Consider the following 57,671-nt stretch of genomic DNA (forward strand, 5'->3'; position numbering starts at 1 on the left):
CCGCGGTGTTCGGCGCCCACCGCATCGGCGAGGGTGGCGTACCCGCCGGCGCGCAGTCGGGCGGCCAGGCCACGGTGCAGGTGCCGGGTCCACAGCAGGCCGCCGTAGATGAATCCGGTGTAACCCTGCAACAGCGACGCGCCCGCGAGGATCCGTTCGTAGGCCTGATCGGCAGTCTCGATACCACCGACCGAGATCAGGACCAGCCGGTCGCCGACGCGGGCGTAGAGGCGGCGCAGCACCTCGAGCGAACGAGCGGCCACCGGTGCACCGGACAGTCCACCCGCGCCGATCTCGTCGATCTCGGCGCGCGGGGTGTTCAGGCCGTCGCGGCGGATGGTCGTGTTGGTGGCCACGATGCCGGCCAGGCCCAGTTCCACCGCGAGGTCGGCGACCGCGTCGATATCGTCGTCGGACAGATCGGGGGCGATCTTGACCAGTACCGGTTTGCCGGCTCCGACACTGCTCTGCACCGCCTGCAGCAGCGGTTTCAGTGATTCCACCGCCTGCAGATCACGCAGTCCGGGCGTGTTGGGGGAGCTGACGTTGACGACGACGAAATCCGCGAGCGGCCCCAGTTTGGCGGCACTGTCGGCGTAGTCGGCGGCAGCCTGCTCGGCGGGAACGACCTTGGTTTTGCCGATATTGGCGCCGATCGGAACACCACCGACATCCCGTGCCGCCAGCTGCTGCCGGGCGGCACTCGCGCCGTGGTTGTTGAAGCCCATGCGGTTGACGAGCCCACGATCGGCGGGCACCCGGAACAGCCGCGGCGCCGGATTCCCGGGCTGCGCCTGCGCGGTCACGGTACCGATTTCGGCGAATCCGAAACCCATTGCACCCCAGGCGTTCACTCCGGCAGCATCCTTGTCGAAACCGGCGGCCAGCCCCAGCGGCGCAGGGAAGTTCACCCCGAACACGGTGGACGACAGGACCGGATCGTCGACCACGGTGAGCTTGCGCAGCAGCCACCGGGCCGGTGGGAAAGCGGTCGTGATCCGGATGGCGGTGAACACGAGATGATGGATGCGCTCGGGCGGCACCAGGAACATCAACCGCAGAACTAAGGAATACATCCCTCACATCCCCGTGTCGGTGACGGGGAAGCTGGTTTTGCGCCGCCGCAACAGTACTCGCCGGCTGCCGTCGGTGTAGGCCCGCACCCGCGACAGTTCCCACCCGCCGAATTCGGCTTGCAGTGACAGTCGCATCGACGCGGTGACCCGATTCACGTCCGGGGGTAGTCGTAGCGGCACGTACTCGTATTCTCCTTCTTCGGTGGTCTCCTCCCATCCCACGGGAAGCGACCCTCTACGCTGGGTGCGCATCACTGACCTCTCTTCCTCTGGTCCGCACCGATGCGCTGCAGACCGTCTCCGGTCGCCGAGCCGACGAACATGTCGCCGGTACGGCTGTCGATCGTCAGCGAATTGGGCTGGCGCACCGTCGGAAAGCGACCCACTTCTTCCGGTATGCCGGTCGACAGATCGAATCCGACCACCTCGTTGCTTCCGCTGAGGGTCAGCCATACGGTCTCGGATCGTTCATCGTAGGCCAGCGCGTACGGTGACGCGCCGACCGGGAAGAGCTGGCGCAGCATCAGCGGGTCGACGGTGTAGACCAGCAGCGCACCACCGGAGGTGTCGGTCGCCAGCAGGCGACCGAAATGATCGCTGATCACGTGGGTGGTGCCGCGCCCGGCGCGCAGCGACAGACCGGGCCGGTCGCGTTCGAGGTCGAGTTCGGTGAGTTTGGTCTGCCCCAGATCCAGGGCGGCGATCGCGTCACCGGCGACCGCCAGTTCGTCGACGGTTCCCAACCCCGTGACCGTGCGTTGCGGCTTTCCGGCCGGGTCCAGGAGCTGCACGCGGCCACCGTCGAGCCCGACCACCAGGGTGCCGTCGGAACGCCGGGCCACCGCCCGTGCCTGCCCGTCGACCGGGATATGTTCGAAGGTCGCCGAGGCGATGTCGAGGCGCAGTACTTCCCGGCCCGCCGGGATCAGCACCTTGCCCGGGCTGCCGGCGACGAGCCCGGTGGCCGGAGCGGGCAGGGTGAGCGTGCGCGGGGCGGACGAGCCGTCGGGGCCGACCAGGCGCAAGGTCAGCCCGGACGGATCCAGAGCCAGTACCCGCTCGGTGGCGGGTTCGACGAGCAGGGTGCCGATCGGGCCGAACTCGGTGACGGTTCCCGCGGGTCGCGCGGCGGAGGCGGGCCCGGTGGCCGCGACCCCGGGGGCGCCGGCGGCGGGCGTGGCGTCGGAATCGCTGCTCGACGACGAGCATCCCGCGAGTAGCGCTACGGCACTGGCTGCCGCGAGTACAGCAGACACTGCCGTCCGGTTCCCGCGCATGCTCCGAACTCCTTCGTGCCGTTTACTCATGCGTACCGCTTCATCTGACCATGATCGGACACTCGGGCCGGTCACCGGGGTGGTTCCGGCGTGGCACGCGCCTCACCCGTTACCGTTGACATTCGTCGCAGACCACACTCAGGGAGAAATCCGGTTGGAAACAGACCCCCCACCCGAGTTCGAGCTCGACGATGTGACCGTCGGGCCGTTCGCACACGGCTTCGGCACCACCGCGGACGGGCGCCCGTTCGCCTTCCGCACCGTGCGCTCCACCCTGACCATCGAGATCTACCGCCCCGATACCCCCGGTGACGTGCCCGGACCCGACGATGTCACCGCCGTCGCCGAGGCCGCGGTGACCGATATCGACCTCGACGACGCCCGCAGTGTGCGCGCCCTGGTCCGCGACCTCGTCCCCACCGCAACACCGGTTCCCGGCCCCCGGGGCGCCACCACCGTGCGTGCGCTGCTCGACCGGTTGGGCGCGGTCATCGAGGGCCGCTGAGCCCACGTGCCAGACTGTAGGAACCATCGTTCACTTACGACACATTCGAGGATGTCATGGCATTGCGACGCACGGTGTGCTGTGCAGGGGGAATCACGATGCTCGCGCTGGTGATCGCCGCCTGCGACAGCGGTCCCGACGAAGATTCGGTGGCCGCGGCCCGCTCCTCGGCCTATGCCGCGCTCACATCGTCCTCGCAGGCAGCGGCGACGAGCAACGCGAACCGGCCACCGCTCCCGACCGCCGCGCAACTCGACGAGCAGATCAAACGGGCACTGGATCCCTCGCTGCCCGACAGCGAACGCACCGACCTCATCGAGGACGGCGCGGCATTCTCCGACGCGATCCCCGACATGTACAAGGCGCTACACGACAATCCACATGCGGTGTACGGCGTGGTCGACCCCGTGTTCGACAACCACGACGGCACCCTGACCGCCACCATGCGCCTGGACAAGGACGGCACCGGCGAGAACGTGCGCACCACCATCGTGCACTTCATCGATATCGACGGTAAGTGGAAGATCTCGCGCACCGACCTGTGCGGAATTCTGCGTTCGGCCGACTACCGCACCTCCGCCTGCGGCTGAGCAGCGGCATGCTCGAAAGCTTCCTGCTGCGCTGGGGCCGATTCGTCCACCGCTACCGGTACCCGGTGTTCGCGGTATTCGTGCTGCTCGTCGCCGTATCCGGTTTCTGCGGGCGCGATCTGGGCACCCAACTCACCCAGGGCGGCTGGTTCGACGAGCACAGCGAATCGGTGGTCGCCTCGAAGATCGCCGACGAAACCTTCGGGCGCGACACCGACGCCGACGTGGTCGTCGTCTACACCGCCCCCGCCGGACGCACCCTCGACGATCCGCAGCTCAATCACGAGGTCCGCACCGCACTCGAGGACCTGTCCACCCGCTACCCGGACCGCATCAAGAAGATCGACAGCTATTTCGACGGTTCGATGATGGGCAGCTTCGCCGACGAATCCCGCACACACGCATTCGCCAGCATCGGCCTGCAAGGCTCCGACACCGCCACCGTCGACAACTATCTCGCCATCCAGGACGACCTGGGCGCGAGTGGACCCGGACGCGGACCGGGCGGCACCACCGTGCAGTTGGCCGGGCTGCAACCGGTGGTCGAAGGCATCAATATCGGGATGCAGGACGACATCCACCGCGCCGAGTTGATCGCGCTACCGGTGGTGGCGATCCTGCTGTACTTCGTGTTCGGCGGCGTGGTGGGGGCACTGCTACCGGTCCTCATCGGCGGGATGACGATCCTCGGCAGCCAGGGCATCATGCGCCTGCTGACCGAGCACATCGAGGTCAATGTCTTCGCCAGCGCCGTGGTGACCCTGGTCAGTCTCGGGCTCGCCATCGACTACGGACTGTTCGCGGTGACCCGCTTCCGCGAAGAACTCGCCGCCGGGCACAGCGTGGAGGAAGCCACCGCCCGCACCGTCGCCACCGCCGGACGCACCGTACTGTTCTCCGCCGCGATCATCGCCGTCAGCCTCGCGGCACTGTTCATCTACCCCAACGGAGTGCTGCGGTCGGTGCCCTACGGCGGGATCAGCTCGGTACTGCTGGCGGCACTGCTGTCGGTGACGGCATTGCCCGCCGCGCTGAGCATCGTGGGCCGGCGCATCGACCTGTGGGGCTGGCACCGCTTCGCCGGTATCCGCAACGCCGAGCAGATCGACCGCGGATTCTTCTCCAAGCTCGCCGTGTTCGCGATGCGGCATCCGGCGCGAGTGATCATCCCCATCGTCGCCGGTCTGCTGTTCCTGCTGATCCCGTTCCGCAACATCGAATTCGGCGGACTGTCCGAAAAATATCTGGCCGCCGACAACCCGGCCCGCATCGCACAGGAACAGTTCGACGCCCTGTTTCCTGAATTCCGTACCGAACCACTCAAACTCGTCGTCATCGGCGCGGCCAGCGGGCAGCTGTCCGACATCCGTTTCCAAGCCAATGTGACCCCGGGATTGACCGGACCGTTCGAGGCGTCCGCGCCCACCACCGACGGCATCAACGTGCTCTCCACCGGACTGGTGCACGAATCCGACGCCGATACCGCAATCGCCGCGCTGCGGTCCATCCCCGAACCACCGGGCGTGCAGGTGATGGTCGCCGGGGTGCCGGCCCTGGAACGAGATGCCATCCACGGTCTGATCGACGGCCTGCCACTGCTGGCGGCGATTCTGGCATTCGCGGCGCTGGCACTGATGTACATCGCGTTCCGCTCGATCGTGCTGGCGTTGAAGGCGGTGGTGATGAGTGCGCTCAGTCTCGGCGCCGCACTGGGCATCCTGACCTGGATCTTCGTGGAGGGCCACGGTGCGAGCCTGCTGGGATTCACGCCGGGACCGCTGATGTTCGCGGTACTGGTATTGATCGTCACGGTGCTGTTCGGGCTGTCCACCGACTACGAAGTCTTCCTGCAGTCCCGCATGACCGAGGCCCGCGCGAACGGTGCGCCACCGGCCGAGGCGATCCGCTACGGCATCGCCCACACCGGCGGGGTGATCACCTCGGCGGCGGCGATCCTGATCGTGGTCACCGGCGCCTTCGGATTCTCCGATCTGGTGCTGATGAAGTACATCGCCTACGGCATGATCGCCGCGCTGGTCCTCGATGCCACCGTCATCCGGATGCTGCTCACCCCCGCAGTGCTGAAACTGGTGTGGAAATGACCCGTCCCCGCCCGGCGCTGCCGGGGCCCGGTGTCAGCGCCGCACGGGCAGGATCAGCTGGGCACCGGTGACCGGGTGGTCGACGACCTCCACCGGATGCCGGTACACCGCCGACAGCAGTTCGGTGGTGAGGATCTCGCGGGGGGCGCCGACCGCGGCCAGCCGTCCCGCCTCGAGCACCGCGACCCGGTCGGCGTAGGCGGCGGCCAACCCGAGGTCGTGCAGGACCACCACGACCGCCGCACCGGCACGCGCACGGTCGGCGGCCAAGGTCAGCACCTGTTCCTGGTGGCCGAGATCCAGTGCGGCCGTGGGTTCGTCGAGCAGCAGAGTTTCGGTGTCCTGGGCCAGTACGCGCGCCAGCGCGGCGCGAGCACGTTCACCTCCCGACAGCGCCGGGAACGGGCGCCCGGCCAGATATTCGATATCGGTGGCGGCCAGCGCGGCCGCGATCGCCCGTTCGTCGTCGTCCTGGCGCGGCGTGCGCGCCCACGGGGACCGGCCCATCGCGACCACCTCACGCACCGTGAACGGGAATCCGACGGTGTGGTTCTGGGGCAGCACCGCGCGCCGGCGCGCCATATCGGTGGGTGTCCAGTGCGTGAGTGCGCGTCCGTCGAGTTCCACTGCGCCACCGGTGGGTTCGAGCTCACCCGACAGCGCCGCCAGCAGGGTGGACTTGCCAGCACCGTTGGGCCCGACCAGCGCCAGGATCTCACCGGCGACCACGTCGATGTCGACCGCGTCCAGCACGGTCCGGCCGCCGCGTTGCGCGCTGACGCCCCGTGCGCGCAACGTGACCGCTCCGGGCTCGGTGCCGGCCGGAACACCGTGTGCGGGCCGCAGTCTGCGCACCCATGCACGCAGCGGCGCGACCACCCGCGTGGGCGGAGTCGCTGCCGGGGCGGGCCCTTCGGAGGGGGCCTGCTGCAGCGGTGGTGTGGGGCGGTTCATGCCCAGCCTCCCGATCGTGCGCGGGTGCGGCGCAGCAGCCAGAAGAAGAACGGGCCGCCGACCAGGGACGTGAGCATGCCCAGCGGCAGGTCGGCGTTGTGGACGAGGGTGCGGGCGCCGATATCGGCGCCGAGCAGTACCACTGCGCCGAGGATCGCCGACAGCGGGATCAGCACCCGGTGCGCGGGCCCGACCAGCATGCGCACCACATGCGGCACGATCAACCCGACGAACAGCACGATGCCGTTGAACGCCACACCCGCGGTGGTGAGGATCGCGACGATCACGATGACGTTGCGGCGCAGCCGTTCCACATCGACGCCGAGGTGGCGGGCCGCGGCCTCGCCGAGTGCCAGCAGATCCAGGCGCGGCGCGAGGAGCACCGCGGCCGCCACGCCGATCGCGGTCAACGGCGCGACCACGCCCACCGCCTGCCAGGTGGCACCGTTGAGGCTGCCCATCTGCCAGAACACGATCTGATCGCGTGCCGCCGGCGACGCGGTGAACAGCAGGAACGACATGACACCGCCGGCGACGGCATTGACCGCGACACCGGTCAGCACCAGCGTCACGGTTTCGGTGCGTCCCCCCGAACGCGAGAGCAGGTACACCGCGAGCGTGGTGATCAGCCCGGCAACGAAGGCCCCGGCCGCGACCGACCACGCGGCCGCGAACGCACCTCCGACGACGATCACCACACCGGCGCCGACCGCCGCACCCGCCGAGACACCGATGACGCCGGGTTCGGCCAGCGGATTGGCGAACACACCCTGCAGCAGCGCGCCGGCGGTCGCGAGGGCGGCGCCGACCAGGATCGCCAGCATCACCCGCGGGAACCGCACCTCCCACAGGGTGACCTCACCGGCAGGATGATGGGGTAGCGGTCCCCAGTCCAGGCCGATGCGGTGCAGCACACTGCCGGCGACTTCCAGTGGTGTGGTGGGCACCTGCCCGAGCGCCGCCGACAGCAATGCCAGCACGACCAGCAGCGCCAGCGATACGGCGAACACGATCGTCACCTTGGACCAGCGCGGAACCCGCGGGCCCGGCTCGCCCGTCGTCGCCGTGTCGGCGGCAACGGACTGCGTACCCGTCGCACGGTCCGCACCGCCGCGCGACGACCCGACGTGCGCAGGCTGCTGCCCGGATTCGGTGCCAGAATCCGGGTGCGCGGTCTGCGCGCTCGGGCCGGATGCCCCATTCGCCGCCGGATCGTGTCCGCTCATGCGGGCTGGGTGCCGTAGACGGCCTGGACGAGCGCGGCCAGGACGTGGCCGGTCTGCGGGCCGAAACTGAACAGCACGGCGTCGGACATGTCGATGATGCGATGGTCGCGTCCGGCAGGTGTCTGCGCGATACCGGGCACCTGCTCGAGCCCGTCGACCCCGCCGACCGACTTCAGGCCGTCCGACATCAGCAACAGCACATCGGGTGCGGCCGCGATCATGGCCTCACTGGTGATGGTGGTGAACGGTTCGGTCAGCCCGGACGCGGTTCCGGCATCGACGCCGCCCAATGCCTCGATCAGCGAGTCGGCACCGGAACCCGGGCCCGCGAGCATGGTGATCGCGGTACTGCGGAGGTACAGGAACGCGATCTTCAACGGCGCATGCGCAGGTACGGACGCGGTGGCGGCATCGATTTCGGTGCGCGTGCGGTCGGCGAGTTTCACGCCTTGCTCGTGCACGCCCAGGGCATCGGCGACGGCCTGGATCTGGGGGCCGACGGCGTCGATGGTGCGCTGCGGGTCGAAGTAGACGACCGTGATCCCCAGCGCCCGCAGCTGGTCGCGCATGGTGGGCGTGGCGCTGGTGGTGTCGGTCAGGAACACGGTGGGCCGTTGCGCCGCGACCGCCTCGATGTTGATGCTGCCGCTGCCGCCGGCGACATTGGGGACGTCGCGGGCGGCGGGGAACGCCGCCGAGGTCGACCGGCCGACCAGGTTCGGTCCCAGGCCCAGCGCCCACACGGTCTGCGCGAGGGTGCCGTAACGGTCCACGGCCACGATGCGGTCGGCGGAGGTGACCGTGACATCGGCGCCGTCGAACGAGTGCACGGTGACCGGCAGCACGGGTGTCGGTGCGGGACCGACCGGTACCGGGTCCAGATCCGCGAGGGTCGCGGTGGCCGGGCCGGCGCCGGACCCGGTACCGGCATTGCCACCGCAGGCGGTGCCGGTCGCGACGAGCGCGATCGCGCCGAGCAGCGCGATCAGCCAGCGGCCACGCATCCGGCGGTTCGCCGGCCGTGCCGTGGCGGTGGGGGGCGCCGCCGATGTGGCGCGGGCCGGTCGGACGACACGATCGGGACACCTCATGTAGGCAAGCCTAAGTCCTTGCGTGAGCGCGCTGCCACCGGCGGGCCCGTATCGACCGTGCACGCTGCGTTCAGATCCCGCTGACGTCGTCGAGCGCGGCAGCGATCGCACGCGGCAGTTCCAGGGTTTCCGCGGCGAGCACCCCGGTGAGCTGGCCGATGTCGCGGGCACCGACGATCATCGACGACACCCCGGGACGGTCGCGGATCCAGGCCGCGGCGACCGCGAGCGGGGAGGTGCCCAACCCGTCGGCAGCGGTGACCACCGCGTCGACCACGCGCGTGGCGTGCTCGTCGAGGCGTTCGCGGATCTCGGCGGCGGTGGCCTCGTCGGCGCCGCGGGAGTCGGCCGGCACGCCGTCGCGATACTTGCCGGTGAGGATCCCACCGGCCAGCGGTGACACCGCGACCATGCCGATGCCGTGGTGAGCGGCGGCGGGAACCAGATCTCGCTCGTTACCGCGGGCCAGCAGTGAATACGGGGCGTGGGCGGCGACGAGCGGCACCTCGGAAGCCAGCGTCGCCAGCTGCCACCCGTTCAGGCCGCGGGCGCCCGCGTAGCGCACCTTGCCCGAGCGCACCGCGTACTCGACGGCAGCGGCGACCTCGTCGACCGGGGTGTAGGGATCCCAGGCCGCCACGCTCCAGATGTCGAGGTGATCGGTGTTCAGGTCGGTGAGGGAGCGGTCGAGCTGACGCAGCAGGGTGCGCCGGGAGGTATCCACGCTCCAGTGGATCCCGGTGGGAGGTTCACCGTCGGGATCGACGACCCCGGCCACCGACACGAGCCCGGCGCAACCGCTGATCACCAGGTCGTCGCGGGGGATCAGTTCACCGATCAGTTCGCCGAGAATGCGCTGCGCACCACCCCCCTGATAGGCCGGTGAGGTGTCGACCAGGGTGCCTCCGGTCTCGATGAAGGCGACCAGCTGGGCCGCCGCATCCTCGGAATCGGTTTCCCGGCCCCAGGTGTGGGTGGCCAGACCCATTCGCGATACGCGCAGGCCGCTGCGCCCGACCGCTCGCTGTTCCATCACCGGACCCCCGCAGCTCTCGTCACAGTGTCAGAGCCTAGAGCCCCACCGGACGCGACAGAGGTATACCGCACCCGAACCGCCGCGAGATGCGAGCCGCACCACAGTGTGAGCCGGCCCGTGCACGACTGCGGAGCCCGACCGCGGGCCGATTCCGCGCACAGCGAAACCCGCTGTACAACACCCACTCTCGACCGCTCTCCAGCACTGCGGGAAGCGGTGATCCGGCGACCGGCCGGGCCGTGGCGGCCCGATCGCCTACTGTGGACGCCATGACGGTGATCCTGCTGCGGCACGGGGTGTCGACCTCCAACACCGCGCGCACGCTGGCCGGGCGCAGCCCGGGCGTCGACCTCACCGAGCGCGGTGGCGAGCAGGCGCTGGCGGTCGCAGAACGCCTGGCGCCGTTGCCGATCGAGTACATCACCCATTCGCCGTTGCTGCGGTGCGCGCGCACGGTCGCACCGCTGGCCGGCAAGCTCGGCCTCGATGCCGAACCCGACGAGCGCCTGCTCGAGGTCGACTACGGCGACTGGACCGGTCGGCTGCTGTCGGAGCTGGTGAACGAACCGCTGTGGAAGGTGGTGCAACAGCACGCCTCCGGTGCGGTGTTTCCCGGTGGTGAGGGTCTGGCCCAGGTGCAGTACCGGGCGGTGGCCGCGGTCCGCGCCATAGACACCGAGCTGGCCCGCCGCCACGACCGCGATGTGCTGTGGGTGGCGTGCAGCCACGGTGATGTGATCAAGTCCCTGCTGGCCGACGCGTTCGGTATCCATCTCGACGGCTTTCAGCGCATCGTCGTCGAGCCTGCCTCGCTCAGTATCGTCCGCTACACGCCTACGGGGCCGTCGGTGTGGCGGGTCAACGACACCGGATCGGACCTGTCGGCGCTGGCAGCGCCGCGGCAACCGTCCGAGCAGCGGGCCGGTCCCGTCCCCGGCGGTGAGGTGGGCGCCGCCGCGGAGGCGGATAATGGGAATATTGCGGATCCCCCCGATACGGGGAACGAGCGCAACAAGTGATGCAGTCGGTTTCAGGAGGTGCAGATGGCCCGAGCAATCCATGTGTTTCGCACCCCCGACCGTTTCGTCGCCGGAACCGTCGGTGAACCAGGGGATCGCGCCTTCTATCTGCAGGCCGTCGAAGAACCCCGGGTGGTGAGTGTGCTGCTGGAGAAGCAGCAGGTGAAGGTGCTCGCCGACCGGATGGGGCTGTTACTCGACGAAGTGGCGCGGCGGTTCGGCGCGAGTGTGCCACCGGAGGCGGACGACGTCTCCGACATCGACCCGCTGCAGATGCCGATCGACACCGAGTTCCGGGTCGGCACAATGGGTTTGGGCTGGGACGCCGACGCCAACGCGGTGGTGGTGGAATTGCTGGCCATCACCGAAACCGAGGTCGACGAGTCGGTGGTTCTCGACGACACCGAGGAGGGCCCCGACGCGGTGCGGGTGTTCCTCACTCCCGAACAGGCCCGCGAATTCGCGCTGCGCTCGACGAAGGTGATCGCCGCCGGGCGCCCACCGTGCCCGCTGTGCGGGGAACCGCTCTCACCGAGCGGTCACATGTGCGTGCGCACCAACGGCTACAAACGCGGCGACATCTTCGGCGCCACAGATCTGGAGGAATGAGCACCGGTGACCATACGCGCGGCGGCCGCGAACGAGGGCGCGGCCCGCGACGGCCTGCACACCGGCGATCTGACGATCATCGGACGGGTCACCACTGCCAGCAATCTGACCCTGGTGTGCGAGGTCGAATCCGACGCGGAGCAGCCACTACGCGTGGTGTACAAGCCGGTGCGCGGGGAGCGGCCGCTGTGGGATTTCCCGGACGGCACCCTGGCCGGACGTGAGGTGGCCTCCTACCTGGTGTCCGCGGCGCTGGGCTGGTCGGTGATTCCGGAAACGATCCTGCGGGAGGGCCCGCTGGGGCCCGGCATGGTGCAGCGCTGGATCGATACCGTCGATCCGGGCGAGGCGCAGCCGCCGCGACCGGATCTGGTGGATCTGGTGCCCGCGGGCGAGGTGCCCAGCGATTTCCGTGAAGTGCTGCAGGCGGTCGACGGCACCGGCGCACGGGTCTCGCTGATCCACGCCGACGATGCGCGATTGCGCCGGATGGCAGTGCTGGACGTGCTGATCAACAATGCCGACCGCAAGGGCGGCCACGCCCTCGAAGGTGTCGACGGCGGCGTGTACGGGGTCGATCACGGGATCTGCCTGCACACCGAACCGAAATTGCGCACCGTGCTGTGGGGGTGGGCCGGTGAACCGGTCGACACCGAACTGATCGCCGATATCACCTCCTTCACCGAACGATTGCGGGGTCCGGTGGGCACCGCACTGGCCGAACACATCACCGACGCCGAGATCGAGGCACTCGACGAGCGCGCCCGGGAGTTGCTCGAGGATCCGTTGTTGCCGCATCCGATGAGCTCGCGGCCGATCCCGTGGCCGGCCTTCTGAATCGATCACGTTTCGTACCGGAATTCGATGCCGCGAGCGCTCAACGGTTGACATCGGCGCCGTCGCTGTCCGTGTCGAGGTCGAATACGGTGCCCGCCACATGGCCGGGAGGTCGCTGACCGGGGTCGGCGCCCACGAGGACGGTGCGCACCCTTACCCTCGAATCATGCAGTCCTGGTCCGAAATCTCCCTTCCCACCGTCGCCGGATCCGGACCGCCGTTGCGGTTGTTCGATACCGCCGACCGGCAGGTGCGCCCGGTGACGCCCGGCGCGACGGCCACCATGTACGTCTGCGGGATCACCCCCTACGACGCCACCCATCTGGGCCACGCGGCCACCTATCTGGCCTTCGACCTGGTCAACCGGTTGCTGCGCGACAGCGGGCACGACGTGCACTACGTGCAGAACATCACCGATGTCGACGATCCGCTGTTCGAGCGGGCCGAACGCGATGGTGTGGACTGGCGGGAGCTGGGCACCGGCGAGATCGAGTTGTTCCGTGAGGATATGGCGGCGCTGCGGGTGCTGCCGCCGCGGGACTACATCGGCGCGATCGAATCGGTCGGCGAGGTAGTGGAACTGGTGGACAAGCTCCTCGCCTCCGGTGCCGCCTATGTCGTCGACGACGACGAGTTCCGCGACATCTACTTCCGCCACGACGCGACCGAGCAGTTCGGCTACGAATCGGGCTACGACCGGGCCACGATGGAGCGGTTGTTCGCCGAACGTGGCGGGGACCCCGAACGGCCCGGCAAGCGGGATCCGATCGATGCGCTGCTGTGGCGTGCGGCGCGCCCGGGGGAGCCGACGTGGCAGGCGCCGTTCGGTGAGGGCCGCCCGGGCTGGCATATCGAGTGTGCCGCGATCGCGTTGAACCGGCTGGGCCCGGAGTTCGACATCCAGGGCGGCGGCAGCGATCTGATCTACCCGCATCACGAGTATTCGGCCGCGCACGCCGAGGCGGTGGTCTCGCATCGCCGTTTCGCCCGCCACTACGTCCATGCCGGGCTGATCGGCCTGGACGGCGAGAAGATGTCCAAGTCTCGCGGCAATCTGGTGTTCGTGTCGAAGCTGCGGCGTGCGGGCGTGGACCCGGGCGCAATCCGGCTGGGGCTGTTCGCCGGGCACTATCGCAGCGACCGGCAGTGGTCGGATCCGGTGCTGGACGAGGCGCTGACCCGGCTGGCGCGATGGCGGCAGGCCGCGGCACTGGCATCGGGGCCCGCGGCCGAGGACACCGTGGCACGGTTGCGGCAGCACCTGGCCGACGACCTGGACACTCCGAAGGCCCTCGCCGCAGTCGACAGCTGGGTGCAGCAGGCCCTCACCTACGGTGGTCCGGACCGTTCGGCTCCTGGACTGATCGGGCGCGCGGTGGACGCACTGCTGGGTATCGCACTCTGATCGCGCGCCAGACCTCGAACGCCACGTCGGGCTCGTGAGCAAACGGGGCCGGGACCCGCGTACACCGTGCGGGTCCCGGCCCCGTTGCTGGTCCGGCTCGCGACGAACGCGGTCCGGACAGGCCGTCAGCTACGCCGGTCGGCGACCGCCCAGGCGGCGACGGCGACGACACCGGAGACCGCCGCTACCGACGGCCACGCCCCGATCTTCTTGGCCAGCGGATGGGAAGCACCCATCGCAGCGACCGACAGCCCGGCCAGCGCCGCGGCACCGGGCACACCCGCCGCTGCCCGCCACCGCGGTACCGACGCGGCGGTGGCGGCGGCGAAGATCGCGCCACCGAGTGGCCGCTGTCCGGTGGCTTGTGCCAGCGCGAATCCGCCGAACAGTCCACCGGCGACCAGCGCCGACGTCGGAACCGAAGAAATTCCGGCCATGATCAGAAACCTCCCACACATATCAACCCGAATCGGGATGCGCCCGGACCGATATCTCGTCCCGGCCGCATCGCCCATTGTTCACCGCGCCGGTAGCCGGCCCCATCCGGCTCCGAGAAGCACGGCCTGACGCTGCCCCACGTTCCGGATGCGGCAGGACTGTCGGGGCGCCGAGTCGCACAGCGAGACCCGTTACTCGCGATGCGCAGCTACATCCGGTGCCGCGATGCGCGGCGGCACAGGGTGCCGGGATGCATCGACTGCCGCGCATCGAACCGAAAGGTTCGTCCTCACTCCCGACCCTGCCGCCCGGCGAGTAACACGAATCACACTTCTTTGACCGCCCGAGACGATTGGTGATTAATTGTCCCGGAGTCAACAGAGAGGTTGTCGAGTGTCGCCATCATCGGGTTCGGATCGGATTCGCGCCGTTCGCAGCAAGCTCGCCGCCGGTAACGCACTGGTGCAGGCGGTACGCCAGGATCCACGCATCGCACGAGACCTGATCGCCGGCCTCACCGGACGCGGTGCACAGGCAGGCACCGCCGAACCGCAGCCCGTCTCCGCGCACGGCGACAGCTACACCACACCCGCCGGCCTGAGCGAATACCCCAAAACCGCCCACGCCCACCACACCCTCGCCGCCGACCCCGCCACCGTCGCCGCCTACCTGAGCGATCTGAGCAATCTGCCGCAGTGGTTCACCTCCCACACCGGGTGGCGCGGCGAAGCCCCCGGCATGGCACGGGCAGGCCTGACCTTCACCCAGCAGGCCCTGGTGATGGGAATCCCCGCCGAATTGCACTGGACCGTGGTGCACGCCGACGACACCGGCTTCGCATTGCGCGGCGAAGGCCCGCAGGGAGTACGGCTGGGGTACTGGCTCTCGGTCACCGGATCCGGCGACAGTTCGACGGTGTACTTCGACACCGGACTCGGCGGCCCACCCGTACAGGGCCCGCTGGGCGCCTCGGTGTCACGCAGCCTCGGCGAGGCGATGGAACAGTCGCTGCACCGCCTGCCCGACGTGCTCGCCGCCGCCGGCCCGGTGAAACGCCGCCCGGCAGCACCGATCCTGCACACCGCCACCGGCACCGAGATCGATCCGCGCACCCCGGTACTGGTCGGCGCCGGGCAGGTCACCCAGCGCACCCCCGACCCCGGCTACGGTGATCCGGCCGCCCTCGCGGTGACGGCATTGCGCCGCGCCGCCGCCGACACCGGGGCAGGGGAGCAGCTGCTGGGCCGCGCCGACGCCGTGTTCGCGGTGGCCTCCGCGTCCTGGCAGTACCGCGACATGGGTGCCCTGGTCGCCGACCGTCTCGGCGTGAGCGGCGCCGACACCGCGCAGACGAGCCCGTTCGGCGGAGACGGCGGACAGCTGGTGGTCAACGAGGCCGCGGCCGCGGTAGCCGCCGGCGATTACGACATGGTGCTGGTCACCGGCGCGGAAGCGGGCAACACCCAGGCCGCGGCCCAGCGCGCCGGCGTCGAACCGGCCTGGCCGCAGCAGGCCCCCGATGTCGCCCCCACGCGCTCGATCGGCATCGACAAACCGGCCAACAATCAGGCCGAAACCAGTGCTGGGCTGCTCGCCCCGATCAACATGTACGCGCTGCTGGAGTCGGCGAACCGGCACCGGCTGGGTCGCGGGCCCGCCGACCACGCCGCCGCGGTCGCGGCGCTGTGGTCCCGGTTCTCGGCGGTGGCCGCGGGCAACGAATACGCCTGGCAGCCCGAGGAACTTCCCGCCGACACGATCGCCACCGCCACCGCCGACAACCGGATGGTGTCGGCGCCCTACACCAAACTCGAATGCGCCAATCTGACCGTCGACATGGCCAGCGGCCTGATCGTGTGCAGCGCCGCCGCCGCGCAGGACGCCGGAATCGCGCAGGACAAGTGGATCTTCATCCATGCCGGCGCCTCCGGACACGACGAGTGGTTCACCAGTGAACGCGCCGAATTGGCCGCCTCCCCGGCGATCGCGACCCTCGGCCGGGCGGTACTCGACCACACCGGTATCGGTGCCGAGGCACTGACCCACGTCGACCTCTACGCATGCTTCCCGGTGGCGGTGCAGATCGCGGCCCGCGAACTCGGCCTGGCCGCCGACGACCCCGCCCGCCCCCTGACCCTCACCGGCGGGCTGACCTTCGGCGGCGGCCCCGGCAACAATTACGGCGGCCACGCGGTCGCGACGATGGTGCAGCGGCTGCGCGCGGAGCCCGGCACCTACGGCCTGGCCAGCTCGCTGGGCTGGTACGTCACCAAACACGCTCTCGGCGTGTATTCCTCCCTGCCACCGGCACGCCCCTACCAGCATCTGCGCCCGATCATCGACAACCCACCGGCGCGCCCCGCACGGTCACACCACGACGGCCCCGCCGTGGTGGAGGCCTACACCGTCTCCTACACCCGCGACGGACAACCCGACGCCGCGATCGTGAGCCTGATCGAACCCGCAGGCGCACGAATCCTGCTGCGCAGCACCGACACCGACCTGATCACGGAACTCCTGGACGACGATCTGCTGGGTCTGCCGGTCACCGTGTCCGGCGACAGCTTCCGCATCGACGCACGCGAACGGGCTCCGCTGCCCGCCCCGCCCGCACCACCGGTCCTGGTGGAGCGCCGCGGCGCGGTCACCGTCATCACTCTGAACCGGCCGCAGGTGCGCAACGCGATGAACATGGCCGCCGCGCTGGCGCTGGAACGGGCGCTGGACGCCTACGAGGCCGATCCCACCGCGCAGGTCGCGATCATCACCGGTGCCGGCGGATACTTCTGCGCCGGAATGGACCTCAAGGCCGCCGCACGCGGCGAAACTCCGATCACCGAGAAACGAGGCCCGCTCGGTATCACCGCGACACCACCGACCAAACCGTTGATCGCCGCGGTCGAGGGTCCGGCCCTGGCCGGCGGCTGCGAATTGGCGCTGTCGGCGGATCTGGTGGTCGCCGCCGGGGATTCGACCTTCGGCATACCGGAGGTCAAACGTGGCCTGGTCGCGGTCGGCGGCGGGGTGCTGCGCCTGGCGCAGCGCCTGCCACGTGCGGTGGCGATGGAACTGGCGCTGACCGGTGACCCGATCAGTGCCGACCGCGCCGCCGCCCTCGGTCTGGTCAACGAGGTCACCGAGACCGGTAATGCGCTCGACGCCGCCCTGGAGCTGGCCCAGCGGATCTCCTGCAACGCACCGTTGAGCCTGGCCGCGAGCAAACGCATCATCGACGAGTCCCCGGACTGGCCGACCGATATCGCGTTCACCCGCCAGCTCGAGGTCGCCGGTACCGCCCTGGCCTCCGAGGACGCCGGGGAAGGAGTGCTCGCGTTCACCCAGAAACGCGCACCGATCTGGAAGGGACGCTGACACCGACACCGTCCGGGGACGCAGCGTTGAGCTGTCCCGCCCGCCGCGACCAAGTCGGCGGGCGGCCGGCGCCGGGGAAGCGCGGCGGTAGCAGCGCCAGGCGTAGCTCGGCCCACGCGGCGGTCTCACAGGGCCACCGGTCGCACGTGGACCGTCGTCCCGCGCGAACGGGCCCACGCTGTCCGGGCTCAGCGGCGGCGGGCGCGGATCACCGCTGCGGCGTGCGGTGACGTCATCGGCTCGATGGTCGATCCAGGAGCCGGTCGAGCCGGTTGCCCAGCTCCGCATACTCCTGCGACCAACCGCTGCTGATCGCGATCTCGCACAGTGCGCCGGTGGGAGCGAACAGCAGCTTCAGCTCACCGAGGCGGGAGGTGTCCCCGCTCGTGGCCCGCTCGAGGTGGTCGATCAGGTCGGCGACCAGTTCGTCGTCGTCGCGGTAGCGTGACTGCCAGGTCACATCCTGCGGCGCGGAGCGCACGATCGCCAGCACCTGCGCGAGAACCTCACGCACCCGAGACATATCCACCGGCGCGGGCTCCCCACCCGCCTGTTCACTCATCGCGGGCTCCTCGAGCACCGGCCCCGCCGGGCGCGGCGAGCTGCGGCAACTCCGTGCGATACAGCCACTCGTCCCACAGCTCACGCAGCGAATCCGCACTGTAGTGACCGGCCAGATCGGTGAAATCCTCGGTGCGGACACTGCCGTGCCGGTGCCGGGAGGTCCAGTCCCGCAACAGGGCGAAGAACGCGTCCTCACCCAGACGCAACCGCAGCGCGTGCAAGGTCAGCGCGCCGCGTTTGTACACCCGATCGTCGAACATCGAGGCCGGCCCCGGATCACCGACGACGATATCGCGCGGCGCCGCAGCCAGATTCGTGTACGCGGCGCGCGCCTGCTCGTCGGTGCCGGGCCCACCCGATGCCTGCGACCAGATCCATTCGGCGTAACAGGCGAATCCTTCGTGCAACCAGATGTCGCGCCACTGCCGCACGGTCACACTGTTGCCGAACCACTGATGCGCCAACTCGTGCGCGACGAGCCGTTCCGCGCCGCGCTGCCCGTCGCAGTGATTGGCACCGAAAATCGACATCCCCTGTGCCTCGATGGGGATTTCGAGCTCGTCATCGGTGACCACCACCGTGTATCCCGCAAACGGATACGGCCCGAAACACCGCTGGAACTGTGCCATCATTTCCGGCTGCCGCGCGAAATCGTGGTCGAAGCGGGACCGTAGCCGCGCCGGCAGCACCGCCGTCATCGGCACCTTCGCCCGTCCGGCCTCGATGCGGTGCGCACGGTAGGGCCCGATCTGGATCGTCGCCAGATAGCTCGCCATCGGCTCGGACTGCTCGTAGACCCACGTGCTGTGACTGGCTTTGGTGCTGCGATCGACCAGCACCCCGTTCGCCAGCGCGTGATAGGGCGAATCGGTGGTGATCGAGATCCGGTAGCTCGCTTTGGAGCTGGGATGATCGTCGCACGGAAACCAGGACGCCGCCCCGTTGGGTTGACTCGCGACCAGCACGCCGTCGGTGAGTTCTTCCCACCCCACCTCACCCCACGGGCCGCGCACCGGTTTCGGCGCCCCGCCGTAGTGCACCACGATCGACAGCGCCGCCCCCACCGGAACCTGCCGCGCCGGAGCCACCGTCAACTTCCCCCGCGCATGCGTGTATTTGGCCGGTTTCGCACCGTTGACGAACACCTTCGCCACCGACAGCGACGACGACAGGTCCAGGGCGAACCGCGGCTGCACCGCGGTCGCCACCGCGGTCACCGTCGCCCGTCCCGTCAACCGGTTGGAGGCAACCTTGTACACCAGTTCCAGCTCGTAGCGTGACACCCGATAGCCGCGGTTGCCGTTCTGCGGCAGATACTCGTCGATCGGCGTGACACCGCCACCTCTACCCAGCTTCACCGCGGCTCACCTTCACTTCCCGCGCCGCGAATCCGGCCACGGCGCAATCGGATTCCCCTGCCACCGGGTCGAGGAGGGCACATTGTCACCGCGCATCACCAGCGACGCCGGACCGACCGTCGCGCCCGCACCGATGCGTGCCGCCGGTAATGCCACACAGTGCGGGCCCAGCGTCGCACCGGCCTCGACCGTCACCGTGTCCATGGACATGATCCGATCATGGAACAGGTGGGTCTGCACGACACACCCCCGTTCCACGGTCGCGCCATCACCCAGGCGCACCAGATCCGCCTCGGGCAGCCAGTACGATTCGCACCACACTCCGCGTCCGATCCGGGCTCCCAGGCCGCGCAGCCAGATGTTCATCACGACGGTTCCGGTGGCCGCGCGAGCGAACCACGGCGCGGCGACCGTTTCCACGAAGGCGTCACACACTTCGTTGCGCCACACGAACGAACTCCACAGCGGATGTTCCACCGCCCGGATCCGGCCCACGATCAGCCATTTCGCCGCCACCGCGATAGCACCCGCCGCCGCGCCCGCCACCAGCAACACCACGCCCGCACACAGCGCCGCCAGCCAATACCCGGCATCGGAGGCCAGCCACGCCAGCGTGAACAGCACCGCCAGCCCGATCCCGAAACTCACCATCACCGGAATCAACCGGCACGTCTCCACCAGAGCACGCGCGGCCTTCAACCGCAGCGGCGGATCGAAGGTGCGGGCGGTGTCGGAGTCGGATGCGGTGCGCCGCAACCGCACCGGCGGGCTGCCCAGCCACGACGAGCCCGCTTTCGCCTTCTCCGGAGCCGCCGACAACACCGCCACCAAACCGTTCTTGGGCACCCGCCGTCCGGGTGCGGTCATCCCCGAATTACCCAGAAATGCGCGTTTGCCCACCTTCGCGGCACCGATCCGCATCCAACCGCCGCCGAGCTCGTAGCCGGCGATCATGGTGTCGTCGGCCAGGAAGGCACCGTCGGCGACCTTCGTGAATTTCGGCAACAGCAGCACCGTCGAAATCTCTGCTCCCTTACCGATATCGGCACCCAGCAGCCGCAACCAGATCGGCGTCAGCAGGCTCGCATACAGCGGGAAGAGGAATGTTCGCGCGGAATCGGTGAGCCGCTCGGTGGTCCACGCCTGCCATCCCACTCGGCTGCGCACCGGGTGATAGCCCTCGCGCAAACCGATCGACAGGATCCGGATCGCGACCACGGTCACCGCCGCGAACACCACCAGCACGATCAGCGCCGCCACCGGCAGCATCACCATCGCATGTGTGAGCGCACCCGGCAGGGTGGTCTCCGCGCGAATCCACCATGCCAGCAGCAGCCCGCCCGCGGCGAGCGACACCACCGGCAGCGCCGCCAGCAACATCGATGTGAGGGCGAACATCAGCACCCAGCGCAACGCTCGCGGTGGTGTGGTTTCGGGCCAGCGATATTCGGCCGGGCCGATCTTCACCGCCGGAGACCCGGCCCAGCACTGCCCCGCCTTCACCTTCCCGAACACCGCCGACCCCGGTTCCACGACCGCGTTCTTCCCGATCACCGCTCCGGCCACCACTGTCGACCGCGATCCCACGACCGCGCCGGCACCGATCCGGATCTCACCGATATGCACCACGTCACCGTCGATCCAGTAGCCGGCCAGATCCACCTCCGGCTCGACACTGCACCCGTCACCCAACTCCAGCATTCCGGTGACCGGTGGCAGCGTGTGCAGGTCCACCCCGCGACCGATACGCGCACCCAGCGCCCGCGCGAACGGCACCATCCACGGTGCGCCCGACAGATTCTCCGCGCCCGCCGCCTCGGCCAGCCGCACCGCGGTCCACAACCGCAGATGCACCGACCCACCCCGCGGATACGTGCCCGGTTCGACCCCGTGCAACAGCAGCCGCGCACCGGCCACGCAGATCGCCATCCGTCCCGGCGGGGAGATGAACAGTACGAACCCGGCCAGCGCCCACCACCACGACAGGCCCGGCATCCAGGGCAGCGCACCGAACCGGGAGGCGATATTGGTGACCACACCCAGCCACGTCAGCCACTGCAGCCCGGTCAACGTCGTCAACGGCACCGACGCCAGCACCTGAAACAGCTGCGCCCGACGTGGTGTCGGCGCCACCTCACGCACCGTGGCCGCCTCGGCCGGGGCGGCCGCGTCGACGAAATCGGCCAGCGCGCCCAGGCGCGGGTGGTCGTACAGGTCGGCGACGGTGATCTGCGGCAGCCGCCCACGCAGCGCCGCCACCAGTTGCGCCGCCGACAGGGAACCACCACCGAGATCGAAGAAGTCGGCATCGGGATCGTTCACCTCGGCGCCCAGTACCGAATGCCACAGTCCCGCCAGCCAATACGACGTACCGTCCAGGTCGGCGCCGGGTTCGGCGTCCGCCCCGGGCAGCGGCCACGGCAACGCGGCACGATCGACCTTCCCGGACGTACGGGTGGGCAACTCGTCGAGCACCGCCAGCCGCGGCACCAGCGCGGCCGGTAACTGCCGCCCCAGCAGCTTCCGTGCGGCGGCGATATCGAAATCGTCGGCGGCGCACGACAGATAGCCCACCAGGATCGGGGTGCCGGTGGCGGTGGTGCGCACGGCCGCCGCACCTGCTGTCACGCCGGGCAGATGTTGCAGCGCCGAATCCAGTTCGCCCAATTCGATCCGGCGGCCGCCCACCTTCACCTGATCGTCGGCGCGGCCCAGGAAGATCAGCCCCGCCGGATCGTTGCGCACCAGATCACCGGAACGGTAGGCGCGATCCCAGCCCAGCGACGGCATCGGCGCATACTTCTCCGCGTCCTTGGCGGGGTCCAGATAACGCGCCAGACCGACTCCACCGATCACCAGTTCACCGGATTCGCCGTCGGCGACCACCGCGCCCGAAGAATCGACGACCGCCAGATCCCAACCGTCCAACGGTAACCCGATCCGCACCGGTGCCGTGCCGGTCAGCTGCGCCGCACAGGCGACCACTGTCGCCTCGGTGGGGCCGTAGGTGTTCCACACCTCCCGCTCACCGGTCCCGGCGAGACGCTCGGCCAGCTCCGGCGGCACCGCCTCACCGCCGAAGATCAGCAACCGCACCGCGTCGAGCGCCTCCGGCGGCCACATCGCCGCGAGCGTCGGCACCGTCGACACGACACTGATACCGCGCCGGACCAGCCACGGCCCCAGATCCATTCCGCTACGCACCAACGCCCGCGGTGCCGGCACCAGACATGCGCCGTGCCGCCACGCCAGCCACATCTCCTCACACGATGCGTCGAACGCCACCGACAAACCCGCCAGCACCCGATCACCCGGGCCGATCGGCGCGCCGGTCAGGAACAACCGCGCCTCCGCGTCGACGAACGCCGCCGCGTTGCGATGCGTCACCGCAACACCTTTCGGCGTACCGGTGGAGCCCGAGGTGAAAATGATCCAGGCGTCGTCTGCCGGGGACAGCACTGCTGCTGTCTCCGGCGTCACCGGCTCCGCGGAGTCCGCACGCTGCGAGACGACACCGTCGCCGGTCACGATCGCCGCCACAGCGGCCTCACCGAACACCAATTGCGCACGCTCGTCCGGATCGTCGGCATCCACCGGCACATACGCCGCCCCCGCATGCAGGACCGCCAGAATCGTCACATACAGCTGCGCAGTACCCGACGGGATCCGGACCCCGACCCGGTCCCCGTGCCGCACCCCGGCCGCCCGCAACACGGCCACCGCGTCGTCGACGTCGTCGAGCAGCTCCCGGTAGGTCAGCACCGCGGTGCCGTCGTCGAGGGCCGGGGCCTCCGGATACCGGTGCACGGTCTCGGCCAGCACATCGACCAGAGTCCGCGGCGGTGCCGCCGCCGAGCCCCGCAACAACGACGCCTGCACCGTCTCCGCGGACCCCGCGCGCCGTGCAGGATCCGAGCGGGCCGGCTCTCCGTCGCTTCGGGCCTCCGCGTCACCGTGCGGGGGAGGAGTGGGAGAGGGGTGCGAGGAACCCACCCCCGACCGCGAACCGACAACCACGTTGTGCCTACCTCTCCCGTACCACCGATCGGACGCCTGGTTGTCTCACATCCGGGTTACCACCACGCGAACATCAGCTGTCGGATTCACCCACACCCGAAATCCGCCCCCGACCCGCACCATTGTCCCAGCGCACCCGCACCGCATCCGAGCCAGGGCTGCCACCGGCGTTCGCCCGCGAGATGCCGGCCGCTCAGCTCGCGCCGACGCCACACATCATCAGCCGTCGCATGCCCCGGGCCGGCGATCGCGGTGGGCGCGGTGCCCGGCAAACCACAACCGCCGCCGGACGGCATCCGGAAGCGGGCGAGTCGCAACTGTGACCGGACTCACCCGTGCCAAGATCGACGCAGGTGAAGTGAGCCCCCGCGGCACCATCCCGGTGGCTGCCAGTTTGCGGGAATGCCGACCGGGTACTCCAATACTTCGTGCCCAGGCCGCAATACGGGACCCAGGCACGAAGCAACCGAAAACAGGTGAGGAGGAGCGTGTGAGCACCAGCTTGCCGCAAGCTCAGCAACGACGTTCGGTCGCCGCGGCGGCCATGGGCAATGCGACCGAGTGGTACGACTACGGTGTTTACGCAGCCACCGCGACATACCTCACCGACGCTTTCTTTCCCGGCGAACTAGGCACCCTCGGCACCCTGCTCGGATTCGCGATCTCGTTCATCCTGCGCCCCGTCGGCGGCATGGTCTGGGGCCCGCTCGGTGACCGCATCGGCCGCAAATCCGTGCTCGCCATCACCATCCTGCTCATGGCCGCCGCCACCGGCCTCATCGGTTTGCTACCCAGCCACTCCGCCATCGGCGTCGGCGCACCGATCCTGCTGATCGCACTGCGCGTCATCCAGGGCTTCTCCACCGGCGGCGAATACGGCGGCGCCGCCACCTACATCGCCGAATCCACCGACGAACGCCGCCGCGGCTTCCTCGGCAGCTTCCTCGAATTCGGCACCCTGTGCGGTTTCGCCGGCGGTTCCCTCGTCGTCCTGATCATGCAGGTCCTGTTGTCCGACGACGCGATGGACTCCTGGGGCTGGCGGGTGCCGTTCCTGCTCGCCGTGCCGCTGGGCCTGATCGGCTGGTATCTGCGTAGCAAGCTCGACGAATCGCCGGTCTTCACCGAAGTCGCCGAGTCCGACAAGGTCCGCGGCGGGCTGCGCGTCCTGCTGCGCGACTACCGCCGCGAACTGCTCGTCCTCGGTGGCCTCGTCGTCGCCCTCAACGTCGTCAACTACACCCTGCTCGCCTACATGCCCACCTACCTGAACAACACCCTGGGTATGGAAGACTCCGAGACCACCGCGATGGTGCTCATCGGCGAGATCGTGATGGCACTGGTCCTACCGGTTTCCGGGGCAATATCCGACCGGGTCGGACGACGACCGATGTGGCTGGTCTCGCTGGTCGGACTCGCCATCTTCGCCGTCCCGATGTACTGGCTGATGGGGCAAGGCGCGGTATGGGCCGTCGTCGGCTTCATCGTTCTCGGCCTGCTCTACATTCCGCAGCTGTCCACCATCTCCGCCACGTTCCCCGCGATCTTCCCGACCCAGGTGCGCTTCGCCGGATTCGCGTTGGGCTACAACATCTCCACCGCCGCATTCGGCGGCACCGCACCGTTGATCAATGAATCCATCATCGACGTCAGCGGCTGGAATCTGTTCCCCGCCTTCTATATGGTCGGCGCCTGCCTGATCGGCCTCGTGGCCTGGTTCTTCCTCCGCGAAACCGCGGGCGTATCGCTGGCCGGCACCGAAGTCCCCGACGCCGAGGACGAGGAACCACTGCCGCAGAAGGCATAGCCGCGCAAATCCACGACGGTTCCGGCCGTCGGCAGCACTGCTGCCGACGGCCGGAACCGTCTTCGTCGCCCCGTCGGGCGGACGGCTCTCAGGCGGGCGCGGCCGCAGGACGGGTGGAGTGCCAGTGTGCGTCGACGACACCCTGCCGGTACGAGGCAGCCGGATGGGAGTCGGGCAGGCGGTCGCGGCCGGTCGACTGGCGGCGTGCGGTGCCCTGCTCGTAGTCGTGGCGGGCCAGTCCGCGCCGGCGCAGCACCGGCAGCACCTCGTCGATGAATTCGACGTAGCTCCCCGGAATCGTCGCGTTGATGACGTTGATGCCGTCGACACCGGCGTCGCGCCAGCGCTCGAGCTGATCGGCGATCTGCTCGGGCGTTCCCACCACCCGGCCGGAATGGCTGCGCAGCTGCGCCAGGTCACGCACGGTGGGTTCACGACCGGGCACCGCTTCGCGCAGCCACGCCAGTGTGCTCTGGGTGCCCTCGGTCTCGATATCCCCGATCGGGGTGTCCAGATCGTAGAAACCGAGGTCGTAGCCCAGACCGCCGGCGGCGTGGGCGAGGATGGTGGTGGGGTCGATGATCTCGTCGAGTTCGGCGGCCTTACGCTGCGCCTCCTGTTCGGTCGAACCGATCACGAACGACAGCCCCTGGAAGAACTGCAGATCCCGCGGCGCCCTCCCCGCCTCGACAGCCAGCCGCCGGGTGTCGTCTATCAGTGCCGCCGCGGCTTCGGGACTGGGGGAGACGATGAATTGTGCCTCGGCGTTACGGGCGGCGAATCGCCGCCCCGCGGGGGAGGAACCGGCTTGGAACAGCACCGGCGTGCGCTGCGGTGACGGCGCCACCAGATGCGGGCCTTCGACCCGGTACCGCCGACCGACGTGATCGATCTTGCGGACCTTGTCGAAATCGGCGTGGATACCGCTGGTCTTGTCCTGCACGAGGGCGTCGTCGTCCCAGGAGCCCTCCCACAGTTTGTAGACCACATCAACGTATTCCTGTGCCCACTCGTAGCGTTCGTCGTGCGGGGTGATGGCGTCGTAGCCGAAGTTGCGCCATGCGTTGTCCGACAAGCTGGTGACGATATTCCACGCGATCCGGCCGCCGGAGGCGTGATCGAGGGTGGAGATCTTGCGGGCGAAGTCGAACGGATGCTCCTGCAGGATCGAACTGGTGATCGCGATGCCCAGATGCTCGGTGTTGTAGGCCAGTGCCGAGGCCAGCACCAGGGGGTCGTTACTGGGGATCTGCAGGCCGCTGTCGACGAACTTGCGCCACGACCCCTGATAGTCGTCGTAGAGGCCGACCACGTCGGCGAAGAAGATGTAGTCGAACCGGCCGGCCTCGAGCGTACGCGCCAGCGACACCCAGTGTTCCAGCGACGAGAAGTCGGTCTGCTGCGCCTGCGGCAGCCGCCACGCACCGTGCAGAATATGCGAAGTGGTGTTCATCACGAATGCGGAAAATTTCAGCGGCGCGGTCATCGAATAGCCTCCCGAAAACACGGTAATCCAACACGAACTCGACCGCGGATATTACGTCGAAACCCAACAGGGAATCACTCTATAAAACCGTGCTGATTACAACCGGTGAAGCCGCGACGAACACTGTGCACACTGTGACGCACGATGTGGAGAACAAGGGCAAAGAAACGCGCCGCGCTGCTGACCGCGGCGATCCTGGTGCCGCTGACCGGGACCGCGTGCGCGGGCCCTTCCACCGGTACACCGAACACCACCGGAATACCGGCGGCCACCGGCACACCGGTCGACGGCGGCGTGATCGAATACGGTCACGAACAGGAACCACCGTGCGCGCACGCGGGCTGGGTGCAGAACGCCTACCTGGCGCGCCAGTACCTCGACAACCTCGTATCGGAGGCCGACGACGGCACCGTCGTACCGTGGCTCGCCACCGGCTGGGACATCTCACCGGACCGGCGCAGCTACACCTTCCACCTCCGCGACGACGTCGAATTCACCGACGGCACCCGCCTGGACGCGGCCGCCGTCAAATACAATATGGACCGCTATCTGAACGAGAAAACCGCCAACACGACGGTCGTCTCGTATCTGAAACCATATTTCGCGAGCGATAGCGCCGTCGACGACTTCACCTATCGAATCGATCTGCGCACACCCTACGAACCACTCCTCACGGCATTGTCGCAAGGATACTTCGGAATCCAGTCACCCACCGCACTGGAACGAGGACCACAAATCAACTGCACCGCACCCGTAGGATCCGGACCCTTCATTCTGAAGAAATGGGAGCGGAACCGGCAGATCACATTCGTCCGAAACCCGAAATACAACTCCGCACCCGCGAATGCACGCCACCAGGGTCCACCATATGTCGACAAGCTGATCTGGAAATTCCTGAAAGATCCGGTCTCCCGATACGGGTCGCTCACCAGCGGCTCCTCCGATGCCGTCTACAACGTGCCGGTCATCGACTGGGCCGACGCCGCCACCGAATTCCAACTGTCGCAATACCTCACCGGCGGACGACCCAACACCATCAGCATGAACGTCACCCACGCACCGTTCGACGACGTCCGAGTACGCCGAGCATTCGCACATTCAGCGGACCGCCGCACCGCGGTACGCACCGCCTTCCGCGGCGTCATCCCCTTCAACGGCAACGGCGCACTCAGCAGCAGCACCCCCGACTACGACCCGGCCTTCGACGACACCTACCGCCACGACCCCGCCACCGCCGCCCGGCTACTCGACGAAGCAGGCTGGAACCAGCGCGACAGCAACGGTATTCGCACCAAGAACGGAAAACCGCTCCACGCCACACTCGTCTACGCCGCCGACGCCGTCATCGGACCCGAAGGTGCCGCGGTATTACAGGACATCGCCGCCCAAGCCCGCGACGTCGGATTCGACATCCAACTCGTCCCCGCCACCCAAAGCGAATACTTCGGCGGCAAATACGCACCCGCGGACACCTTCAACGGCTACGTCGGATATTGGACCAGCCCCACCGCCGGACTGCTGTACATCAACTGGCGCCAACGACTACCCGACCAACCCAATCCGGACAACACCGCCTACTACAACAATCCCGAACTCCAGCACACCATCGAACTCGCCAACAGCACCGCCGACCCCGCCGGGCGCCGCCGCTACTACAGCAAGGCACAACAGATCATCTCCGACCAAGCAGTATCGATCGGGCTCTACCCCCAGACCACCTCGATCGCGGTCTCACCCCGGCTACGCGATGTGTGGATCGAAAAATCCCAGGGCGAACCGGTATTCGCCGACGCGAGGTTCATCCGATGACCGACACAGCCACCACGCCCACCACCGAACCCGCGACCACCCGGCCCCGGCACCTCGCACGCACCTGGATCGGCAAGATCGCCGGCGCGCTGCTCGTCCTGTGGGCCGCGGCATCGATCACCTTCGCCCTGCAAACCCTCACCCCCGGCGACCGCGCCACCCTCCTGCTCAACCTCGGCGCCGGACAGAGCCGCGAACGCACACCCCAGGAACTCGCACCCGTCAACGCCGAGTACGGATTCACCGACCCGCTCTGGCAGCAGTACACCCGATACCTGCGCGGACTACTACACGGCGACCTGGGCACCTCCTACCAACTGCAACAACCGGTGCTCGCGATCATCACCGACCAGATCGGCCCCACCCTGATCCTCACCGCCGCCGCACTGACCCTGGCCTGGCTGCTGGTCATCACGCTCACCACCCTCACCGCCGGCGCCGGACGACTCCGCTCGGCGGTAGGCACCACCATCGAAACCGTCACCGCCGGACTACCGCACTATTGGATCGGGATCCTGCTGCTGGTGATCTTCGCGATCAACCTCGGCTGGTTCCCGGTCGAGAGCGGTTCCGGCGTCCGCGGCCTGGTACTGCCCGCAGTCACCCTGGCCGTCCCACTGGCCGGATTCCTCGCCCAGGTGACCCGCGACGAATTCACCACCGCCCTCACCCAACCGTTCGTCCTGTCGGTGCGGGCCCGGGGGATCGGCGACCTCACCGTCCGATTCCGGCACGTACTCAGACATTCCCTGATCCCGGCACTGAGCGTCTCCGGCTGGGCGATGGGAGCACTGTTCGGCGGCGCCGTCATCGCCGAAACCGTCTTCGCCCGCGCCGGAATCGGGCAAACCCTGGTCAGCGCCGCCCAGGCCCGCGACGTCCCCCTCGTCAGCGGCATCGTCCTGATCATCGCCGCGATCTACGTCCTGGCCAATCTGGTGGTGGACGCCCTCTACACCATCGTCGACCCCAGGATTTCCACCTCATGACCGTCCTGACCCCGCCCGCACGCCGGCTCCCACCCACACCCGTCCTGATATCGGCCGCCATCCTCGCCGCGGCCGCGCTGGCCGCCCTGCTCCCCGCAGCACTGGCCGGCGACCCGTTCGCGATCAACCTCGACGAAGTACTCACCGGCCCGTCCTGGCAGCACCCGTTCGGCACCGACCTGTCCGGACGCGACCTGTACTCGCGCATCGTGCACGGCACCCGCGAATCCCTGCTGATCGGACTCGGCGCCACCGGGGTAGCACTGCTCATCGCCACCGTCCTCGGATTCGCCGCCGCCCTCGCCCCGAAAACATCCGCCGCAGCAGCCGATCGATCCGTCGAAGTACTGTTCGCCTTCCCCGCCGTACTGCTGGCACTGCTGCTGGTCAGCGTATTCGGCCCCGGCAGCACCACCCTGATCGTCGCCGTCGGAGTAGGAGTCGCACCCGGCTACGCCCGCATCATCCGCGGCCAAGTCCTCACCGTGCGAACCTCACCCTACGTCGAGGCAGCCGCCGCACTCGGCCATTCCCCGCTGCGCATATTCGCCCGCCACATCGTCCCGAACGCACTACGCCCCATGGTCGTCGTCGCCACCCTCGGCATCGGCCAAACCATCGTGTGGGCCTCGGGACTGGCATTCCTCGGAGTAGGGGTGCCACCGCCGGCACCGGAATGGGGCGCCCTGCTCGACGGCGGCCGCACCTACATCACCCACGCCTGGTGGCTGGAAGTGTTCCCCGGCCTCGCGATCGTCGTGATCGCACTCGCCGCCACCACCGTCGGCCGCCACCTCGCACACCGCTGGGAAGGACGATCATGACCACACCACTGCTCCGCGTCGACAACCTGCGCGTCGGATTCGCCGGACGTGAAATCGTGCACGGAGTGTCGTTCACCGTCGAACCCGGACAGTGCCTGGCCATCGTCGGCGAATCCGGCTCCGGCAAATCCGTCACCGCCAGAACCCTGATCGGCCTGCCCGGACCACAATCGGCCGTCACCGCCGACACCTTCGAATTCCGGGGCCGATCGGTCACCGAGCACCGCGACCGCGACTGGCAACGCCTGCGCGGCAAACAGATCGGTTTCGTCCTGCAGGACGCACTGGTCTCCCTCGACCCACTGCGACCGATCGGCAAGGAAATCGGCGAAGCGATCGCCGCCCACGACCACACCACCCGCACCACCCGCACCGCCGCGGTCATCGAACTGCTGCGCCTGGTCGGCGTTCCCCGCCCGGAACTCCGCGCCCGACAACGCTCCGGAGAATTGTCCGGCGGCCTACGCCAGCGCGCCCTGATCGCCGCCGCACTGGCCCTGGACCCACCGCTGCTGATCGCCGACGAACCCACCACCGCACTCGACGCCACCGTCGCCGCGCAAATCCTCGACGTCCTCGCCGAAGCCAAACAACGCGGCAAAGCGGTACTGCTGATCAGCCACGACCTCGCCGTCGTCGCCCGCCTCGCCGATCGAGTCGCCGTCATGCGCGACGGCGAATTCGTCGAAACCGGTCCCGCGGCAGAGGTTCTGAACAACCCCCGACACGACTACACCCGCTCACTACTCGACGCCGTCCCCTCCGGCATCTCGAAAGGCACCCTGCTCACCGACCGCACCCCCGCACCCACCCCGGATACCCCACCCGCCGGCGCACCACCTGCACTGCTCGCCCGCGGCCTGCGCAAAACCTTCACCGCCCCCGACGGCGGCAACCCCACCGGCGTCCACGACGTCAGTTTCGAACTGGCCGCCGGCACGACCCTCGGCATCGTGGGGGAGTCCGGCTCCGGAAAAACCACCACCGCGCGGATACTGCTGGGCCTGACCCGTCCGGACGCCGGCACCGTCGAGCTCGGCGGCACCCCCTGGTCGGCACTGTCCGCACGCGCCCGACGGGCCCGCCGCCACGAGATCTCGGTGATCTACCAGGATCCGCTGAGTTCGTTCGACCCACGCTGGACAGTCGCACATATCCTGCGCGACGCACTCGAGGCCGCCGACGTCCCGCGCCGAGCCCGCGAACCCCGGATCGACGAACTGCTCACGCAAGTACAACTGTCCGACGACGTCCGCGACCGGACACCGCTGCGACTGTCGGGCGGACAACGCCAGCGGGTCGCCATCGCCCGCGCCCTGGCAGGGGAGCCGTCGGTGATCGTCTGCGACGAACCGGTCTCCGCACTCGACGTCTCCGTACAAGCCCGCGTACTGGATCTCCTGACCACCCTGCAGGCCCGCACCGGTGTCGCGCTGCTGTTCATCTCCCACGATCTCGGTGTCATCCACCACATGAGCGACCACATCCTGGTGATGAAGGACGGAGTGGTCGTCGAACAAGGCGAAGCCGACCGAGTGTTCCACGCCCCCGAACACCCCTACACCCGCACACTGCTGGACGCGATCCCACGCCTGGGCGAGCAGGTGGTGGCAGCCTGAGCCCGGCACCACCCCGCGCCCACCACCGCAACCTCGCACCGACGCGAGTTGCCACCGGTCTCACGCTCGTGTGTGATCGAGCGCGAGCCGTTCCACGGCAGACGACCGGTGAAAAGGAAATATCTCGGATGCACCCACTGGAAGCCGACGATCCGGCGGCCATCGGCCCCTACCGGCTACTCGGCGTACTCGGCACCGGCGGAATGGGCCGAGTCTATCTGGGCCGCAATCCAGGAGGCCGCACCGTCGCGGTCAAGGTGATCCGCCCGGAACTGGCCGGCACCCCCGAATTCCGATCACGATTCCGGCGCGAACTCGCCGCAGCACGGCGAGTCACCGGCCCCGGCACCGTCCCGGTACTCGACGCCGACCCCGACGCACCCCACCCCTGGCTAGCCACCGCCTACGTCGCCGGACCGTCACTACAGGAAGTGGTGAAAGCCTTCGGCCCACTTCCCGAATCGGCACTGGGACCACTGGCCGCCGGACTCGCCCGCGCCCTCACCACCGTCCACCGCGCCGGAGTCGTCCACCGCGACCTCAAACCGTCCAACGTGCTGCTGACCGTCGACGGCCCGCAACTGATCGACTTCGGAATCGCCCGCGCCGCCGACGACGACAGCAGCGTCACCACCACCGGCCACGTGATCGGGTCACCGGGATACATGACCCCCGAACACATTGCCGGAAATAACGCGGTCGGCCCCCCGGGCGATGTCTTCGCCCTCGGCAGCGTCCTGGTCTTCGCCGCCACCGGCAACGGCCCGTTCGGCTCCGGCGATTCGATCGCCCTGCTGTGGCGGATCATGCAGGAACCCGCCCGCCTCGACGCGGTACCACCGGCCTGGCGCCCCCCGGTGGCCGCATGTCTGAACAAGGACCCGCTGCACCGCCCCACCCCGGCCGATATCGAGCAGCGCAGCAGCGAACTCGACACCGCCGGATCGGTATGGCTACCCGCCCCGGTACTCCAGGAAATCAGCCGCCAGACGATGGCGCTGCTGGACCTGGAGAGCACCCCGGTGCCCCCGCTCGACATGCACACCGGCCATGCACCCACACTCGGCACACAGCCCACCGCCGGCACAGACCCACCAGCCCCGCCCGAATACCGGGTCCCGTCCCGCCGACCCCGTCCGCGACGACGCACCCTCGTGATCGGCGCCGGCATCGCGCTGGCGCTGACAGCCGCCATCAGCACCACACTGACCTTCCGCCACGCCTCACACGGCCCGAGCGCCGCCACACTCAGCGCAGACACCACTACCGCGGCAGCATCGTCCACGCTGCCGACCGACTACATCGGAACCTGGAAGGGCACTGCCACCGACGGCCTGGCCACCTTCGATATCGTCGTCACCCTCGACACCGGCTCCCTCGGTACCGAAGTCGGCACCTCCAGCAACACCGGCCGCGCCTCCGGCACCACGTGTCGCCGCGCCGAAACCTTCACCGCCGCCACCGAATCCACCCTCACCCTACGAGCGCGCCTGCTGTCCGGCGCCGGATGCCTGGACGACGGTCAGTCCTCCACTCTCACCCTCGATCCCGGCGGCACCCTCAGCTACACGATGGCAGGACCGGTCGGTGCCATCACCGGCACTCTGCACAAACAATGAGCGAGTCACCGCGCCGCTGCGGGCAACGGTTCCCAGCCTAGCCACCGGCGCGGCCCGTCATCGCCACGAATACACGCCAAACGCTGGTGCGCCTGCGCCCGCCACGTATCCGCGGTGGCGGCTACTCGCGCGGCGGCCAGCGTCATCCGGAACTCCCGGATGTCACGCAACAGAAAATAGCCGCCCCACCGCGTGACATCGAGGCCGTACCCGCGGCAGAAGCAGTCGTAGCTGCCACCGTCGATCCAGCCCAGCGAGTAGTACTCGACCGCGGTCGGCACCAGATCCCACTCGGGCGGGCCGATCATCAGATGTTGCGGATCCAACAGCAGCGACCGCTGGTCGGACGTGACCGCGAATTCACGCCCCCACGCCTCGCCGTGCACCACACACCACTGATTCCCTGCTGCGAGATCGGCCCACCGGCCCCGCAACTCGGCAAGGTGTTCGTGCAACCAGCGCCGGTCCTCGGCGCCGAAGCACGTCGCAGCATCGACGGCACGTGCGAGCTGCCGAAACGGCTGAACCTGTCCCAGCGCGAACGTTGTCGGCAGCGGCGCCGCGTGTAACCGGGACAGCGCCACCGCCAGTTCGGTGAAATCAGCGGGCCGATGCGGCGGCGGATCGAGCCAGAAGGTCACCGCATGCCCGTGCACGTCGATCGGCTGGCGCAGCCCCGGCACTGCACGCACGGCTGCCAGACCGGCGGCGGCCAGCCATCGCGACACCTCCATCTCCCGGAGCACTTCGCCGTCGTGCGCCAGTCGGCCGATCCGAACCAGCACTCCACTGGGTAACCGGTAGCCGACCCCCGCCCCGAACTGCACCCGTTGGGCGCCGCGGGCCTCGATACCGACCCGAGAACAGGCGTCGAGCAGCACCGATGGCGAGCCGTTTCCTGCTGTTTCCGCCGTCATAGCCACGCCCAAAGTCCGCTGCGAGGCCCTCATCAACCTCGCCCGGTCTCATTGTGTGACATCGACGTACCAACCGCCACGCTTTGAGCAACATTGCGGCAATCGGACGCGGAATCCGTTCGCCCTACTTACCGGCGAAGTCCGAGCAGCCGCACCTCACATTCCGCGCGGGCGAATCATCCCGGGCAGCCGCACCGCCCACAGCGATCCCCGCACCGACCCGCCCGCGACATCGGCCCGAGATCGGATCGTGCACGAGGTTCGAGTGCTCGCAATTGGCACATCGACGCCGAGTCACCGGCCCCGGCGCCAACACCAGCCACACGGCGACCGCGAACGCGATCGTCACGAACACCAACGTCGTCAGCTGCTGCCCATCCACCTCATCGCCTCACAATCCGATCCGAGCCTCCTCGGATCAATGCGACGGCACATGCATGCCGTAGGGGACCGCCTCGAGCAGTGTCACGTTCACGGTCGCACCACTGGGAACCTGATACGAGCGCACCTGCCCCCGGCGCGCACCGGTCAGCGCGCTCCCCAGCGGGGATTCCGGAGAGTAGACCTCCAACTCCTCGGTGTCGGCGCCGTCCCGGCGCCCCAGCAGGAAGGTTTCGGTCTCCTCGTCGTCGTCGAATCGCACGGTCAGCACCATTCCGGGCTCCGCGACACCGTCATCGGCGGGAGCTTCACCGACGATCGCGCGATCCAGCAAATCCTCCAACTCCAGCCGGCGCGCACGCCGGGTCGCTTCCGCCTGCCCGTCGTCGCCGGGATCTCGCTCCGCCGCGCGCAACTCCACGAGTTCCTCGCGCAACCGCTGATAGGCGGCATCTGTCAACCACACACTGTCGGTTCCGGTCATCTCAATCTCTTCGGTCGGCCTGGCACACCACAACACCCTCCCGATCGCACGCCAATACAGCACACGGCGCGCAACCGGGTTCACTTCCAGATTGGCCCGTCCCACCCCACGCCATGTTGTTCCACAGATACAATCTCGGGAGTCAGTGTTGTAGTTTCACAACACCAGAGGGCGGCGAGCATGGGGGAGTGGCAGCCCGGAAAGGAGCAGTGACCTGCAACCATGGTGAAACTCGATCGATTGATCAACATCCTCAGCCGGTACGGCGCCCGGCTCCACGGCCCCGCCGCCGCCCGCACCCTCGAGATGCACAGCGTCGCCGTCCACGACCCGGTCCGCCCGCACTCCGCCACCGGTGACGTGTTCCTCGCCGTCGGCGTCGCCGACCTGACCGAGGCCCGCGCACTGGCCGAGCAGGCACGCGCCACCGTCATCGTGGTACGCACAACGGAGAAACCCGACCCACAGCTACGCGACGAACTGGAGCGATCCGGCGCCGCACTCATGCTGGTCGACCCGATCGTGTCCTGGAGCCAGATAGCGTCCGTCGTCTACGGCCTCGTACTCGAGGGCCGTGAAACCGAGGCCGGCCGAGGCCCCAGCGACCTGTTCGCCCTCGCCGACACGATCTCGGCATCTGTCGGAGCCCCGGTCACCATCGAAGACCAACTTTCCAGGGTGATGGCCTACTCCACCGCACCCGACGATATCGACCCCGTGCACTCGGGCACCATTCTGGGCCGCCGTATGCCTCCCGCCGTGCGGCACCTGTTCGAGCAGCGCGGCATCTTCACACATCTGGCCGGATCCGATTCACCCATTCACATCCCACCGTCGCCGGAGGAGGGGCTGGGCGGCAGAACCGTCGCCGCGGTCCGAGCCGGACGTGAACTACTCGGATCGGTCTGGGTGTCGTGTCACGACCCACTGCCGCAGCGGCAGGTGACATTACTGCAGGAGGGCGCGCATACCGTCGCGCTGCATCTCCTGCGCTCTCGGGTCAGTGCCGACCTCGAGCGCCAGGTGGAGTCCGAACTGGTCATCGAGTTGATCGAGGGAAGTCCGGATGCCGAGGCGGCGATCGGGAAGCTCGGTATCCCGTCGGAGAACCTTCGCGTGCTCGCTCTGCAGGCGCACGCCGACCAGGAACGCAATGCCGGGATCCTGCTCGCATTCGAGCGGGCGACAACGGGTTTCGGCTGGTCGCGGATCGGGCGGAGCACACTGTTCGGCAATACGGTGTACACGATCCTTCCTTGTGGAGACGACCCGGCACCCGCATATCGGTGGCTGAACGACCTCACTGCCGGACTACCGGCGCACCTGGAGGTCGTGGCCGGGATCGGTGGCACCGCGGGCGCCCGCACGCTGCCCGCGAGCCGGCGGGAGGCCGACGAGTGTATGGCCTTACCTGCGAGCGACACAGTGAGCAATGTTCACTGTTATGACAACTCGTGGGATCGAGTGCTGATCCAACGGCTCATTTCGGTCGCATCCACCGGCCGGCTGCCTTCACGTGATCCGGTTGCGCAACTTATCGAGTTCGACGCACTCAATGCCACGCAGTATGTTCCGACGCTGAAATCGTGGCTCGAGGCGCACGGTGACCTCAACGCCGCGGCCCACACCCTGGGCGTGCACCCGAATACGGTGCGACATCGAATGAAGCGTATGCGCGCCATGGATTTTCTGGATCTCGACGATACGCAGAAGCGGACGGCGATGCTTATCGCGCTGTCGATTCACACCGGATGACACGGAAGGTTGGGGAAACCCTCTATCAATTCGTCACTGTGACGAATTGATAGAGGGGTGGACGGCAGGCAGGGAAGGGCCGAGCACGCCACAACGGTGCGACCAGTCAGGAGTCGGAAATTTTCCGGTAAATGCGATATTCAGCGAAAATCTCAGTTCTGCCGGATTGGCGCACCCGCCGCACACAGTCGCACGCACGAACGTTCGACCTGGCGTGCACACCAGAGCCGTCGCAGTCGACCGGCAGCGCGGCAGGCCGCCGGCCGAACGCCGACATCGGCGTGACATGGGCATATTTACCCCTCCCAGCACCCGCTCCACTTCGCCGATAATCTACATTATGTCAAGTAACGGGCGTGGGGCTCTCCCCGTCACCGGCCGGCCACATCCCCACACCACTACTCCCCGACAGGTAGACACTCAGCGTCGCAGCATCAGCAGCGCGTATGCGGCCACCGTCGAATCGTCGGTGATGGTTCCGTTCACCACCATCTCCTCGACCTGTTTCCGGGCGAACCATTCGTGTCGCATGTCCTTCGGTCGAGCCGGCGATCGAACATTCTGGACAGCTCCCCCGTTCGGCTGAAAACTTTGCCGCAGCTGCGGGATTCGCTCGTTGCCCCGAGGTCAGGTCCGGCCCGTTGGGGAAGATTCGAGGCCGTCGCGCAGGAGGTCGAAGGCGTGGTTGGTGGCGCGGACCGCTTCCGGGTAGCGGTCTGTTGCGGACTCGCCGGCAACGAGGCTTCGATGATTCATCAGGGCCAGTTCGCGCTGCACCACGGTCACCTGGGCTGCGATGAGGCGCGCGGTCAGTGGATCGTAACCGCTCTCGCGCAGCGCATCGTCCAGCGTGTCCACTCCCCGTGCGGCGTAGCGCATCAGCCTTGCCGCCAACGTTTCGGTGCCGGAGACCAGTTGCAGGAAGGCCATGATCTCGGGGTCGTCGTTCAGGCCGGAGTTCGGATCGCGCCGCTGCAACGCGTCCAGTTGCGCTTCGCGCAGTGCCTCCAGCGGCGGTTGCCCGGCCGGCCGTGCCTGGACCGTTCTGGCGGCTTCATCCTCGTGGTCGGCGAACCGTTGCAGGACAAGGTCTTCCTTGGTCGGGAAGTAGGCGAACAGGGTCCGCCGGGAGACCTCCGCCGCCCGCGCGATGTCGGTGATCGAGACCTGGTCGAATCCTGCTTCGAGGAACATGCGGATCGCCGTGGCCGCGATCGTCTCGCGCAGGCGCATCTTCTTTCGTTCCCGCAGTCCCATCGGTTCGATCATGGACTCACACTAGCGCATTAGTAGATCGAGTGTATTCTTGCACTCAGTCTACTTTGGAGGATGTCGTGCGAACCGAAGTCATCGTGGTAGGAGCGGGCCCGACCGGTCTGATGCTGGCCACCGAGCTCACCCTTGCCGGAATATCGGTTGTCGTGCTGGAAAAACAGCACACGCGCAGCATCCAGTCCCGAGCAGGCGCCCTACAACCACGCACCGCAGAGGTACTCGACCTGCGTGGATTGCTGGAGCCACTGCTCGACCGTGCGCTCCCCCGAGGCGAGTTCGGGGGGCATTTCGCCGGGCTCCCGGTCGAATTGGACTGTCGGACCTGGCAGACCCGCCACCCCTACCCGGTCGCCGTCCCGCAGGCTCGGCTCGAAGCTTTCCTCGAACAGCGGCTCGTGGATCGGGGTGTGCCGGTGCTGCGCGGATCCGAAGTGTCCGCCATCGAACAGGATTCCGACGGCGTCACGGCCGCGGGCGTGCGCGGTAGCTACCTCGTGGCCTGCGACGGCGGGCACAGCATGATCCGCAAGCTGCTGGGTGTCGCGTTCCCCGGCACCGCGGGCACGACCTCTTCGGTGGTCGCGGATCTGACCCTCGCGACCCGATCCGCGACGGTCCCCAGCACCTCCGAACATTTCAGCCGGTACATCAAGCACGCGGGCGGATTCTTCAGCATCCTGCACCCCCTCGACGGTGAGCTGTACCGGATGATCTTCGGTAAGCTCGCTGCGGAAGGACCCGGCCGTGAAATGCCGGTCACCACCGCCGAAGTCGAGGAAGTGCTGCAGGCGGTGTACGGGCCCGAGACGCAACTCGGTGAGCTGCGCGCAGCATCCCGATTCAGCGACGCCACCCGCCAGGTCGAGCACTATCGCGAGGGACGAGTGCTCTTCGCCGGAGACGCGGCCCACATCCACTTGCCGATCGGAGGCCAGGGCGTGAACCTCGGTATCCAGGATGCGGTGAATCTCGGCTGGAAACTCGCCGCGACGATTCACGGCTGGGCGCCCGAGGGGTTGCTCGACAGCTACCACACCGAGCGTCACCCCGTCGCCGCGCGGGTACTGCGCACAACCCGCGCTCAGGGCGTGATCATGAATCCGAATCAGGACGAGGATCTCGCTACGGTCCGCGACCTCGTCACAGACATGCTTCGGCTCCCCGACACCAACCACTTCGTCTCAGGCATGATGGCGGGCCTGGACATCCGATATCGGGGGCTCGGTCCCCGCATGATCGACCTCGATGTGAACACTGCGCACGGCCCGACCCGCGTCAGCCGGCTGATGCACTGCGGCCGCGGCCTGCTGTTGTGTTTCGACGACACGCCACGGTCGATCGATCGTTGGGCCGACCGGGTCGACCAAGTCGTCGCCGATCCGGCCGACCGCGACGGCGATGCCGCCACCGTCCTGATTCGGCCCGACGGCTACATCGCCTGGTCTGCGCTCGATGCCGAACCACTCGAAACCGCACTGACCCGATGGTTCGGCTGAGCAGCAGCTCAGGCGTGGACGACGGTTTACCCACCGGCCGAGCCCGTCTCGGTACAGCCGACAACCGGGTGATTCGGCGACCAGACGATAATCCTACTTCTTCTGAGAATGCAGCCCGTCGAGCAGGAGCGTAACCGCACCGTGTGGCGACTCTGCTACGACTCCGGCGTCCACCGGGTTGCCGTCGACGTCCGAGATCGTCCATCCGCCAAGGGAAATGACCGGCACGCCACCACGACGGTTGACCAAGGCAAGTTCGGACAGGGTGCCGAACGACCCGCCGACGACGATGACCGCATCTGCGGACCACACGAGGATCGCATTGCGCGCCTCCCCCATGTTCGTATAGAGCACTGCCGACAGCCCGTCACAGATCCGCGTCGGATCGGTGTCCGGGCGTATGCCGATGACGAGTCCGCCGGCCTTCGACGCGCCTTCGGCGACCGCGGCCATGACCCCTGTGCCACCACCGCACAGCACCGTCGCGCCCGCTTCTGCGAGTAGTCTGCCGACCTCGCGTGCGTTGGCTGTGTCAGCTTCTGTGCACTGGCGGGGTCCGCATACTGCGACCTGAATCGGTAGGGGCACGTCATTCCTTACGAGCGGTGTAGGTGGTGAACATAGTGATGCGTTCGCTGAGTTCGAGGGTTGTTCGAGCACGTGCCCCTGTTACCGACGACATCGCGTCGGCCGTCTTGACGACGCGTTCGACGATGGGTGTGGTGCGGAGTTCGACCGGTAGAGACAACACCCGGTTCACGCGGGCCTCGGCGGCTTCGATGTCGCCGAGGCCCAGATGAGCTTGTGCGCCGTCGAGTTCTGCTGCGGCGATGAATTCTGGCGGGGAGCTCGGGGTGAAGATATCGAGGGCTTCCTCGCAATGTTGCAGGGCCAGCTGAAAATGCTGGCGCCCGGCCAACGAGAGGTGGACTTCGGCGGCGTAGTAGTGGGCTTTTCCAGGATCGAATGACATCACTCCGGTGCCGGCAGCGTTCGGCTGTCGACGGCCCATTGCGTCCATCGCGGCGTCGAGCGCTGCCAGCGCGGCCCGCTCGTCTCCCCGGGCCGCCTGGGCTCTCGCCAACTGGCTTGCCAATCGCAGCTGCGTCGAGGCGTCGGTCATGGTGGCAAGACCGATTTCGGCGTACCTCGCTGCTAGTGGGTAGTCCCCCGCCCAGTAGGCCACATTCGCTTGCACCCAGCGAACATAGGCCCGGAGGTGCTGATCCTCGGCGTAGTCGGCGGCAAACCAGGCGGTGCGGGCATGGGTGTCGGCATCGTACGGTCGGCCCAGGTCCGCGCAGGCGTGAGCGATGAGTGCGCACACTTGGCCGGCGATCAAGTACAGGTCGGCGATGAATCGTGGGCGCTGCCGGGCGTCGAGCAGATCGAATACCTCGCGCCGCAACGCGTTCAGCCGGGGAACCAATTCGAACGGTGGTTTGACCAGGTAATCGGCGGCCAGCGCGGATACGTCGGCGCGCAACTGCTCGAGGACGTTCTCGTCGACACCACCCGCGCCACGCTTGGTCCAGCGTGCGGAATCATCAGTGGACATTGCTATCTCCTGTGTCAGCTTCTCCAACTCGCTCAACACGGGCTCCGGCGTGTGTGCTGTTTCCGGAGGTGCCGTAAGTGCCTCGAAACCAAGTCTCCACACCAGACGGGCTACCCGCTGCGATGCCGGCCGCGCGTCAGCCTTTCCCGACATCCACCGGCGAAGTTGGCGATCAGATAGGGTTGCGGATTCTCCCTCCAGCCGAGCGGTCTCGTTGAAACGGTCGCACCACTCGGGCACCGTCCGATCGCTCTGGCGAATCAGCAGCTCGAGCACAGTGCGTGCATCGTGGTTCATTGCGTCCCCTCACGCAGATTTACGGGTCAACCAACGGTATCCCGTGCCCGCCACCGCTACTGCCCAGTGAACCGCTCGGTTCCGGGATAAGTCCGGGCAATGGCATGGAAATGGCCAGTTGCAGACATTGTTACGTCAGCCCGCTCGAGGTGAAGCTGATCACAGCACCAGTCGGTGAGCGGGGGACGCCGTTGAACTCCGCACCGACCTCGGATTGATCAGACCCACCCCGCCCCAGAGGAAGTGACTGTTCCGATGCTGAATGTTCCATTGCGCGAGGAGATCACTCATGACTGTGCGACAGATCCGATCGGCTTCGCCACCTCGACCGAGGCGTACGCAATGCTCCGACTACACGACGCTCACGGCCCCCGATGCAGGCGATTCCTTGCTGCCCACGCCTATGTCTCAGCGGGTTTGGACGACTGAGTGTGAGCGGGGACGGGACCGGCCTCGACATGCAGGTTCACGTGACCGTCGAGTTTCCCACCCACCCGCCGATGCACTTTCGCGCCGAAAAATCCGCCGCCCACAACTTTCTCGCCGAGATGGCGCGCTCGCACACCCGTGTCGTGGTCCAAGTGGACGCGGCGGTATCAGCGCGGATGCGTTTGCTGCCGTGCCACCGACTTTTCGAGGACCCATGACGATCAACGACGCATCTCCCCTGCCGCGGCGTACGCCCGCGACGACGCCGATCCCGGCACCGAAGAGTCCGGTCGAGCCGATCGCCGACCCGGCCCTTATTCGCCGTGTGCGCGATGGGCTCATGAACGAGCAGCCGGACTCAGGTGGGTGTAGCTCCCGATACGAGGGCGACGCGCGAGCCGGCCGACTGCTCCCCTATCCGACAACTGACTTCATCGAGAGGAAGACTGTTCATGACTGATATCGAAACTATCTGCGCTGCAAGCGACATCAAAGGGTTCATCGGGCCCGGCGGCCTCGACCGAGACAGCACCCGCAGACTGTTGGGGCAGGTGATCGATGTCGGGCTTGCGTTCAAGTACCGGCGGCGGTTCATGCTCCCTCGCGATGGTGTCACGCTCGATTCGATCGCGGTCGATGCCCTGCCGTGGGCGGGTTGCGATCTGGGTGAGGTGCTGTCACAGCTGGAGAGCAGGTATCTCCCGACAATGCCGAACTTCGCGTCGCCGATGTTCGCCGGCTTTCCGGATGCGGGTAACAATCTTGCCGCGGTGGCGGGGGCCGTTCTCGGTGAGTTGATCGACGTGAACCTCATCAACGCGGATTTCTGCTCTCGTGGGGCGACGGAGATGGAGATTGCGCTCATACGGTGGCTGCGCGAGCTTGTGGGCTTCGAAGTACCTCCACGGCCACCCAGGACGGCGTCGGAGGTCGGCGGAATCCCGACCACGGGAGGCACCGGCGCGAACTTCGGGGCCGTGCTCATGGCCCGCGAGCGCGCCTTCCCCGGTTGCCGGGAGGTCGGACTGCCCTCGTGCGCCAGACCAGTGATCGTGCTTCCCGAGGGGATCGGGCACTATACGATCGCCGCAGCCGCGGCCTGGGCCGGGCTCGGAAACACTGCCGTCGCACATCATGCGGTGCGGGACTATCGTTACGACCTCATCGAACTGGACCGACGACTGCACGATGCTCGTGCGGCCGGTCAGCAGGTGATCATGGCGGTCTGTTACGCCGGGGACAGTCGGACTATGGCGATCGAGAACCTGTCAGAATTCGCTGAGGTCGTGCGCCGCCACTACCCGGATGCCTGGTTGCACTGCGACGGTTGCCACGGGACGAGCCTACTGTTCTCCGATCGGCATCGATCCCGGTTGGACGGACTCGAGTGCTTCGACTCGGTGATGCTCGATCCGCACAAGGTGTTGAGCGTGCCTTACACCAATTCCTTCCTGCTGCTGCGTTCGCCCCGTGATGCGCAGCTGGTCGCGACGGAGTCCGAACTCATTCTGCGGCAGGCACGTTCGTTCGGGCAGATCACGCCGGCGACCGGTAGCCGGTCGTTTCAGAGTCTTCGGACGTGGATGCTGCTGAAGTCCCTCGGCGTCGAGGGAGTTGGGCGCATGATCGAAGCACGTATCGACGCCGCGAATCGCTTTGCCCACCTGGTCGACGAGCATCCGGGGTTCGTTCGGCTCAATGACGTCAGCATCAATTCGGTGGCTTTCACAGTGGTCCCGCCAGGTGCGCGAATTCCGTTCGACGTCGAGACCGCGGGCCGCTCGGCCGCGCTCACGACGCGCGCATACGAGCGGATGCTCGCTGACGGTGCGATGTATCTGCACAGTTTCGTTTTGCCGGACTCGGGAAACCGGCTCGGTCTCGGTCGTGATCACTCGCATCCTGTGCTGCGGTTCATGTCCGGTAACAGCCTGATCAGGGAGAAGGATCTGGCTGCCCTGCTCGATGCCACGGTGGACTACATCGGTGACGGGAGGGTCGGGTGAGGAACGCCAATCATCGGGCCTGTACCGAGGCACTGGATGCGATGCGGTGCGCCGCGCTGGAGGTGTTGCCGGCGCATTGCCCTCGCGCGGTGGTGATCTACGGGTCCTTCGGGCGGATGCGACAGAAGGCGTCATCGGATGTAGATGTGCTGGTGATAGGCGAGTACAGCACTCGTGCACTGCGACGGTTGACCGATGCCATTATCGCCTACAGCCGCGAGCGGGGCCTCGCGCTCGACGAGGAGGTGCCTTACGCCAACAAGGTCCTGGTCGACTGGGAGGAGTTGGAAAGCGCTGGGTCCTGCTCGGTGTTCTCCGGCAGCCCGCGCCTGGTTCCGGTCCGTCGGCATCCGGATTTCCTCGCATCGAAGTACATGCGGGCGAGGCTGTTCGTCACCGGCGTTCTGGCGCAGAGAACTCTGGCGTGGAGCGAGGACGTTACCCGTCTGGAAGCGGTTCGCGCCCGCGCCCAGGCAGGGCTGGTGTTGGCTGCGGTCGATGATCTGCGAGCGCTCGAGGTGGAGGTCGACGAGGACGCTGTGGTCGAATACCTGATGGGACAGGGGGTCTCCAGCGACGATTGGCTCGGCTTCGAGCCGGACCCGGCGACCTTGCGACACGTGCAGGCGTTCGTAGAACGCACGCTGCGAGCCAACCTGCTGACGTCCACGCCGAGGGGTGGGACCGATGAGTAGGATCGGCCCGTCCGTCGGCGTGGTCAGCACGTCGGCACCGCACATCGAGCCGAGGGGAAACGTCACGATGCCGAGGCATCTCATCACCAGCGCCCTGCCCTACATCAACGGAGTCAAGCATCTGGGCAATCTGGTGGGTTCGATGCTTCCGGCCGACGTGTACGCCCGATATATGCGCGCGCGGGGGCATGAAGTCCTGTTCGTCTGTGCGACAGACGAACACGGCACCCCCGCAGAACTTGCCGCCGCCGCAGCCGGGGTGAATGTCGCCGACTTCTGTGCCCAGGCACACGCGACTCAAAAGGCGATCTATGACGGATTCGGTTTGTCGTTCGACGTCTTCGGCCGGACCTCCTCGCCGCAGAATGTGGAGATCACACAGCATTTCGCCCGCAAGCTGTTCGACAACGGGTTTATCGAAGAACGCCCGGTCACTCAGGTGTACTCCGCTGCCGACGGCCGGTTCTTGCCCGACCGCTATGTCACCGGCACCTGCCCGCACTGCGGTTATGAGCGTGCCCGCGGTGACCAGTGTGAGAACTGCACACGCCTGCTGGACCCGACCGATCTGCTCGATCCTCGTTCGGCGATCAGTGGCTCCGCCGATCTCGAGGTGCGTGAGACGAGCCATCTGTTCCTGTTGCAGTCCAAGCTTCAACCCGAGGTCGAGGAGTGGATCGACCGCGTTGGCAGTCGATGGCCGCAGTTGGCGTCGTCTATTGCCCGTAAGTGGCTCGCTGAAGGTCTGCGCGATCGTGCGATCACTCGTGATCTCGACTGGGGTGTGCCGGTTCCGGCTGACACGTGGCTTGATCTGGCTGCGGCCGGAAAGGTCTTCTACGTCTGGTTCGACGCCCCGATCGGTTACCTGGCCGCCACCAAGGAATGGTCCGACGCCGATCCGAGCCGTTCGGACTGGAAGAGCTGGTGGTACGACGCCGGCGACGTTCACTACACGGAGTTCATGGGCAAAGACAACGTCCCCTTCCATACCGTCATGTTCCCCGCCACCGAGTTGGGGGTCCGTGAGCCCTGGAAGATGGTCGACTACATCAAGTCCTTCAGTTGGCTGAACTACTACGGCGGCAAATTCTCCACCTCCGAGCACCGGGGAATCTTCACCGACGACGCATTGAACATGCTGCCTGCCGACTACTGGCGCTACTTCATGATCAGCAACGCACCCGAATCGGACGACGTCAGCTTCACTTGGGAACTGTTCGCCACCCAAACCAATAAGGATCTCGCCGACGTCCTCGGGAACTTCGTCAACAGGGTGCTGACCTTCTGCGCCAAGAAGTTCGGCGACACCCTGCCTGCGGGGTCGTCTCCCGGTCCAGCAGAACAAGACCTCGGCCGGCGGCTCGCACAGTTGCTCGCCGAATACGAACACCACCTCGACGAGATAGAACTACGCAAGGCCACCGCCACCTTGCGCGCGATGTGGAGCCTGGCCAACGAGTACATCAATGACAAAGCCCCCTGGTCCCAGATAAAAGCAGATCCCGACGCCGCTGCACTCACGCTGCGGACCGCCGCCAACCTGATCTTTCTGTTCGGGATAATCTCCGAACCGATCATCCCGAGTACCGCTGCGACGCTTCGTAATCTGTGGCAGCAACCCGCGGTTGGTCTCGATGGCATCGGCTGGCCGGAGCAGCACGATATCGAAGCCCTGGCCTGGTTGCCGCCGGGAACTGAATTTGCCGTACCACCCGTGTTGTTCGCGAAGATCACCGACGACCAGGTGTCGTCATGGCGCGAGCAGTTCGGCTCCGACCAGGCGCGGTAGGGCACCCACCTCGTGCGTTCACCGCTTCGTGGCCAGTACTGTCGCAAGCCCTTGCTGCAGGTCCTCGACGAAATATTCGGGGGCTTCCAGTGACGGGAAGTGTCCCCCGTGCTCGGGTTCGCTCCAGTGGACGATCCGCCGGTACCGTTGCTGCGCCCACGGGCGGGGGCATTTCTCGACGTCGCGGGGGTAGGCGGTGATTGCCGCCGGAACGTCCACTCGCAGTTCGGGATCGAGGGCGTTGTGACTTTCGTGGTAAATGCGCGCTGCGGACGCGCCGGTCCGGGTCAGCCAGTACAGGGTGACGTTGTCGAGGATACGGTCCACCGAGATCGTCTCGAACGGGCTGTCTTCGGTGTCGCTCCACTCGGCGAACTTGTCGAGGATCCAGGCGAGCAACCCGACCGGTGAATCGACGAGTGAGTAGCCGATGGTCTGTGGCCGCGTCGCCTGCTGTTTCGCATACGCCGCGCGGTGGCGCCAGAAGTCGCGGGTTTCGGCGACCCATGCCCGCTCGGTCGCTGTGAGACCGTCTGTGCTCAGTCCGGGTGGTCCTTCGACGAAGGTGGTGTGGATGCCGAGGACCTGCGCCGGGAATCTGCCGCCGAGCACCGTGGTGATGTTGCCGCCCCAGTCTCCGCCGTGGGCGGCGAACCGGTCGTAGCCGAGTCTGTACATCAGTTCCACCCATGCGGCCGCGATCTTTTCGGTGCCCCACCCGGTGGTGGCCGGTTTGTCGCTGTAGCCGAAGCCCGGTAGCGACGGCACCACGACGTGGAATGCCGGCGCGTCGGCCCGTTTCGGGTCTGTCAGTTCATCCATGACGTCGATGAACCGGACGACGCTGTCCGGCCAGCCGTGCGTCAAGAGCAGCGGAGTGGCGTCTGCGCGCGCGGATCGGCGGTGCAGGAAGTGGATGCCGAGATCGTCGATGGTGGTGCGGTATTGGCCGATCCGGTCGAGGCGTTGTTCGAAGGCCCGCCAGTCGTATTCGGTGCGCCAGTAGTTCACGACTTCGACGAGGTCGGTGAGCGGAACACCCTGTCCCCATCGGCGGGAGCCGCGCTCGGTGCGGTCGAGGGTCTCGGCCTCGGGTAGCCGAGCCGCGGCCAGTCGGGCACGTAGCTCGTCGAGTTCGGCGTCGGGTGCGTGGGTTTCGAAGGTGTGTATCCCGGCGGAGGTGGGTTCCGGATCGAAGTTGCCGAGTGCAGTCATGGGATCTCCTGGTTTCGCGGCACCGGCCACTGCGGATCGAGAACCGGCTATGACGGTTCTAACATGGCTGTGGGACGACCGGCAACCAGCTATGGTGGTTCCATGGCTGGTGAGTTTCCCGAATTCCGCCTCGGTAGCGTGCTGGCGACGAGCTTCACGGCGACATTGACGGAGCGTTGCGGCGACCCCGTGGAGCGCATTCCCACGCCGCAGCGATGCGTCGACTGGCTGGCCGTGAACGGTCTCGCGGTGCCGTCGTGCACCGCCGCCCAGCTCGAACTGGCTCGTGAGTTGCGGGAGTCGGTTCACCTCGCCGCGACAGCGGCCGCGGTCCACGACGCTCCCCCGGCGTCCGCGGTCGACGTCATCAACGACTGCAGCATCCGGGGTGGGGCCGCGGCCGTCCTGACCTCCGACGGCAATCGTGAATGGCGGCTCGGCTCGACGACCGGTGTGGACGATGCGTTGGGTGTGATCGCCGGGGACGCGATCAGCATCCTGTCCGGCGAGCGTGACGGCAGGTTGGCGTTGTGCGCGTCGCCGACCTGCCGGGCGGCGTTCTTCGACACCAGCCGCAGCCGCACCCGCAGATGGTGTGAGATGAATACGTGCGGGAACCGCCAGAAGAAGGCACGCTTCCACGCCAATCAACGCCAGGCCACCGGCTCGGCGCCATGAGATCGGTTATGTGAACAGCAGCAGTGGTTCCCGGCCGGATATCGGCTACTCCCCTATTTCTTCTTCGACCGCAGTCCGTCGAGCAGCAGGGTCAGCCCGCCGCCGAGCAGCCACGTGTCCTTGGCGAGCGCCAGCCCGTCTTCGGTGGGTTTCGGGGAGCCTTCTTCGTGCATGCCGGGCGTTTTCCAGTACAGCGCCGTCAGTCCCCCACCGAATGCGGTGAGCGCGGCACCTGCGATCACCGGCGGGACGAGTGGGGTGAGCAGGACCGCGCCGATGGAGATTTCGGCGGTCGACAGTGCCTTGCCGAAGGTGGCCGGCTCCCATTTCTGCACGAACGGGAAGACCTGCGCCGCGGCGCCCTGCAGGGATTGTGCGGCTTCTTCGGGGAGGCGGCGTTTGCCCAGCCCGGAGTTGAGGATGAAGGCCCCGGTCGCGGCGCGCAGCGGGAGGTGGTGAATTCGCACGGTGTGTCTCCTATCGGTCCGGGTCGGGCGAGCGGCGGATCGGGTCCGGCGGAGGCGTACCCGCTGATCGGTTCCCCAATCGCCCGCATGGTCCGCGCACCGGCGAATACTGCCGTGGATTTCCGGCGGGCACGCCTTATCGGCCAGTGTTCCCCAGAACCGATGGCCGGTGAAGGCTCCACGCCGGGTCAGCGGTCGTGCTGCGTGTTCCCGTTGGCGCTGCCTCCGTCGAGTGTCCTGCCGTCGAGGAGCCGGTCGAGGATGTCGGCTATGCGGGCGACGGCTGCCGGTTCGGTCATGGCCAGGTGTTCGGCGTCGATGTCGAAGTCGACGATGCTGCCGTCGATCAGTGCGGTCCAGCCGTGGTGGCCGGTGGCGTCGGGGCGCCGGTTGCGGGCTGCGGTGAAGTACAGCAGGTCGGTGTCGACCGTGGGGGGCTGCCAGGTACTGGCGGCACTGATGGACAGGTTGTAGGCGTCGGTCATGCGTTCGATCGTGGCGGCGTCGATGGTGAAGCTGTCGCCCAGTTCGCGGGAGATCAGTTCGGCGGCTTGTGCGGCGGTGGCGTCGGGGTTCACGAAGTCGATGCCCAGGACCGGGCCGAGGTTGGCGACCAGTTCACCGGCGGTCACGGTGGTGACGTCGGCGGCGTCGATCCCGTCGGCTTCGGCGTCCAATATCGCCAGCAATGCCACTTGTTCACCGGCGGCACGGATTTCGGCGGCGACGGCGTGGGCGAGCTGACCGCCGAGGGACCAGCCGAGCAGGTGGTAGGGCCCGTGGGCCTGGACGGTGCGGATCTCCTGGAAGTAGCGGCGGGCGATGTCGGTGAAGGTTCGTGGTCCGGGTACTTCCCCACCGATCTGCGGGGCTTGCAGACCGTAGATCGGGCGGTCCTGGGCGAGGTACTGGTCGAAGGGGCGGTAGCACCACGACAGGCCGGAGGCCGGATGGATGCAGAACAGTGGTGGTTTGTCGCCGGCGGTGCGGATCGGCAGCAGGACGTCGAAGCCGGTGGTGTTGCCGGTGTCGGTGTCGATGGGCGGTGTTCCGGACTCGATGCGTGCGGCGAGGTCGGCGGGGCTGGGAGCCGCGAGCATCCAGGCGACCGGGATGTCGAGGTCCAGTTCCTTCTTCAGTTCGCTGATCACCTGTATCGAGCGCAGGGAGTTGCCGCCGAGGGCGTAGAAGTTGTCGTCGGCTCCTACTGCGGCGAGGTCGAGGACATGTTCGAAGGCGTGCGCGATGGCGCCTTCCAGCCGCGAGGACGGCGCCCGGAACTCGGCTACCGCGGCCGGTGGTTCGGGTAGCCGACGGCGGTCGAGTTTGCCGGAGGCGGTGAGCGGCATGGTGTCGAGCACCATGAGGGTGTGGGGCACCATATAGTCCGGAAGCCGGGTGCCGGCGTGGGCGAGGACTGCGGTGGTGTCCAGGGTGGCACCGATTTCGGGGACGAGGTAGCCGACCAGCCGGTCGGTGTGTACGGCGGCGATCGCGCGGGCGACACCGTGCCCTTCGGCCAATACTGTTTCGATTTCCCCGAGTTCGATGCGCAGGCCTCGGAGTTTGACTTGGAAGTCGGTGCGGCCCAGGTACTCCAGTTCGCCGCTGCGGCGCCGGCGGGCCCGGTCACCGGTGCGGTAGAGGCGTTCGCCGTGTCCGAAGGGGTCGGGGACGAATCGTTCCGCGGTCAATGCGGGGCGGGTCTGGTAGCCGCGAGCGATCTGAGTCCCCGCCAGGTACAGCTCTCCCGGCACTCCGGGTGGGACGGGGCGCAGGCGGGTGTCGAGGATGTAGGCGCGCGCGTTCCAGACCGGGGCCCCGATGGGAACACTGCTGCCTTCGGCGATCTCGGTGGCCTCTTGTGCGGTGACGTGCACGGCGAATTCGGTCGGGCCGTACAGGTTGTGTATTTCGACCTCGGGCAGTACTCGCCGGGCAGCGGTCACGGTGTCCACACCGAGGGCCTCGCCACCGATGAGGAGGGTTCGCAGCGAGGTGAGTGCCTGTGCAGGTGCGGCCTCGGCGAATACTGCCAGCATCGAAGGCACGAAGGAGGTGATGGTCACCTTGTGGGTGGCGATGGTTTCGGCGAGGTAGCTGGGGTCGGTGTGTCCGCCGGGCCGGGCGATCACCAGTCGGGCACCGGCGATGAGGGTGGCGAACAGTTCCCATACCGAGACGTCGAAGGTAGCGGGTGTCTTCTGCAACACGACATCGTCGGCGTCGAGTCCGTATTTCCCGATGATCCAGGCGAGCTGGTTGAGTACCGCGGCGTGGGTGACGGCGACGCCTTTGGGGCGTCCGGTGGATCCGGAGGTGAACAGGACGTAGGCGAGGTTGTCGGGGTGTAGGGGCGCGATGCGGTCGGTGTCGGTGATCGGGGTGTCGTCGAATGCGGTGTAGTCGATGCCGGCGAGGGTGGACAGCACGACGACGGGTGCGGCGACCGAGCGCATGTAGTCGATGCGGTCGGTGGGCAGGTCGGGGTCGATGGGGACGTAGCCGCCGCCGGCGGCGTGGACGGCGTACATGGCGGTGAGTTGGTCGATGCCGCGTGGCATGCGCACGGTGACGAGGGTGTCGGGTCCGACTCCGCGGGCGATGAGCCAGCGGGCGAGCCGGTTGACGCGAGCGGCGAATTGCGCGTAGGTCAGTGTCGTCTCGCCGTCGGTGACCGCGATGCGGTCGGGGTACCGGTGGGCGGTGCGGGTGAATGCGGTGGGGACGGTGTCGGCGGGCACGGGGTGTTCGGTTGCGTTCCAGTGCACCAGGACGTTGTCGCGTTCGGTGGGGTCGAGCAGGTCGGCGTCGTGCACCGGCCGGGTGGGGTCGTCGGTCATGGCGTGCAGCAGCCGGTGCAGGCGTTCGACGATGCCGGTGGCGGTGTCGGGGTCGAACAGGTCGCGAGCGTAGGTGAGGGTTCCGGTGATGCCGGTGGGGGCTCCGGTGTCGTCGTAGTTGTCGGAGACGGTGATCTGCAGGTCGAACAGGGAGGTCCCGATGTCGGCTTCCATGGCCGACAGGGTGAGGTCGGGCAGGTCGAATTCGGTGGCGGTGAGGTTCTGGAAGGCGAGCATCACCTGGAACAGGGGGTGGTGGGAGCGGGATCGGGTGGGGTTGAGTTCGCCGACGAGTCGTTCGAAGGGGACGTCGGCGTGGGCGAAGGCGGCGAGGTCGGTGGTGCGGACCTGGTCGAGTAGTTCGGTGAAGGTGATGGCGGGGTGCAGGCGGGTGCGCAGCACGAGGGTGTTGACGAACATGCCGACGAGGTCGTCGAGTTCGGGTTCGCCGCGGCCGGCGTAGGGGGTGCCGATGGTGATGTCGTCGGTGCCGGCGAGGCGGGCGAGGACGGCGGCGAGCGCGGTGTGGAAGGCCATGAACAGGGTGGTGTTGTGTGCGCGGGCCAGGTGTTGCAGGCGGGCGTGGAGTTGTGCGTCGACGGTGAGTGGCACGGTGGCGCCGGCGTAGCTTTGCGCGGGTGGGCGCGGCCGGTCGGCGGGCAGCGTGAGCAGGGCGGGTGCGTCGTCGAGTTGTTTTGTCCAGTAGTCGATCTGGGCGCGCAGCAGTGATTGCGGGTCGTGTTCGTCGCCGAGCACGGTGCGCTGCCAGATCGCATAGTCGGCGTATTGCACGGGCAGGGGTGTGCGTTGCGGTGGGTGGCCGTTGCGGCGGGCGGCGTAGGCGAGGGTCATGTCGTGGGCCAGGGGGCCGAGGGAGGAGCCGTCGCCGGCGATGTGGTGCACGACCAGGGCCAGGATCCATTGGTCGTTGCCGAGGTCGAACAGTCGCACCCGTACCGGCATGGTGTCGGTGACGTCGAAGGGGGTCGATACGAGCGCGGTGAGGGTGTGGTCGAGTTCGTGTTCGGCGAGTGGTGTGACCAGGACGGGCAGGGTTGCTTCGGCCGGGGTGAGGATGTGCTGGGCGGGTTCTGCGGTGGTGGCGGGGTAGATGGTGCGCAGCACTTCGTGTCGTTCGATGACGTCGCCGAGGGCGGCGCGCAGTGCGTCGATGTCGAGGTGTCCGGTGAGCCGGATGACGATGGGGATGCTGTAGGCGGCGGTGTCGGGTTCGGCCCGGTTGAGGAACCACATGCGTTGCTGGGCGTAGGACAGTGGGAGCTGTGGTGGGCGCTGGTGTGGGGTGAGGGCGATGCGTCCGGTGTCGGTGTGGGATTCGGCGCGGGCGGCGAGTTTCGCGACGGCGGGCGCGTCGAAGATCATCGATACGGGGATGCGGGTGTCGAGTGCGGCGCCGATGCGGGCGGCGACGCGGGTCGCGACGAGGCTGTTGCCGCCGAGTTCGAAGAAGTCGTCGTCGACACCGACGGGTGTGGTGAGGCCGAGGACCTCGGCGAATACTCCGGCGACGATTTCTTCGGCGGGGGTGGTGGGCGGCCGGAACTGCTTGGCGTGCAGCACCGGTGCCGGTAGGGCGTGGCGGTCGAGTTTGCCGTTGGGTGAGAGTGGGATGCGGTCGAGGATCACCACGGCGGCGGGCACCATGTAGGCCGGTAGTGCGGCGGCGGCGGTGGCGGTGAGGTCTTCGGGGGTGGGTGTGGCGTCGGGGGTGGGGACGACGTAGGACACGAGCATGACCGGTGCGGTGCCGTCGTGGTGGGCGATGGTGGTGGCGAAGGTGATGTCGGGGCGGGCGGTGAGCGCGGCGTCGATTTCGCCGAGTTCGATGCGGAAGCCGCGGATCTTGACCTGGAAGTCGTTGCGTCCCATGAATTCCAGGTCGCCGTCGCGGGTGCGGCGGACGAGGTCTCCGGTGCGGTACATGCGTTGCCCGGGTTCGTTGTAGGGGCAGGCGAGGAAGCGGGTGGCGGTGGTGGCGGTGCGGTGCAGGTAGCCGCGGGCGAGGGCGGGTCCGGTGAGGTACAGCTCCCCCGCTACCCCGGTGGGTACGGGGTGCAGGCGGGTGTCGAGGATCAGCGCCTGCATCTGCGGCAGTGGTGTGCCGATCCCGGTGCGGCCGGTGGTGGCGCCGGTGGCGGTGGCGAGGATGGTGGTTTCGGTGGGCCCGTACAGGATCCGGAATTCGCGGGTGCCGGCGGTGTCGGTGCCGGCCCACCGGTCGACCAGTTCGCTGGGTACTTCTTCACCGCCGGACAGCACGACTCGCAGGTCGTCGAGGCCGGTGGGGTCGACCGATGCCAGTGCTGCGGGGGTGACGAAGGCGTGGGTGATGTGCTGGGTGTGCAGCAGGTCGGCGAGTTCGTCGCCGCCGTAGGTGCCGGTGGGTGCGACCACGAGGGTGGCGGCGCCGGCTGCGGCGTAGAGGATTTCCAGGAGTGAGGCGTCGAAGGACGGTGACGCGAAGTGCAGGACGCGCGAGGACGGTTCGAGGTGGTAGTCGCCGGCTTGGGTGGTGGTGAGGTCGGCGATGCCGGTGTGGGTGACCGCGACACCTTTCGGGGTGCCGGTGGATCCGGAGGTGAACACGATGTAGGCGGTGTGGCCGGCGTGTAGTGGATGTCGCCGGTCGGTGTCGTCGATCCGGTCGGGGCGGTAGCCGGCGAGGCGGGCGGTGGTGTCGGGGGTGTCGATCACGAGCCAGCCGGTGGTGTCGGGCAGTGCGGGGCGGGCCGTGGTGACGGTGAGGCCCAGTGCCGCACCGGAGTCGGTGATCATGCGCTGGATGCGTCCGGCCGGGTAGGCGGGGTCGACGGGCACGTAGGGGGCGCCGGTCTTGACTACGGCCCACCAGGCGAGCACGGAATCCGGCGAGCGTGGTGCGGCGACGAGGACCGGGTTCTCGGGTCCGGCGCCGTGGTCGATCAGCAGGCGCGCGAGCCGGTTGGATCGTTCGTCGAGTTCGGTGTAGGTGAGGTGGGTGTCGGTGCCGATGAGTGCGCTGCCGTGGGGGTTGCGGTGGACGGCGGCGGCGAATACGTCGGGCAGCAGTGTCGGTGTGCCGGCGGGCCGGGCCGGGCCGGCGGTGAGGGTGCGGTGTTCGCCGGTGTCGAGCCAGTCGAGGTCGCCGACGGCGGTGTCGGGGGTGCGGGTGAGCGCGTGCAGCAACCGGTGCAGGCGGTCGACGATGCCGGTGGCGGTGTCGGAGTCGAACAGGTCGCGCGCGTAGCTCATGGTTCCGGAGATCCCTTGTGCGGCACCTGTTTCGGTGTAGGTGTCGGCAAGGATCAGTTGCAGGTCGAATTGGCATACGCCGGTGTCGACGTCGGCGCGGGTGATCACGACGTCGGGTAGCGCGATGTCGGCGCCGGTGAGGTTCTGGAAGGCGAGGGCGACCTGGAACAGGGGGTGTTGCGCGGTGGAGCGGTGCGGGTTGAGTTCTTCCACGACCCGTTCGAAGGGGACGTCGGCGTGGTCGAATGCCTGCAGGTCGGTGTCGCGGGTGCGGTCGAGCAGTTCGGTGAACGATTCGCCGGGGTCGACGGTGAGGCGCAGGGCGAGGGTGTTGACGAACATGCCGACGAGGTCGTCGAGGCCGGGTTCACCACGGCCGGCGACGGGGGTGCCGATCACGATGTCGTCGGTGGCGGCGAGCCGGGCGAGCAGTACCGCGAGCGCGGCGTGCACGACCATGAACAGAGAGCTGCCGTGGGTGCGGGCCAGGTCGAGGAGCCGGGCATGCAGGTCGGCGTCGATGTCGAAGCCGATGCGGTCGCCGGCGAGGGTGGCCACGGCGGGGCGGGGCCGGTCGGTGGGCAGGTCGAGCAGGTCGGGTGCCCCGTCGAGGGTGGTGCGCCAGTACTGCAGTTGGTTCGACATCAGTGAGGCGGGGTCGTCGGCGGCGCCGAGGACCTGGCGTTGCCACAACGCATAGTCCGCGTACTGCACGGGTAGTGGTTGCCATCGGGGTGGTTGTGCGTGCAGGCGGGCGGCGTAGGCGTTCATGACGTCGCGGGCCAGGGGCCCCATCGACTGGCCGTCGCCGGCGATGTGGTGCACGACCAGCACCAGCATGTATTCGCCGGTGGGTGCGCCGGTCGCGGCGGTGAGCGCGAACAGGCCGACCCGGATCGGGAGTTCGGTGCCGACGTCGAAGCCGCGGCGCACGAAGTCGGTGACGGCGGCCGGGAGGGCTTCGGTGGCGGGGTGGGTGGTTTCCAGGGGCACCCGGGCGTGGTCGAGGACGAGCTGGCTGGGCTCCCCCGCCGTGTCGGGGTAGATGGTGCGCAGCACTTCGTGACGTTCGACGACGTCGTCGAGGGCGGCGGTGAGCGCGGCGGTGTCGAGGCTGCCCGACAGGTGCAGCATGACGGGAATGTTGTAGGCGGGCGAGCCGGGTTCGAACCGGTTGAGGAACCACATGCGTTGCTGCGCCAGCGACAGCGGGATCGGTTGCGGGCGCACGGCGGCGGTCAACGCGACCCGGGTACCGGTGGTGAGGGTGGCGGCGTGCCGGGCCAGTCCGGCGACGGTCGGTGCGTCGAACACGGCGCGCACCGGCATCCGCACGTCGAGGGCGGCGCCGATGCGGGCGGCGACCAGTGAGGCGCTCAGCGAGTCGCCGCCGAGTTCGAAGAAGTCGTCGTCGGCTCCGATTCGGTCGCGGCCGAGGATCTGTTCGTAGGCGCGGGCGACCACCCCTTCCAGCCAGGTGGACGGTGGGCGGAAGCGGCGGGTAGGCAGGTTCGGCTGCGGCAGCCGGGCGCGGTCCAGTTTCCCGGTGGGGGTCAGTGGCACCTGGTCGAGCAGGTGCACCGCCGCCGGCACCATGTAGCTGGGCAGGGCGTCGGCCAGCGCTGTGGTCAGTTCGGTGGCGGTGGGGTCGGCGTCTGCTGCGGGCAGCACATAGGACACCAGGTAGGCGGGGCGCCCGTCGTCGGTGCGGGGCACGGTGACCGTGAAAGCGACGTCGGCGCGGGCGCCGAGGACGGCGTCGATTTCGGCGAGTTCGACGCGGTTGCCGCGAATCTTGACCTGGAAGTCGTTGCGTCCCACGAATTCCAGGTCGCCGTCGCGGGTGCGGCGCACCAGGTCGCCGGTGCGGTACATGCGCTGCCCGGCCTCGCCGTAGGGGCAGGCGACGAAACGGTTCGCGGTCAGGGCGGTGCGGTGCAGGTAGCCGTCGGCGAGGGCGGGCCCGAACAGATACAGCTCCCCTGCGGTGCCGTCGGGGACGGGCCGCAGCCAGGTGTCGAGGACGGTGGTGGCCACGGGTCCGGCGGGGGTGCCGATGGTGATCGGTGCGCCGCGGGTCAGGGGGTTGCTCGCGGTGGCCCAGATGGTGGATTCGGTGGGACCGTAGAGGTTGATCATGGCGCGGTGCGGCGCCCATCGGTCCACGAGTTCGGTGCCGACGGGTTCCCCGGCGGTGGCCAGGACTCGCAGATCGGGCAGGTCGTCGTCGGGCAGTGTGGCCAGCGCGGAGGGGGTCAGCACGGCGTGGGAGACGTTTTCGGCGCGCAGCAGCGCCGCCAGTTCGGGTCCGCCGTAGATCTGTGGTGGGGCGATGACGAGACTGCCGTGGGAGCCGTGTGCGGCGAGGATTTCGAAGATCGAGGCGTCGAAGCTGGGTGAGGCGACCTGCAGCACGGTGGCGGTGGCGTCGGTGCCGAGCAGGCGCCGTTGCGCGGCAACGATATCGGACAGTCCCCGGTGAGTGAGGAGCACACCTTTGGG

General features: G+C 67.9%; 40 protein-coding genes (1 of these 40 running past the window's edge). 20 read left to right on the forward strand and 20 right to left on the reverse strand.

Annotated features, from left to right (window positions below):
• From NV2_RS09605 to NV2_RS09615, 3 genes are all read right to left on the reverse strand, one after another.
• Positions 1-1,076: quinone-dependent dihydroorotate dehydrogenase (locus NV2_RS09605; protein ID WP_067871228.1), on the reverse strand; the 1,076-nt coding region annotated here is incomplete at its 3' end.
• Positions 1,077-1,079: 3 nt separating this feature from the next.
• Positions 1,080-1,328 (reverse strand): DUF5703 family protein, encoded by a 249-nt coding sequence (locus NV2_RS09610; protein WP_067871229.1) that lies wholly within the window; start codon positions 1,326-1,328, stop codon positions 1,080-1,082.
• On the reverse strand, positions 1,328-2,353 hold the full coding sequence (locus NV2_RS09615; protein WP_067871230.1) for a YncE family protein: 1,026 nt from the start codon (positions 2,351-2,353) through the stop codon (positions 1,328-1,330). Before NV2_RS09615 ends, NV2_RS09610 begins: the two co-directional genes overlap by 1 nt.
• A 154-nt stretch (positions 2,354-2,507) precedes the next feature.
• Here NV2_RS09615 and NV2_RS09620 point away from each other — a divergent pair, with 154 nt between their 5' ends.
• The 3 genes from NV2_RS09620 to NV2_RS09630 are packed head-to-tail and all read left to right on the forward strand — an operon-like array spanning position 2,508 to position 5,550.
• A complete protein-coding gene (locus NV2_RS09620; RefSeq protein ID WP_067871400.1) occupies positions 2,508-2,858 on the forward strand; it encodes a hypothetical protein in 351 nt (116 codons plus the stop codon).
• A 56-nt stretch (positions 2,859-2,914) separates the two neighbouring features.
• Positions 2,915-3,448, forward strand: a complete 534-nt coding sequence (locus NV2_RS09625; RefSeq protein ID WP_067871231.1) for a WKL family lipoprotein — start codon at positions 2,915-2,917, stop codon at positions 3,446-3,448.
• Positions 3,449-3,456: 8 nt separating this feature from the next.
• Positions 3,457-5,550 (forward strand): MMPL family transporter, encoded by a 2,094-nt coding sequence (locus NV2_RS09630; RefSeq protein ID WP_067871401.1) that lies wholly within the window; start codon positions 3,457-3,459, stop codon positions 5,548-5,550.
• Between the two features lie 33 nt (positions 5,551-5,583).
• Here the strand turns inward: NV2_RS09630 and NV2_RS09635 are convergent, their stop codons facing one another.
• The 4 genes from NV2_RS09635 to NV2_RS09650 all read right to left on the reverse strand — a co-directional run bounded on the left by NV2_RS09635 (position 5,584) and on the right by NV2_RS09650 (position 9,854).
• Positions 5,584-6,504 (reverse strand): heme ABC transporter ATP-binding protein, encoded by a 921-nt coding sequence (locus tag NV2_RS09635; RefSeq protein WP_084474260.1) that lies wholly within the window; start codon positions 6,502-6,504, stop codon positions 5,584-5,586.
• Positions 6,501-7,730, reverse strand: a complete 1,230-nt coding sequence (locus tag NV2_RS09640; RefSeq protein ID WP_245662530.1) for a FecCD family ABC transporter permease — start codon at positions 7,728-7,730, stop codon at positions 6,501-6,503. Before NV2_RS09640 ends, NV2_RS09635 begins: the two co-directional genes overlap by 4 nt.
• Positions 7,727-8,734, reverse strand: a complete 1,008-nt coding sequence (locus tag NV2_RS09645; protein ID WP_067871232.1) for a heme/hemin ABC transporter substrate-binding protein — start codon at positions 8,732-8,734, stop codon at positions 7,727-7,729. The genes NV2_RS09640 and NV2_RS09645 overlap by 4 nt, the downstream gene beginning before the upstream one ends.
• Before the next feature lie 157 nt (positions 8,735-8,891).
• Positions 8,892-9,854, reverse strand: a complete 963-nt coding sequence (locus NV2_RS09650) for an aldo/keto reductase (protein WP_067871233.1) — start codon at positions 9,852-9,854, stop codon at positions 8,892-8,894.
• A 272-nt stretch (positions 9,855-10,126) separates the two neighbouring features.
• Here NV2_RS09650 and NV2_RS09655 point away from each other — a divergent pair, with 272 nt between their 5' ends.
• From NV2_RS09655 to mshC, 4 genes are all read left to right on the forward strand, one after another.
• Entirely contained in the window at positions 10,127-10,876 is a 750-nt protein-coding gene (locus NV2_RS09655) for a histidine phosphatase family protein (protein ID WP_067871234.1), read from the forward strand.
• A 24-nt stretch (positions 10,877-10,900) separates the two neighbouring features.
• Positions 10,901-11,485 (forward strand): DUF3090 domain-containing protein, encoded by a 585-nt coding sequence (locus tag NV2_RS09660; protein WP_067871235.1) that lies wholly within the window; start codon positions 10,901-10,903, stop codon positions 11,483-11,485.
• A gap of 6 nt (positions 11,486-11,491) precedes the next feature.
• Positions 11,492-12,322: an SCO1664 family protein gene (locus tag NV2_RS09665; RefSeq protein WP_067871236.1), complete on the forward strand. Its 831-nt coding sequence runs from the start codon at positions 11,492-11,494 to the stop codon at positions 12,320-12,322.
• A 166-nt stretch (positions 12,323-12,488) separates the two neighbouring features.
• Positions 12,489-13,727, forward strand: coding sequence for a cysteine--1-D-myo-inosityl 2-amino-2-deoxy-alpha-D-glucopyranoside ligase (gene mshC, locus NV2_RS09670; protein ID WP_067871237.1), 1,239 nt, complete (start codon positions 12,489-12,491; stop codon positions 13,725-13,727).
• A 125-nt stretch (positions 13,728-13,852) separates the two neighbouring features.
• On the opposite strand, the gene NV2_RS09675 is transcribed toward mshC, so the two are convergent.
• A complete protein-coding gene (locus NV2_RS09675) occupies positions 13,853-14,164 on the reverse strand; it encodes a hypothetical protein (RefSeq protein WP_210749343.1) in 312 nt (103 codons plus the stop codon).
• 394 nt (positions 14,165-14,558) lie between these two features.
• Between NV2_RS09675 and NV2_RS09680 the strand changes: the two genes are divergently transcribed.
• Entirely contained in the window at positions 14,559-17,537 is a 2,979-nt protein-coding gene (locus tag NV2_RS09680) for a type II toxin-antitoxin system Rv0910 family toxin (RefSeq protein WP_067871238.1), read from the forward strand.
• A 232-nt stretch (positions 17,538-17,769) separates the two neighbouring features.
• Here NV2_RS09680 and NV2_RS09685 read toward each other — a convergent pair whose 3' ends face one another.
• From NV2_RS09685 to NV2_RS09695, 3 genes are read right to left on the reverse strand one after another with little or no spacing between them, the layout of a single operon-like run.
• Positions 17,770-18,099: a hypothetical protein gene (locus tag NV2_RS09685; RefSeq protein WP_157102828.1), complete on the reverse strand. Its 330-nt coding sequence runs from the start codon at positions 18,097-18,099 to the stop codon at positions 17,770-17,772.
• Entirely contained in the window at positions 18,092-19,459 is a 1,368-nt protein-coding gene (locus NV2_RS09690; RefSeq protein WP_067871240.1) for a M1 family metallopeptidase, read from the reverse strand. Before NV2_RS09690 ends, NV2_RS09685 begins: the two co-directional genes overlap by 8 nt.
• A 12-nt stretch (positions 19,460-19,471) precedes the next feature.
• Positions 19,472-23,452 (reverse strand): Pls/PosA family non-ribosomal peptide synthetase, encoded by a 3,981-nt coding sequence (locus NV2_RS09695; RefSeq protein WP_168436131.1) that lies wholly within the window; start codon positions 23,450-23,452, stop codon positions 19,472-19,474.
• A 568-nt stretch (positions 23,453-24,020) separates the two neighbouring features.
• On the opposite strand from NV2_RS09695, the gene NV2_RS09705 reads away from it, so the two are divergent.
• On the forward strand, positions 24,021-25,283 hold the full coding sequence (locus tag NV2_RS09705; RefSeq protein WP_067871243.1) for an MFS transporter: 1,263 nt from the start codon (positions 24,021-24,023) through the stop codon (positions 25,281-25,283).
• Between the two features lie 88 nt (positions 25,284-25,371).
• Here the strand turns inward: NV2_RS09705 and NV2_RS09710 are convergent, their stop codons facing one another.
• Entirely contained in the window at positions 25,372-26,769 is a 1,398-nt protein-coding gene (locus NV2_RS09710) for an LLM class flavin-dependent oxidoreductase (protein ID WP_067871405.1), read from the reverse strand.
• Between the two features lie 144 nt (positions 26,770-26,913).
• Between NV2_RS09710 and NV2_RS09715 the strand changes: the two genes are divergently transcribed.
• From NV2_RS09715 to NV2_RS09735, 5 genes are all read left to right on the forward strand, one after another.
• Positions 26,914-28,578: an ABC transporter substrate-binding protein gene (locus tag NV2_RS09715; protein ID WP_067871244.1), complete on the forward strand. Its 1,665-nt coding sequence runs from the start codon at positions 26,914-26,916 to the stop codon at positions 28,576-28,578.
• Positions 28,575-29,567 carry an ABC transporter permease gene (locus NV2_RS09720; protein ID WP_067871245.1) on the forward strand — a complete coding sequence of 331 codons (993 nt, stop codon included), beginning with the start codon at positions 28,575-28,577 and terminating at the stop codon, positions 29,565-29,567. Before NV2_RS09715 ends, NV2_RS09720 begins: the two co-directional genes overlap by 4 nt.
• Positions 29,564-30,391 (forward strand): ABC transporter permease, encoded by an 828-nt coding sequence (locus tag NV2_RS09725; protein WP_067871246.1) that lies wholly within the window; start codon positions 29,564-29,566, stop codon positions 30,389-30,391. Before NV2_RS09720 ends, NV2_RS09725 begins: the two co-directional genes overlap by 4 nt.
• Positions 30,388-32,010, forward strand: a complete 1,623-nt coding sequence (locus tag NV2_RS09730; RefSeq protein ID WP_067871247.1) for a dipeptide ABC transporter ATP-binding protein — start codon at positions 30,388-30,390, stop codon at positions 32,008-32,010. The genes NV2_RS09725 and NV2_RS09730 overlap by 4 nt, the downstream gene beginning before the upstream one ends.
• 128 nt (positions 32,011-32,138) lie before the next feature.
• A complete protein-coding gene (locus NV2_RS09735; RefSeq protein ID WP_067871248.1) occupies positions 32,139-33,629 on the forward strand; it encodes a serine/threonine-protein kinase in 1,491 nt (496 codons plus the stop codon).
• Positions 33,630-33,634: 5 nt separating this feature from the next.
• On the opposite strand, the gene NV2_RS09740 is transcribed toward NV2_RS09735, so the two are convergent.
• Both NV2_RS09740 and NV2_RS09750 read right to left on the reverse strand, forming a co-directional pair.
• Complete coding sequence (locus NV2_RS09740; RefSeq protein WP_157102829.1) at positions 33,635-34,546, reverse strand: phosphotransferase family protein; 912 nt, start codon at positions 34,544-34,546, stop codon at positions 33,635-33,637.
• Between the two features lie 418 nt (positions 34,547-34,964).
• The gene (locus NV2_RS09750; RefSeq protein WP_067871251.1) at positions 34,965-35,411 is read right to left on the reverse strand and encodes a GreA/GreB family elongation factor; all 447 of its coding nucleotides are present in this window, start codon (positions 35,409-35,411) and stop codon (positions 34,965-34,967) included.
• Between the two features lie 222 nt (positions 35,412-35,633).
• Between NV2_RS09750 and NV2_RS09755 the strand changes: the two genes are divergently transcribed.
• Positions 35,634-37,166: a PucR family transcriptional regulator gene (locus tag NV2_RS09755; protein WP_067871252.1), complete on the forward strand. Its 1,533-nt coding sequence runs from the start codon at positions 35,634-35,636 to the stop codon at positions 37,164-37,166.
• Positions 37,167-37,793: 627 nt separating this feature from the next.
• On the opposite strand, the gene NV2_RS09760 is transcribed toward NV2_RS09755, so the two are convergent.
• Complete coding sequence (locus NV2_RS09760) at positions 37,794-38,435, reverse strand: TetR family transcriptional regulator (RefSeq protein ID WP_067871253.1); 642 nt, start codon at positions 38,433-38,435, stop codon at positions 37,794-37,796.
• A 65-nt stretch (positions 38,436-38,500) separates the two neighbouring features.
• Here NV2_RS09760 and NV2_RS09765 point away from each other — a divergent pair, with 65 nt between their 5' ends.
• Positions 38,501-39,937, forward strand: a complete 1,437-nt coding sequence (locus tag NV2_RS09765) for an FAD-dependent monooxygenase (protein ID WP_067871406.1) — start codon at positions 38,501-38,503, stop codon at positions 39,935-39,937.
• Between the two features lie 93 nt (positions 39,938-40,030).
• Here NV2_RS09765 and NV2_RS09770 read toward each other — a convergent pair whose 3' ends face one another.
• The gene (locus NV2_RS09770; RefSeq protein WP_307613380.1) at positions 40,031-40,597 is read right to left on the reverse strand and encodes an SLOG cluster 4 domain-containing protein; all 567 of its coding nucleotides are present in this window, start codon (positions 40,595-40,597) and stop codon (positions 40,031-40,033) included.
• Positions 40,527-41,792, reverse strand: coding sequence for an NsdA family TPR-like regulatory protein (locus tag NV2_RS09775; RefSeq protein ID WP_507763252.1), 1,266 nt, complete (start codon positions 41,790-41,792; stop codon positions 40,527-40,529). Before NV2_RS09775 ends, NV2_RS09770 begins: the two co-directional genes overlap by 71 nt.
• An 881-nt stretch (positions 41,793-42,673) precedes the next feature.
• Here NV2_RS09775 and NV2_RS09785 point away from each other — a divergent pair.
• From NV2_RS09785 to metG, 3 genes are all read left to right on the forward strand, one after another.
• Positions 42,674-44,227: a pyridoxal phosphate-dependent decarboxylase family protein gene (locus tag NV2_RS09785; protein WP_067871256.1), complete on the forward strand. Its 1,554-nt coding sequence runs from the start codon at positions 42,674-42,676 to the stop codon at positions 44,225-44,227.
• Positions 44,224-44,922, forward strand: coding sequence for a nucleotidyltransferase family protein (locus tag NV2_RS09790; protein ID WP_067871257.1), 699 nt, complete (start codon positions 44,224-44,226; stop codon positions 44,920-44,922). Before NV2_RS09785 ends, NV2_RS09790 begins: the two co-directional genes overlap by 4 nt.
• A gap of 67 nt (positions 44,923-44,989) precedes the next feature.
• On the forward strand, positions 44,990-46,714 hold the full coding sequence (gene metG / locus NV2_RS09795) for a methionine--tRNA ligase (protein ID WP_067871408.1): 1,725 nt from the start codon (positions 44,990-44,992) through the stop codon (positions 46,712-46,714).
• An 18-nt stretch (positions 46,715-46,732) separates the two neighbouring features.
• Here metG and NV2_RS09800 read toward each other — a convergent pair whose 3' ends face one another.
• Positions 46,733-47,929, reverse strand: a complete 1,197-nt coding sequence (locus NV2_RS09800; RefSeq protein ID WP_067871258.1) for an epoxide hydrolase family protein — start codon at positions 47,927-47,929, stop codon at positions 46,733-46,735.
• A gap of 102 nt (positions 47,930-48,031) precedes the next feature.
• On the opposite strand from NV2_RS09800, the gene NV2_RS09805 reads away from it, so the two are divergent.
• Complete coding sequence (locus NV2_RS09805) at positions 48,032-48,607, forward strand: CGNR zinc finger domain-containing protein (RefSeq protein WP_067871259.1); 576 nt, start codon at positions 48,032-48,034, stop codon at positions 48,605-48,607.
• A gap of 53 nt (positions 48,608-48,660) precedes the next feature.
• Here NV2_RS09805 and NV2_RS09810 read toward each other — a convergent pair whose 3' ends face one another.
• Both NV2_RS09810 and NV2_RS09815 read right to left on the reverse strand, forming a co-directional pair.
• Complete coding sequence (locus NV2_RS09810; protein WP_067871260.1) at positions 48,661-49,074, reverse strand: hypothetical protein; 414 nt, start codon at positions 49,072-49,074, stop codon at positions 48,661-48,663.
• 188 nt (positions 49,075-49,262) lie between these two features.
• Positions 49,263-57,671, reverse strand: the end of a protein-coding gene (locus tag NV2_RS09815; protein WP_067871261.1) for a non-ribosomal peptide synthetase. 9,840 nt of this gene lie beyond the right edge of the window; the window shows 8,409 of its 18,249 coding nt (coding positions 9,841-18,249); the start codon falls outside the window, past its right edge — the gene reads right to left on this strand; the stop codon is at positions 49,263-49,265.

Origin of the sequence: Nocardia vermiculata NBRC 100427, assembly GCF_001613265.1 — a bacterium.
GTDB classification, from domain to species: domain Bacteria; phylum Actinomycetota; class Actinomycetes; order Mycobacteriales; family Mycobacteriaceae; genus Nocardia; species Nocardia vermiculata.

Bases quoted from the DNA above. Each gene is read 5' to 3' on its own strand.
- NV2_RS09750 (WP_067871251.1), bottom strand. From the start codon at position 35,411: ATGACCGGAACCGACAGTGTGTGGTTGACAGATGCCGCCTATCAGCGG.
- NV2_RS09625 (WP_067871231.1), top strand. From the start codon at position 2,915: ATGGCATTGCGACGCACGGTGTGCTGTGCAGGGGGAATCACGATGCTC.
- NV2_RS09610 (WP_067871229.1), bottom strand. From the start codon at position 1,328: ATGCGCACCCAGCGTAGAGGGTCGCTTCCCGTGGGATGGGAGGAGACC.
- NV2_RS09615 (WP_067871230.1), bottom strand. From the start codon at position 2,353: ATGCGCGGGAACCGGACGGCAGTGTCTGCTGTACTCGCGGCAGCCAGT.
- NV2_RS09645 (WP_067871232.1), bottom strand. From the start codon at position 8,734: ATGCGTGGCCGCTGGCTGATCGCGCTGCTCGGCGCGATCGCGCTCGTC.
- NV2_RS09760 (WP_067871253.1), bottom strand. From the start codon at position 38,435: ATGATCGAACCGATGGGACTGCGGGAACGAAAGAAGATGCGCCTGCGC.
- NV2_RS09775 (WP_507763252.1), bottom strand. From the start codon at position 41,792: ATGAACCACGATGCACGCACTGTGCTCGAGCTGCTGATTCGCCAGAGC.
- NV2_RS09655 (WP_067871234.1), top strand. From the start codon at position 10,127: ATGACGGTGATCCTGCTGCGGCACGGGGTGTCGACCTCCAACACCGCG.
- NV2_RS09640 (WP_245662530.1), bottom strand. From the start codon at position 7,730: ATGAGCGGACACGATCCGGCGGCGAATGGGGCATCCGGCCCGAGCGCG.
- NV2_RS09805 (WP_067871259.1), top strand. From the start codon at position 48,032: ATGGCTGGTGAGTTTCCCGAATTCCGCCTCGGTAGCGTGCTGGCGACG.
- NV2_RS09685 (WP_157102828.1), bottom strand. From the start codon at position 18,099: ATGAGTGAACAGGCGGGTGGGGAGCCCGCGCCGGTGGATATGTCTCGG.
- NV2_RS09800 (WP_067871258.1), bottom strand. From the start codon at position 47,929: ATGACTGCACTCGGCAACTTCGATCCGGAACCCACCTCCGCCGGGATA.
- NV2_RS09725 (WP_067871246.1), top strand. From the start codon at position 29,564: ATGACCGTCCTGACCCCGCCCGCACGCCGGCTCCCACCCACACCCGTC.
- NV2_RS09660 (WP_067871235.1), top strand. From the start codon at position 10,901: ATGGCCCGAGCAATCCATGTGTTTCGCACCCCCGACCGTTTCGTCGCC.
- NV2_RS09740 (WP_157102829.1), bottom strand. From the start codon at position 34,546: ATGACGGCGGAAACAGCAGGAAACGGCTCGCCATCGGTGCTGCTCGAC.
- NV2_RS09635 (WP_084474260.1), bottom strand. From the start codon at position 6,504: ATGAACCGCCCCACACCACCGCTGCAGCAGGCCCCCTCCGAAGGGCCC.
- NV2_RS09715 (WP_067871244.1), top strand. From the start codon at position 26,914: ATGTGGAGAACAAGGGCAAAGAAACGCGCCGCGCTGCTGACCGCGGCG.
- NV2_RS09785 (WP_067871256.1), top strand. From the start codon at position 42,674: ATGACTGATATCGAAACTATCTGCGCTGCAAGCGACATCAAAGGGTTC.
- metG (WP_067871408.1), top strand. From the start codon at position 44,990: ATGCCGAGGCATCTCATCACCAGCGCCCTGCCCTACATCAACGGAGTC.
- mshC (WP_067871237.1), top strand. From the start codon at position 12,489: ATGCAGTCCTGGTCCGAAATCTCCCTTCCCACCGTCGCCGGATCCGGA.
- NV2_RS09650 (WP_067871233.1), bottom strand. From the start codon at position 9,854: ATGGAACAGCGAGCGGTCGGGCGCAGCGGCCTGCGCGTATCGCGAATG.
- NV2_RS09705 (WP_067871243.1), top strand. From the start codon at position 24,021: ATGGGCAATGCGACCGAGTGGTACGACTACGGTGTTTACGCAGCCACC.
- NV2_RS09630 (WP_067871401.1), top strand. From the start codon at position 3,457: ATGCTCGAAAGCTTCCTGCTGCGCTGGGGCCGATTCGTCCACCGCTAC.
- NV2_RS09710 (WP_067871405.1), bottom strand. From the start codon at position 26,769: ATGACCGCGCCGCTGAAATTTTCCGCATTCGTGATGAACACCACTTCG.
- NV2_RS09755 (WP_067871252.1), top strand. From the start codon at position 35,634: ATGGTGAAACTCGATCGATTGATCAACATCCTCAGCCGGTACGGCGCC.
- NV2_RS09720 (WP_067871245.1), top strand. From the start codon at position 28,575: ATGACCGACACAGCCACCACGCCCACCACCGAACCCGCGACCACCCGG.
- NV2_RS09730 (WP_067871247.1), top strand. From the start codon at position 30,388: ATGACCACACCACTGCTCCGCGTCGACAACCTGCGCGTCGGATTCGCC.
- NV2_RS09675 (WP_210749343.1), bottom strand. From the start codon at position 14,164: ATGGCCGGAATTTCTTCGGTTCCGACGTCGGCGCTGGTCGCCGGTGGA.
- NV2_RS09735 (WP_067871248.1), top strand. From the start codon at position 32,139: ATGCACCCACTGGAAGCCGACGATCCGGCGGCCATCGGCCCCTACCGG.